44 protein-coding genes and 1 tRNA gene (1 of these 45 only partly in view) are annotated in these 55,961 nt (G+C 66.7%); 25 read left to right on the forward strand and 20 right to left on the reverse strand.

Annotated features, from left to right (window positions below; translation table 11 throughout):
• A protein-coding gene (locus tag ASD28_RS28925) for a sensor histidine kinase (protein ID WP_056136789.1) crosses the window boundary here: on the reverse strand, positions 1-101 show its 5' end (the start). 1,330 nt of this gene lie to the left of the window's left edge; 101 of the gene's 1,431 nt are visible here — the first part of the coding sequence; the start codon lies at positions 99-101; its stop codon lies beyond the left edge, outside the window.
• A gap of 2 nt (positions 102-103) precedes the next feature.
• Entirely contained in the window at positions 104-802 is a 699-nt protein-coding gene (locus tag ASD28_RS28930; protein ID WP_056136790.1) for a response regulator, read from the reverse strand.
• Positions 803-966: 164 nt separating this feature from the next.
• Here ASD28_RS28930 and ASD28_RS28935 point away from each other — a divergent pair, with 164 nt between their 5' ends.
• From ASD28_RS28935 to ppc, 10 genes are all read left to right on the forward strand, one after another.
• Positions 967-2,022, forward strand: a complete 1,056-nt coding sequence (locus ASD28_RS28935; protein ID WP_056136792.1) for a porin — start codon at positions 967-969, stop codon at positions 2,020-2,022.
• Between the two features lie 21 nt (positions 2,023-2,043).
• A complete protein-coding gene (locus ASD28_RS28940; protein ID WP_056136794.1) occupies positions 2,044-2,997 on the forward strand; it encodes a tripartite tricarboxylate transporter substrate binding protein in 954 nt (317 codons plus the stop codon).
• 23 nt (positions 2,998-3,020) lie between these two features.
• A complete protein-coding gene (locus ASD28_RS28945; protein WP_056136795.1) occupies positions 3,021-4,121 on the forward strand; it encodes an ABC transporter substrate-binding protein in 1,101 nt (366 codons plus the stop codon).
• A 140-nt stretch (positions 4,122-4,261) separates the two neighbouring features.
• The gene (locus tag ASD28_RS28950; RefSeq protein ID WP_156650958.1) at positions 4,262-6,058 is read left to right on the forward strand and encodes an iron ABC transporter permease; all 1,797 of its coding nucleotides are present in this window, start codon (positions 4,262-4,264) and stop codon (positions 6,056-6,058) included.
• A 21-nt stretch (positions 6,059-6,079) separates the two neighbouring features.
• Positions 6,080-7,153, forward strand: coding sequence for an ABC transporter ATP-binding protein (locus tag ASD28_RS28955; protein ID WP_056136797.1), 1,074 nt, complete (start codon positions 6,080-6,082; stop codon positions 7,151-7,153).
• A gap of 26 nt (positions 7,154-7,179) precedes the next feature.
• Positions 7,180-8,184, forward strand: coding sequence for an AbrB family transcriptional regulator (locus ASD28_RS28960; RefSeq protein ID WP_307169599.1), 1,005 nt, complete (start codon positions 7,180-7,182; stop codon positions 8,182-8,184).
• A 152-nt stretch (positions 8,185-8,336) separates the two neighbouring features.
• A complete protein-coding gene (locus ASD28_RS28965) occupies positions 8,337-10,232 on the forward strand; it encodes an MFS transporter (RefSeq protein WP_056136801.1) in 1,896 nt (631 codons plus the stop codon).
• Between the two features lie 71 nt (positions 10,233-10,303).
• Positions 10,304-10,380 (forward strand) — tRNA-Pro (locus ASD28_RS28970).
• A 230-nt stretch (positions 10,381-10,610) separates the two neighbouring features.
• Positions 10,611-11,816: a GGDEF domain-containing protein gene (locus tag ASD28_RS28975; protein WP_056136804.1), complete on the forward strand. Its 1,206-nt coding sequence runs from the start codon at positions 10,611-10,613 to the stop codon at positions 11,814-11,816.
• 193 nt (positions 11,817-12,009) lie between these two features.
• Positions 12,010-14,757: a phosphoenolpyruvate carboxylase gene (gene ppc, locus ASD28_RS28980; protein ID WP_056136806.1), complete on the forward strand. Its 2,748-nt coding sequence runs from the start codon at positions 12,010-12,012 to the stop codon at positions 14,755-14,757.
• On the opposite strand, the gene ASD28_RS28985 is transcribed toward ppc, so the two are convergent.
• Positions 14,758-16,950, reverse strand: coding sequence for a glycoside hydrolase family 88 protein (locus ASD28_RS28985; protein WP_056136807.1), 2,193 nt, complete (start codon positions 16,948-16,950; stop codon positions 14,758-14,760).
• Between the two features lie 81 nt (positions 16,951-17,031).
• On the opposite strand from ASD28_RS28985, the gene ASD28_RS28990 reads away from it, so the two are divergent.
• Positions 17,032-18,006, forward strand: a complete 975-nt coding sequence (locus ASD28_RS28990) for an alginate lyase family protein (protein WP_056136810.1) — start codon at positions 17,032-17,034, stop codon at positions 18,004-18,006.
• Here the strand turns inward: ASD28_RS28990 and ASD28_RS28995 are convergent.
• Positions 17,975-19,810, reverse strand: coding sequence for a hypothetical protein (locus ASD28_RS28995; RefSeq protein ID WP_056136812.1), 1,836 nt, complete (start codon positions 19,808-19,810; stop codon positions 17,975-17,977). The genes ASD28_RS28990 and ASD28_RS28995 overlap by 32 nt on opposite strands.
• 77 nt (positions 19,811-19,887) lie before the next feature.
• Complete coding sequence (locus ASD28_RS29000; protein ID WP_056136814.1) at positions 19,888-20,883, reverse strand: LacI family DNA-binding transcriptional regulator; 996 nt, start codon at positions 20,881-20,883, stop codon at positions 19,888-19,890.
• A 199-nt stretch (positions 20,884-21,082) separates the two neighbouring features.
• Here ASD28_RS29000 and ASD28_RS29005 point away from each other — a divergent pair, with 199 nt between their 5' ends.
• Complete coding sequence (locus tag ASD28_RS29005) at positions 21,083-21,907, forward strand: NAD(P)-dependent oxidoreductase (protein WP_082577200.1); 825 nt, start codon at positions 21,083-21,085, stop codon at positions 21,905-21,907.
• 374 nt (positions 21,908-22,281) lie between these two features.
• On the opposite strand, the gene ASD28_RS29010 is transcribed toward ASD28_RS29005, so the two are convergent.
• The 4 genes from ASD28_RS29010 to ASD28_RS29025 all read right to left on the reverse strand — a co-directional run bounded on the left by ASD28_RS29010 (position 22,282) and on the right by ASD28_RS29025 (position 27,166).
• Complete coding sequence (locus ASD28_RS29010) at positions 22,282-24,774, reverse strand: TonB-dependent receptor (RefSeq protein ID WP_056136818.1); 2,493 nt, start codon at positions 24,772-24,774, stop codon at positions 22,282-22,284.
• Between the two features lie 18 nt (positions 24,775-24,792).
• Positions 24,793-26,013, reverse strand: a complete 1,221-nt coding sequence (locus tag ASD28_RS29015) for a glycoside hydrolase family 88 protein (RefSeq protein WP_056136820.1) — start codon at positions 26,011-26,013, stop codon at positions 24,793-24,795.
• Positions 26,014-26,168: 155 nt separating this feature from the next.
• Positions 26,169-26,459 (reverse strand): hypothetical protein, encoded by a 291-nt coding sequence (locus ASD28_RS29020; protein WP_056136822.1) that lies wholly within the window; start codon positions 26,457-26,459, stop codon positions 26,169-26,171.
• Positions 26,456-27,166, reverse strand: coding sequence for a S24 family peptidase (locus ASD28_RS29025; RefSeq protein WP_056136824.1), 711 nt, complete (start codon positions 27,164-27,166; stop codon positions 26,456-26,458). The genes ASD28_RS29020 and ASD28_RS29025 overlap by 4 nt, the downstream gene beginning before the upstream one ends.
• A 128-nt stretch (positions 27,167-27,294) precedes the next feature.
• Between ASD28_RS29025 and ASD28_RS29030 the strand changes: the two genes are divergently transcribed.
• Together ASD28_RS29030 and ftsH are read left to right on the forward strand one after the other, a co-directional pair.
• Positions 27,295-27,507 (forward strand): holin, encoded by a 213-nt coding sequence (locus tag ASD28_RS29030; protein WP_156403740.1) that lies wholly within the window; start codon positions 27,295-27,297, stop codon positions 27,505-27,507.
• 189 nt (positions 27,508-27,696) lie between these two features.
• Positions 27,697-29,598, forward strand: a complete 1,902-nt coding sequence (gene ftsH / locus ASD28_RS29035; RefSeq protein WP_056136943.1) for an ATP-dependent zinc metalloprotease FtsH — start codon at positions 27,697-27,699, stop codon at positions 29,596-29,598.
• A 37-nt stretch (positions 29,599-29,635) separates the two neighbouring features.
• On the opposite strand, the gene ASD28_RS29040 is transcribed toward ftsH, so the two are convergent.
• From ASD28_RS29040 to ASD28_RS29065, 6 genes are all read right to left on the reverse strand, one after another.
• The gene (locus tag ASD28_RS29040) at positions 29,636-30,733 is read right to left on the reverse strand and encodes a glycosyltransferase family 9 protein (RefSeq protein ID WP_056136827.1); all 1,098 of its coding nucleotides are present in this window, start codon (positions 30,731-30,733) and stop codon (positions 29,636-29,638) included.
• Positions 30,730-31,293, reverse strand: coding sequence for an HAD-IIIA family hydrolase (locus ASD28_RS29045; RefSeq protein WP_056136829.1), 564 nt, complete (start codon positions 31,291-31,293; stop codon positions 30,730-30,732). The genes ASD28_RS29040 and ASD28_RS29045 overlap by 4 nt, the downstream gene beginning before the upstream one ends.
• A gap of 26 nt (positions 31,294-31,319) precedes the next feature.
• A complete protein-coding gene (locus tag ASD28_RS29050; protein ID WP_082577202.1) occupies positions 31,320-32,132 on the reverse strand; it encodes an SDR family oxidoreductase in 813 nt (270 codons plus the stop codon).
• Between the two features lie 2 nt (positions 32,133-32,134).
• A complete protein-coding gene (locus tag ASD28_RS29055; RefSeq protein WP_056136831.1) occupies positions 32,135-33,079 on the reverse strand; it encodes a glycosyltransferase in 945 nt (314 codons plus the stop codon).
• An 8-nt stretch (positions 33,080-33,087) separates the two neighbouring features.
• On the reverse strand, positions 33,088-34,071 hold the full coding sequence (locus ASD28_RS29060) for a glycosyltransferase family 4 protein (protein ID WP_056136833.1): 984 nt from the start codon (positions 34,069-34,071) through the stop codon (positions 33,088-33,090).
• Positions 34,072-34,241: 170 nt separating this feature from the next.
• Positions 34,242-35,195 (reverse strand): hypothetical protein, encoded by a 954-nt coding sequence (locus ASD28_RS29065; protein ID WP_056136834.1) that lies wholly within the window; start codon positions 35,193-35,195, stop codon positions 34,242-34,244.
• A 293-nt stretch (positions 35,196-35,488) separates the two neighbouring features.
• On the opposite strand from ASD28_RS29065, the gene ASD28_RS29070 reads away from it, so the two are divergent.
• The 8 genes from ASD28_RS29070 to ASD28_RS29105 all read left to right on the forward strand — a co-directional run bounded on the left by ASD28_RS29070 (position 35,489) and on the right by ASD28_RS29105 (position 44,365).
• The gene (locus ASD28_RS29070) at positions 35,489-35,731 is read left to right on the forward strand and encodes a KGG domain-containing protein (RefSeq protein ID WP_052170513.1); all 243 of its coding nucleotides are present in this window, start codon (positions 35,489-35,491) and stop codon (positions 35,729-35,731) included.
• A 155-nt stretch (positions 35,732-35,886) separates the two neighbouring features.
• Positions 35,887-36,288: a hypothetical protein gene (locus ASD28_RS29075; RefSeq protein WP_229412077.1), complete on the forward strand. Its 402-nt coding sequence runs from the start codon at positions 35,887-35,889 to the stop codon at positions 36,286-36,288.
• An 86-nt stretch (positions 36,289-36,374) separates the two neighbouring features.
• Entirely contained in the window at positions 36,375-37,499 is a 1,125-nt protein-coding gene (locus tag ASD28_RS29080) for a M14-type cytosolic carboxypeptidase (protein WP_056136837.1), read from the forward strand.
• 1 nt (position 37,500) lies between these two features.
• Positions 37,501-37,977, forward strand: a complete 477-nt coding sequence (locus ASD28_RS29085) for a CYTH domain-containing protein (RefSeq protein ID WP_056136839.1) — start codon at positions 37,501-37,503, stop codon at positions 37,975-37,977.
• A complete protein-coding gene (locus ASD28_RS29090; protein WP_082577203.1) occupies positions 37,974-39,140 on the forward strand; it encodes a serine hydrolase in 1,167 nt (388 codons plus the stop codon). The genes ASD28_RS29085 and ASD28_RS29090 overlap by 4 nt, the downstream gene beginning before the upstream one ends.
• Before the next feature lie 108 nt (positions 39,141-39,248).
• Complete coding sequence (locus tag ASD28_RS29095) at positions 39,249-40,406, forward strand: acyltransferase (protein ID WP_056136841.1); 1,158 nt, start codon at positions 39,249-39,251, stop codon at positions 40,404-40,406.
• 78 nt (positions 40,407-40,484) lie between these two features.
• A complete protein-coding gene (locus ASD28_RS29100) occupies positions 40,485-42,191 on the forward strand; it encodes an FAD-dependent oxidoreductase (protein ID WP_082577204.1) in 1,707 nt (568 codons plus the stop codon).
• Between the two features lie 116 nt (positions 42,192-42,307).
• The gene (locus ASD28_RS29105) at positions 42,308-44,365 is read left to right on the forward strand and encodes a tetratricopeptide repeat-containing diguanylate cyclase (RefSeq protein WP_082577205.1); all 2,058 of its coding nucleotides are present in this window, start codon (positions 42,308-42,310) and stop codon (positions 44,363-44,365) included.
• 311 nt (positions 44,366-44,676) lie between these two features.
• On the opposite strand, the gene ASD28_RS29110 is transcribed toward ASD28_RS29105, so the two are convergent.
• The gene (locus ASD28_RS29110; protein ID WP_056136844.1) at positions 44,677-45,930 is read right to left on the reverse strand and encodes a DUF2863 family protein; all 1,254 of its coding nucleotides are present in this window, start codon (positions 45,928-45,930) and stop codon (positions 44,677-44,679) included.
• 275 nt (positions 45,931-46,205) lie between these two features.
• Here ASD28_RS29110 and ASD28_RS29115 point away from each other — a divergent pair, with 275 nt between their 5' ends.
• Complete coding sequence (locus ASD28_RS29115) at positions 46,206-48,506, forward strand: TonB-dependent siderophore receptor (RefSeq protein ID WP_056136846.1); 2,301 nt, start codon at positions 46,206-46,208, stop codon at positions 48,504-48,506.
• 2 nt (positions 48,507-48,508) lie between these two features.
• Positions 48,509-49,186, forward strand: coding sequence for a Fe2+-dependent dioxygenase (locus ASD28_RS29120; RefSeq protein WP_056136848.1), 678 nt, complete (start codon positions 48,509-48,511; stop codon positions 49,184-49,186).
• Positions 49,187-49,309: 123 nt separating this feature from the next.
• Here ASD28_RS29120 and acnA read toward each other — a convergent pair whose 3' ends face one another.
• From acnA to ASD28_RS29140, 4 genes are all read right to left on the reverse strand, one after another.
• Positions 49,310-52,018, reverse strand: a complete 2,709-nt coding sequence (gene acnA, locus ASD28_RS29125) for an aconitate hydratase AcnA (RefSeq protein WP_056136850.1) — start codon at positions 52,016-52,018, stop codon at positions 49,310-49,312.
• A 42-nt stretch (positions 52,019-52,060) separates the two neighbouring features.
• A complete protein-coding gene (locus ASD28_RS33240; RefSeq protein WP_307169589.1) occupies positions 52,061-52,357 on the reverse strand; it encodes a hypothetical protein in 297 nt (98 codons plus the stop codon).
• Positions 52,358-52,572: 215 nt separating this feature from the next.
• On the reverse strand, positions 52,573-53,562 hold the full coding sequence (locus tag ASD28_RS29135; RefSeq protein WP_056136854.1) for a CoA ester lyase: 990 nt from the start codon (positions 53,560-53,562) through the stop codon (positions 52,573-52,575).
• Positions 53,563-53,613: 51 nt separating this feature from the next.
• On the reverse strand, positions 53,614-54,606 hold the full coding sequence (locus ASD28_RS29140) for a malate dehydrogenase (protein ID WP_056136855.1): 993 nt from the start codon (positions 54,604-54,606) through the stop codon (positions 53,614-53,616).
• A gap of 263 nt (positions 54,607-54,869) precedes the next feature.
• Between ASD28_RS29140 and ASD28_RS29145 the strand changes: the two genes are divergently transcribed.
• Entirely contained in the window at positions 54,870-55,667 is a 798-nt protein-coding gene (locus tag ASD28_RS29145; RefSeq protein ID WP_056136857.1) for a GntR family transcriptional regulator, read from the forward strand.
• The last annotated feature ends 294 nt before the right edge of the window (positions 55,668-55,961 follow it).

Consider the following 55,961-nt stretch of genomic DNA (forward strand, 5'->3'; position numbering starts at 1 on the left):
GCGTTGGCCGCCACGAGGATCACGAGCGGCACGATCAGCCAGCGCAGCAGCTGGCCGCGCAGGCTGCCCAGCTTCGTCGTCGCCGCCGGCAGGAACCGCATGCTCAGGACGCGGCCGGCGGCCGTTCCTGCAGCAGGTAGCCGATGCCGCGCAGGGTGGCGATGGCGGCGCCGCCGTCCGGGCGCTTGTCCAGTTTCTTGCGCACGCGGTGGATGTACAGTTCGATGGCGTCGAGGTTGGCGTCGTCGTCCAGCGCGAACACTTCGTCGAACAGCTTTTCCTTCGAGACGGCGCGGCCCGGGCGCGAGATCAGCGCTTCCAGCACGGCGTGCTCGCGCGGCGTCAGCGCCAGCGGCTCGCCGCAGTAGGTGAACATGCGCGATACCGTGTCGAAGCTGAGCTGCCCGCACGTGTGCACCAGCGCCTCGTTGCCGACGCTCCGGCGCAGCAGCGCCTTCACGCGCGCTTCCAGTTCGGCGAGTTCGAACGGCTTGGCGAGGTAATCGTCCGCGCCCAGGTTCAGGCCCTGCACCCGTTCTTCCAGGCCGCCGCGCGCCGTCAGGATCATCACGGGCGTGCGTCCGCGCGTGCCGCCGCGCGCCCGCAGGCGGCGCAGCACTTCCAGGCCGTCCATGCGGGGCAGGGTCAGGTCCAGGATCACGAGCGCGTAGTCCTGGGTGTGCAGCAGCGCGTCGGCGTCGGCGCCGGTGGCCGCGCATTCGACGGTGAGATTGGCGTCGCGCAGGGCTTTGGATACCCAGTGCGACAGCTCGACGTGGTCTTCGACTAACAGGATTCGCATCGCGCCAGTGTAAGCGACGATCCGCTTCGTGTCTCCATCCCTAAGTGATTTCCACAACACCCGACATTGAAAGGTTCAGTGAAAGCTGATTGAAAGGTTGGCGGACCTATCCTTGGTCTCACGAAGCGGCACACGACCGCCTTGATGACAACAACGGAGACAATATGAAGAAATCGGCCCTCGCGCTCGCCGTCCTGGCAGCGCTTTCCCTGAACGCATCCGCCCAGACCAATGTCCAGGTCTACGGCATCATGGATGCCGGCGTCGAATACGTGAACCACGCAACCGCCAGCGACGGCAGCCAGGTGCGCGTCGTCTCGGGCGGCAAGAACACGTCGCGCTGGGGCTTCCGCGGCAGCGAAGACCTGGGCGGCGGCCTGAAAGCCATCTTCAACCTGGAAGGCGGCGTCATGCTCGACACCGGCGCGCAGGACGGCAACCTGTTCAAGCGCCAGGCCAACGTCGGCCTCGAAGGCGGCTTCGGCCGCGTGATCATCGGCCGCTCGTTCACGACGACCTACGACCTGGTCATCAAGTTCGACCCGATGGGCTTCGCGCCCAACTATTCCTGGGCGACGTCGAGCAACGCCACCGGCCCGTCGAAGTACGGCATGACGACGGCGTTCGACAACCTGATCAAGTACACCGGCACCACGGGCGGCTTCACCTACGGCGCCACCATCGGCATGGGCGAGCAGGCCGGCAGCGCGGCCGATGGCCGCAAGTACGCCGTCGGCGGTTCCTGGTTCGGCGGCCCCGTCGGCCTGATGGCGTCGTACGAACAAATCAACGGCAACACGCTCGCCGCCACCGGCGACCGCGACAAGACGACGGCCTTCCACCTGGGCGCCCTGTACAAGGCGGGTCCGATGACCTACCAGGCCGGCATGCGCGGCTACAAGCTCCAGTCGGGCAAGGCAGCCACGCCGGACGTGCGCGGCGACACCTACTGGGCCGGCGCCACCTGGGCGGCCTACCCGTGGACCCTGACGGGCGCCGTCTACCACGTCAACACGAAGAACCTGCCGTCCGCGAAGGACGCGGATCCGACGATGCTCGTGGGCCGTGCAATGTACTCGCTGTCCAAGCGCGTCTGGCTGTACGCATCGGTGGCGCATGCCAAGGCCGACCACGGCCAGCTCGTGGGCCTGTCGCGCGACGATCCGGGCTTCGGATCGACGCAGACCGGCGTCACCACCGGCATCCAGTACCGGTTCTGACCGACCCCTGGCCGCAACATCATGAAGCGCGCCATCTCGATCCTTACCGCCGCGGCACTGTCCGCGGCAGCGGCGGCGGCCAGCGCCAACGCCGAATGCGTGGTGCCGTCCAAACCGGGCGGCGCCATGGACCTGACCTGCAAGCTGGCCCAGAAGGCCTTGCCGGACGCGAAGCTGAAACTGGCCTACCTGCCGGGCGGGATCGGCGCCGTCGCGTGGCACACCCTCGTGTCGCAGCGGCGCGCCGAACCTGACACGCTCGTCGCGTTCTCGGGCGGTTCGCTGCTGAATCTCGCCGAAGGAAAATTCGGCAAGGCGCTTGCTGCCGACGTGCGCTGGGTCGCGGCGCTGGGCGTCGACTACGGCATGATCGCGGTGCGTTCCGACGCGCCGTGGCACAGCCTGGACGAGCTGATGGACGCGATCCGCAAGAATCCGCAGCAGGTCCTGATCGGCGTGTCCGGCACCATCGGCAGCCAGGACTGGATGAAGGTCGCGCTGCTGGCGCGTCACGCCGGCATCGAACCGCGGCGCCTGCGCTTCGTCGCGCTGGAAGGCGGCGGCGAGACATTCACGGCGATGAGCGCGAACTATGTGCAGGTGATCTCGGGCGACGCATCGGAAGCGGTGCTGTATGCCGGCCCGGGCAAGGTGCGCGTGCTGGCCGTGCTGGCCGAGAAGCGCCTGGCCGGCGTGCTGGCGTCCGTGCCGACGGCGCGCGAGCAGGGCTACGACATCGTGTGGCCCGTGATCCGCGGCGTGTGGATGGGCCCCGGCGTGCCGGATGCCGACTACCGCCGCTGGGTCGATGCCTTCGCCCGCGTGCAGGCCACCCCCGATTTCGCGGCGTTGCGCACCCAGGCCGGCCTGTACCCGTTCTCGCTCACGGGCGACGCGCTCACGCGCTGGGTCAAGCAGGCCATCAACGATTACAACCGACAGGCCAGGGAATTCAGCCTGGTCCGCGAACACTGACAACAACACCCTAGGAGACAACCATGAATTTCAAGAAGACCGCATTTGCCACTTCCTTTGCAGCTGCTGTTTTCGCCTTCGCCGCACCGGTGCAGGCGCAGGCCCCGGCAGGCTACCCGGCCGGCTACCAGCAACTGATCGACGCCGCGAAGAAGGAAGGCAAGCTGGTGATCTACGGCGCCACCGACAGCAAGGCCGCCGAACCGCTGATCTCCGATTTCAAGACGATGTACCCGGGCATCACGGTCGAGTACAACGACATGAACTCGACCGAAGTCTACAACCGCTTTTTCTCCGAGAACGCGGCCGGCGGCGACACGGCCGACGTGCTGTGGTCGTCGGCGATGGACCTGCAGATGAAGCTGGCCGCGGGCGGCTATGCGCTGCCCTATAAATCGGTCGAAGCCGCGAAGATCCCCGGCTGGGCCGTCTGGAAGGACATGGCCTACGGCACCACGTTCGAGCCGGCCGCCTTCGTCTACAACAAGCGCCTGCTGAAGCCCGAGGAAGTCCCGCAGACGCACGCCGATTTCGTGCGCATCATCCAGCAGCCGAAATTCCAGGACAAGGTCACCACCTACGACATCGAGAAATCCGGCGTCGGCTTCATGTTCATGACGCAGGACGCGCGCGCCTACCCGCAATACAAGCAGCTGGAACAGGCGTTCGGCGCGGCCAGGGTGCGCGTGCAGTCGTCGACCGGCACCATGCTGGAGCGGATCTCGTCGGGCGAAAACCTGATCGGCTACAACGTGATGGGTTCCTACGCGCTCGTGCGCGCCAAGAACGATCCGTCGCTGGGCGTCGTGCTGCCGAAGGACTACACCCTGATCATTTCGCGCGTCCAGTTCATCAACAAGATGTCCAAGCACCCGAACGCGTCGAAGCTGTGGATCGACTACATGCTGTCGCACCGCGGCCAGACCGTCATCGCCAATGCCTCCAAGCTGTACGCGATCCGCGCCGACGTCACCGGCGAAACGACGTCCACTGACCTGATCAAGATGGTCGGCGAGAAGAACATCAGGCCGCTGCCGGTCAGCCCGGCCGTCGGGGAATACCTGGATCCGGCGCTGCGCCTGGCGTTCCTGAAGGAGTGGAAAGCCACTGCCGGCAAGAAGTAAGCCAACCCTTGAACCGTCGTCCCCGCGGACGCGGGGACCCATACTGAGCCGACCAGGACACTCAGCATGGGTTCCCGCCTGCGCGGGAACGACGGGTTCAGGCTTCATCTCAATCGGACACTCCCATGCCTACTTCAACCATGCCACTGGAATCCAAGGGCGCCGACGCCGGCAGCCTGCCGGCCGTGCGCGCGCCGCGCTTCAACTGGACGCGCGGCATCGTCGTGCTGCTCACCTGCGTGGCCATCTTCCTGCCGCTGTACCTCATCTTCTACCAGAGCTTCCTGACGGCGCCGTTCTTCATGCCCGACAAGATGCTCGGCCTGGACGCGTACCGCTTCATCTTCGATGACCCCGACTTCTGGCTCGCCTTCAAGAACGGCCTCATTCTGGCCGGCGGCCTTGCCGCCATCGCCGTGCCGCTGGGCGGCATGCTCGCCTTCCTGATGGTCCGCACCGACCTGCCGGGCCGCGGCATCGTCGCGCCGCTGCTGCTCGTGCCGATCTTCGTGTCGCCGATGGTGATGGGCTTCGGCTACGTCGTCGCCATGGGCCCCGTCGGCTTCTACTCGACGTGGGCGCACGACCTGCTGGGCTTCGTGCCGTGGAACGTGTACTCGTTCGCGAGCATCGTCGTCATCGCCGGCCTCACGCACGTGCCGCACGTGTACCTGTACGCCTCGTCCGCGCTGAAGAGCCTCGGTTCCGACGTGGAGGAAGCGGCGCGCGTCTCCGGCGCGTCGCCGTGGCAGGTGATGTTCAACGTGTCGCTGCCGATGATCATGCCGGCCCTCGCGTATGCGGGCGTGCTCGTGTTCTTCCTCGGCTTCGAAGTGTTCGGCCTCGTGCTCGTGCTGGGCGACCCGGAAGGCCACCTCGTGCTGGCGACTTACCTGTACAAGCTGACGAACAAACTGGGCACGCCGTCGTACCACCTGATGGCCGCCGTCGCCGTCTGCCTCGTCGCCGTGACGATGCCGCTCGTGATGCTCCAGCGCTGGCTCCTGAAGTCGGCCAACAAATACGTGTCCATCAAGGGCAAGGGCGCGCGCCAGAAGCCGCTCGCGCTGGGCAAGTGGAAGTGGGTCGCCTTCGCCGTGCTGGGCACGTGGATCGCCGTCACCATCGTGCTGCCGTTGACCGGCATCGTGCTGCGCTCGTTCGTCCAGTACTGGGGCGAGGGCGTGAAACTGGCCGACGTGCTCACCCTGCAGCACTTCCGCGACATCTTCGAGCAGCCGTCGCTCGTGCGCGGCATCGTCAACACGATCCTGATCGGCGTGATCGGCGGCGCGCTGGCCGTGGCCTGCTACACCGCGATCGCGCTGGCCATGCACCGCAAGAACGACGGCGTCACGCGCCTGCTGGACTACAGCGTCCTCGTGCCGCGCGCGGTGCCGGGCCTGCTGGCCGGCCTGTCGTTCCTGTGGGTGTTCCTGTTCGTGCCGAGCTGGCTGGACGGCATCCTGCACGGCATGGACAACGGCGTGGCCGCCTGGCTGTCGGAGCACGTCATCCCGGCCCTGCGCCAGCTGCGCTCGACGATCTTCGCGCTGTGGCTCGCGTACTCCGTCGTGTGGCTCGCCTACGGCATGCGCCTCGTGTCGACGTCGCTGCTGCAGGTGGGCCCGGAACTGGAAGAGGCGGCACGCGCCGTGGGCGCCAGCCGCGGCCGCGTGACCCGCGACGTGACGCTCCCGCTGATCAAGTTCGGCATGCTGGGCGCCTGGCTGATGGTGTTCCTGATCTTCGAACGCGAATACTCGACGGGCGTGTACCTGCTGTCGCCCGGCACCGAGGTGATCGGCGCGATGCTCGTGTCGCTGTGGGCCGGCGGCTCGACGGACCTCGTGGCCGCGCTCTCGTTCATCAACATCACGCTCGTGGCCATCGGCCTCGGTATCGCGCTGCGTTTCGGCGTGAAGCTTCATAACTAATAGAATCGCGAGACAAACATCATGAACGTTTTGACCGTCAACGACCTGCACCTCGACTACGGCCATGGCGCCACCGCCAACCCGATCCTGAAGGGCGTGTCGATGCATTTGCAGCGCGGCGAAGTGGTGGCGCTGCTGGGCCCCTCGGGCAGCGGCAAGACCACGCTGCTGCGCGCCGTGGCCGGCCTGGAAAGCCCGAAGGCCGGCACGATCGACATCGGCGAGCGCCGCGTGTACGACGGCAGTAAAAAACTCGAACTGCCGGCGGAAGCGCGCAACCTGGGCCTCGTGTTCCAGTCGTATGCGCTGTGGCCGCACAAGACCGTGTTCGACAACGTCGCCTACGGCCTCAAGCTGCGCAAGCTCGCCGCGCGCGACATCGAACCGAAGGTGCGCGAAGTGCTCGCGCAACTGGGCCTCGGCCACCTGGGCGAGCGCTTCCCGCACCAGCTCTCCGGCGGCCAGCAGCAGCGGGTGGCGATCGCCCGCGCGCTCGTCTACAACCCGCCGGTGATCCTGCTCGACGAACCGCTGTCGAACCTGGACGCCAAGCTGCGCGAGGAAGCCCGTGCGTTCCTGCGCGAGCTGATCGTGCGCCTGGGCCTGTCGGCACTGATGGTCACGCACGACCAGGCCGAGGCAATGGCGATCTCGGACCGCATCCTCCTGCTCAACAACGGCAAGATCGAGCAGCAGGGTACGCCGCAATCGATGTACGAAGCGCCGGACACGCTGTTCACCGCGGAGTTCATGGGCAGTAACAACCGCCTGCCGGCGCGCGTCGTGGCGCGCAGCGGCGGCGCGGCCCGCCTGCAGGTGGAAGGCATGGCGCTGAACGCGACGGCGCGCGGCAGCGGTGCCTCGGATCCGGACGTGGAAGCGTCGGCGCTGATCCGCGTGGAAGAGGTGCGCATCGGCCGCACGCCCGTCGACAACGGCATCCAGCTGCCGCTGTCCACCTGCATGTACCTGGGCGACCGGTGGGAATGCCTGTTCAAGCACGGTAATTCGAGCGTGCGCGCGTACTCCAAGCACCGCGTCGATCCGGGCCAGTACTGGCTCGAGATGCCGGCCGAGAAGCTCTGGGTGTTCTGATCAGGACGTTCCTCCCCGCGCTGGCGCTGGCCTTCACGGCGGCGCAGCTGTGCATCTTGCTCGACACGCCGCTGCCGTGGATGATCGGCCCGCTGTTCTCGACGGCGATCGCGTGCATGTTGGGCGCGCGCCTCTCGGCCCCCGTGCAGGCGCGCGAGGCGGGGCAGTGGGCCATCGGTAGCGCGCTGGGCCTGTACTTCAGCGCGCCCGTGCTGGCGGTGCTGGCGCGGCACCTCGGCTGGATCCTGCTGGCGGTCTCCTTCGCGATCTGTCTCGGCATGGCCGGCGGCGCGCTGCTGCGCCGGCTGTCCGGCAGCGACGACGCGACGGCCTTCTTCGCGATGGCCGTCGGCGGCGCTTCCGAGATGGCCGTGCAGGCGGAGCGCCACGGCGCCGTCGTCGAACGCGTGGCGGCCGCGCACAGCCTGCGCATCATGATGGTCGTCGGCACCATTCCATTCGCCGTGCGCTGGTTCGCGGCCCACGGCTGGGGCAACGGCCTCGATGCGTTCGTGCCGCTCGCCGGCCGGGTCGATGCGGCCGGCCTGTGCGTGCTCATCGCCGTCACCAGCTGCGCCGCGCTGGCGCTGAAACGCCTGCGCGTGCCGAACGCCTGGGTGATCGGCCCGCTGGTCGTGGCGATGATGCTGACGGCGGCCGGCGTGCAGCTGTCGCGTCTACCCGAGTGGATGATCCGCACGGGCCAGCTGTTCATCGGCGTCTCGCTCGGCACGCGGTTCACGCCCGCGTTCGTGCACACGGCGCCGCGCTTCCTGGCCAGCGTGGCGGCGTGCACGGCGGTCACGTTGCTGCTGGCGGGCCTGTTCGCGTTCTGCGTGGCGGCCGTGACGGGCCTGCACCCGGGGACGATGGTGCTGGCCACGTCGCCCGGCGGCATCGCCGAGATGGCGCTGACGGCGCGCGTGCTGCACCTGGGCGTGCCCGTCGTGACGGCGTTCCACGTCGCGCGCATGGTGGTCGTCGTGCTGGGGATAGCGCCGCTGTACCGGGTGTGGACGCGGATCGGGTGACGCCCGGCGCGACTTGGCGTTAGCGTGGTTGCATATCCAGTCGCTCCGGGTAGCGGATTGTGCGACCATTGATTCACGCCCAGCAACATTGTGTGTTCAACGTGCCGGTTGTGTTGTAGATTGTCGCATCCCCGACATCCGCGTCATCGACCATGAGCCACCCGAACCACACCAGCCAGTTTTCCCTGCTGACCCAGCGCCGCTTCGGCCCGTTTTTCTGGACCCAGTTCCTGGGCGCCTTCAACGACAACCTGTTCAAGACGGCGCTGCTCGTCGTGCTGACCTATGACGCGCTGGCGTGGACGACGCTGCCCGCCGCGCTGCTGAACAACCTGATCCCGGGCCTGTTCATCCTCCCGTACGTCGTGTTCTCCGCCACTGCCGGCCAGATCGCGGACAAGGTCGAGAAGGGCCGGCTGGCGCGCTTCGTCAAGCTGCTCGAAATCGGCATCATGGCCATTGCCGCCATCGGCTGGCTCACGCACAACCTGTGGCTGCTCGTCGCCGCGGTCGTCGGCATGGGCGTCCATTCGACGCTGTTCGGCCCCGTGAAATACGCCTACCTGCCGCAGCACCTGAAGCCGGAAGAACTCGTGGGCGGCAACGGCGTCATCGAAATGGGCACGTTCGTCGGCATCCTGCTGGGCGAGGTGATGGGCGCGATCCTGGCCGGCCACGGCGCCGCCGGCGTGCACCTCGTCGCGTTCGGGACGCTGGCCGTCGCCGTGCTGGGCCTCGCCACGAGCTGGCGCATCCCGGCGTCGCCGGCGCCCGCGCCGGGCCTCAAGATCAGCGCGAACTTCGTCGCCGAATCCGTGCGCAACCTGGCGTTCTCGAAACAGAACCGCACCGTGTTCCTGTCGATGCTGGGCAATTCCTGGTTCTGGTTCTACGGCGCGCTCGTGCTGTCGCAATTCCCGCTGTACGCGAAGGAGTACCTGCACGGCGACCACAGCGTGTTCGTGCTGCTGCTGACCATCTTCTCGCTGGGGATCGGCGCCGGCTCGCTGCTGTGCGAAAAACTCTCCGGCCGCAAGGTCGAGATCGGCCTCGTGCCGTTCGGCGCCATCGGCCTGTCGCTGTTCGGCATCGACCTGTATTTCGCGAGCCTCGGCTATACCAACACGGCCCCCGTCGACTTCGTCGGCGTGCTGGCGCAGCACGGCACGCTGCGCATCCTGGCCGACATCCTGCTGCTGGGCGTGTTCGGCGGCTTCTTCATCGTGCCGCTGTTCGCGCTGATCCAGACGCGCTGCGACCCGGCGCACGTTTCGCGCACCATCGCAGGCATGAACATCCTGAATGCGCTGTTCATGGTGGCGTCGGCCGGCGTCGCGGTGTTCCTGATCGGCCGCGGTTTCAGCATCCCCGAGATGTTCCTGACGACCGCGCTGCTGAATGCCGTCGTCGCCATCTACATCTTCTCGCTCGTGCCGGAATTCCTGATGCGCTTCCTGGCCTGGCTGCTGATCCACACGATCCACCGCGTGTCGACGGTGGACGTCGAGCGCATCCCGGAACAGGGCCCCGCGGTCCTCGTCTGCAACCACGTCAGCTACGTCGACGCCATCGTCATCCTGGCCGCGAGCCCGCGCCCGATCCGTTTCGTGATGGACCACCGCATTTTTAAGACGCCGCTGCTGGGCTTCATTTTCCGCACCGGCAAGGCGATCCCGATCGCGCCGGCGCACGAGAACCCGTGGCTGATGGAAAAGGCCTTCGTCGACGTCGCCCAGGCGCTGCACGAAGGGGAACTCGTGTGCATCTTCCCGGAGGGGAAACTGACGCGCACGGGCGAGATGAACGCATTCCGCGGCGGCATCGCCAAGATCGTCGCGCGCAGCCAGGTGCCCGTGATCCCGATGGCGCTGCGCGGGCTGTGGGGCAGCGTGTTTTCGCGCGATCCGTCCAACGTGTTCGAGCGCTCTTTTGCGCGCGGGCTGCGCTCGAAGCTGGCGCTGGCCGTCGGGCGGCCGGTGCAGCCGCAGCAGGTGACGCCGGAGGGGTTGTACGAGGAAGTGCTGGCGTTACGGGGGGATTGGAAGTAAGTTTCTCCATGATGCCCGGTGACAAAAAGACTAGTCATCCCGCGTGCCTCTGTTATAATTCTGGACCAAGTCGGGGCGTAGCGCAGCCTGGTAGCGTACGTGCATGGGGTGCACGTGGTCGGAGGTTCGAATCCTCTCGCCCCGACCAACGAATTCAAAGAATCAGGCCAGCTTTCGAGCTGGCCTTTTTCGTTTCTAGGGGTTGCCGCACGGGAATGATCGCAGCCGCTTGATGATTTCAGTATATTGATCGCCGAATATATACATCAGCGATCCGCCATGATCCCTCGACACGCGCGCGCAATGACGATAGTCCAGTCCCTGGTTGGATTATTGCTGGTTCTGACCCCCGCATTACTGATCTGGCAGCACTTCGGGATGACCCGGGTCTTCGAACTCTCGCCCCGGCAGTCCTACGGCGCGACCGTTACCGACGACCGTCACGAGAACGGCAAGTCCGTCGCGTCGCTGGTGCGTGCGAACGATGCCCTCGTCATGCGCTGCGACCTGCGCGCCGGCTATGCCTGGCCATTCTGCAAGCTGCAGTTCCACCTGGGGCAGGACGGAAAAGGCGTGGACTTGGGCCGGTTCGATTCGGTCACGTTCGACATGCGTTATTCGGGCGAGTCGGGCAGGAAAATCAGGCTGCACCTGACGAACTTCGAGCCGGAATTTTCCACCGTCGGCGACTGGAATTCGCAGCGGTACAACTCCGTCGAATTCGACGCGCCGGCGCAGGCCACGTTCACGATTCCCGTCAACGTCGTGCGCACTGCCGACTGGTGGATCACGGCGCACAACGTGCCGCTGGAGAAAACGTATACCCGGCTCGATAACGTCACGGCGGTGGAAATCTCGACGGGATCGGTGCCGTCCGGCCAGTCGATCACGATCGAAGTGCGGTCCATCCAGTTTCGCGGCAAATGGATATCGGACACCACGCTGCTGACCTGGCTGGTGGGCGCGTGGATCGGGTGCGGCCTGCTCGGGCTATCGCTGAGTCTCTTGCACGTCCGCTCCAGCCTGTCCGCCAGCAATGCGCGCGTGGAGTTGCTGGATGCGATCAACAAGGCGCTGCAACTGGAAGCACGCGACCTGGCCAGCCAGGCCCACACCGACCCGCTGACCGGCGCATTGAACCGCCAGGGCCTCAGGGAGGTGCTGATGAAACGCTTGCACGTCGCCGGCCACGTCGACGAAGAGATGGCGGTCGTCTTCATGGATCTCGACCATTTCAAGCGGATCAACGATCAACATGGCCACGACGCCGGTGACGAGGTGTTGCGGCGCTTCGCCGCGGTCATCCGGGGCGAAGTCCGGTCGAGCGACAAGCTGGTACGCTGGGGCGGAGAGGAATTCCTGCTCCTGTGTCCGGAAACCGACGTGGCGCATGCCATGACGATGCTGGACAAGCTGCGTGCGGCGTTCGCGACGCAGGACTGGCCGCACGGGTTGCGCATCACGTCATCCTTCGGCCTGACGTCGCTGAAGCCGGAAGAGGACATCGGGGCGGCGATCAAACGGGCGGACGGGGCGTTGTATCGCGCGAAAGCGAACGGCCGCAACCGGGTGGAAATCGCCTGACTTTGTTTTCCCATCTGTAGCATTTTTTCAACCTCACCCACCGAATTGATCAATGTTCGTAGTAAAATTTCATAACATTGCATTTTTTGCCGTGCCACGCTGTGTATAAAGGCTGGTATATACAAGGTATCTGCCCGCCAACGCTGGTTATCTGGTGCGTGTTCTGTAAATTATTTACATTTTGGAGAGCTGAATGAGCGTTGAAGAGGCACGGAACTTCAAGGAAGAGTTGCTGGGGCGGGATATCCGCCAGCTCGGCCGCATGCTGGGGGAAACGATCCGGGCCCAGGAGGGTAACCGGGTGTTCGACCGCATCGAGTCGGTCCGCAAGAGCTGCATCGGTTTCCGGCGCGACGAGGACGGCAGCGCGCACGAGGAACTGGCGGCGATCCTCGCAGACATCTCGGCCGACGAGAAGACCCAGCTGATCCGCGCCTTCACGTATTTCTCGCTGCTGGCCAACATCGCCGAAGACCAGCACCACATCCGCCGCAGCCGCGCGCACCTGTCCGCCGGCTCGGCGCCGAAGAAGGGCAGCATCGCGCACGCCGTCGACGGCGTGTTCGCCGCCGGCCGCATGGACGACCTGCGCGCCTTCTTCGACGACGCGCACGTGAGCCCCGTCTTCACCGCGCACCCGACCGAGGTGCAGCGCAAGAGTGTCCTCAACTGCCAGATGGCGATCGCGCGCCTGATCGGCGAACGTGACCGCACGCAGCTGACGCCCGACGAGGAGCAGGACAACGATGAAGCGCTCGCGCGCGCGATCCTGACGTTGTGGCAGACGCGCCTGCTGCGCCCCACCAAGCTGTCGGTGCTGGACGAAGTCGAGAACGGCCTGTCCTTCTTCGACTACACGATGTTCAGGAGCGTGCCGCGCCTGTACTGCGCCCTCGAGGACACGCTGGCGCAGAAGGATGCCGGCTGGGCCGACACCGAGCTGCCGTCGTTCATGAAAGTGGGCAGCTGGATCGGCGGCGACCGCGACGGCAACCCGTTCGTCACGGCCGACATCCTGCACGCGACACTCCGGGCACAAGCGACCCGCGCGCTCGATTTCTACCTGCCGGAAGTGCACACGCTGGCATCGCAACTGTCGCAGGCGCAGTCCCTGTGCGGCAGCACGGAAGCCCTGCACCGCATCGCCGAGCGCACGCCCGACCAGTCGCCGCACCACCAGGACGAGCCGTACCGCCAGGCGCTGCACGGCATGCATGCGCGCCTCGTGGCGACGCGCGACTGGCTCGTCGCCGGCGCCAGTGAACCGGATGCGATGGGCTACGCCAGCGCGGCCGAACTGCTGGCCGACCTGGACGTCATCCACGAGTCGCTCGTGGCCAACGGCGCCCGCCAGCTGGCGCGCGGCCGCCTGCGCCTGCTGCGCCGCGCCGTGAAGGTGTTCGGTTTCCATCTCGCGCCCGTCGACCTGCGCCAGAACTCCGACGTCCACGAACGCGTACTCGCGGAACTGCTGACGCAGGCGCGCCCCGGCGTCGATTACCTGGCGCTGGACGAAGCCGCGCGCTGCACGCTGCTGCTGGAAGAACTGCAGTCGCCGCGCCTGCTCGTGTCGCCATTCGAGGCGTATTCCGAAGAGACGGCGTCCGAGCTGGCGATCCTGCGCGAGACGAAACGCGCGCACCTGACGTACGGCCGCGCCGCCGTCACGAACTACATCATCTCGAAGGCGGCTTCCGTCTCCGACCTGCTGGAAGTGGCGGTGCTGCTGAAGGAGGCGGGCCTGCTGCATCCGACGCTCGGCACGCTCGACGTCAACATCATCCCGCTGTTCGAAACCATCGACGACCTGCGCGCCGGTCCGGCGATCATGGCCGCGGCGTTCGGCCTGCCGTTCTACATGCGCCTGCTGCAGTCGCGCGACCGCCTGCAGGAAGTCATGCTGGGCTACTCGGACAGCAACAAGGACGGCGGCTACGTCACGTCCGGCTGGGAGCTGCACAAGGCGGAGCTGGAACTCATCGCCGTCTTCCGCGCCCACGGCATCAAACTGCAGCTGTTCCACGGCCGCGGCGGTTCGGTGGGCCGCGGCGGCGGGCCGAGCTACGAAGCGATCCTCGCGCAGCCGCCGGGTGCCGTGCAGGGACGCATCCGCCTGACGGAGCAGGGCGAAGTCATCACCGCGAAGTACGCCAACGCCGATGTGGGCCGCCGCAATCTCGAGGTGCTCGTCGCCGCGACGATGGAAGCGACCCTGCTGTCGCATGATCAGCCGCAGCCGGACGCGGCGCAGGTGGCCGCGATGGACCGCCTGTCCACGGAAGCGCTGCGTGCCTACCGTTCGCTCGTGTACGAAACGGAAGGCTTCGAGACGTATTTCTGGGAGTCGACGGTGATCACGGAAATCGCCGCGCTGAACATCGGCAGCCGTCCGGCGTCGCGCAAGAAGTCGCGCTCGATCGAGGACCTGCGCGCGATCCCGTGGGTGTTCAGCTGGGCCCAGTGCCGCCTGATGCTGCCGGGCTGGTACGGTTTCGGCACGGCGGTGGAACGCTTCATCGCGGACGCGCCGGCCGAGCGCCTCGCGCTGCTGCGCACGATGTACAAGACGTGGCCGTTCTTCACGACGCTGCTGTCGAACATGGACATGGTGCTGGCGAAGAGCGACATCGCGATCGCGAGCCGCTACGCCGGCCTCGTGGCCGACGCGGCGCTGCGCGACCGCATCTTCGGCGCCATCAGCGCCGAGCATGCGCGCACGGTGGAGATCCTCCGGCAGATCATGGAGCAGGACGAGCTGCTGGACGGGAACCCGCAGATGCAGCGTTCGTTGCGCAACCGCCTGCCGTACATCGATCCGCTGAACCACCTGCAGGTCGAGCTGCTGCGCCGCTACCGCGCCGGCGTCGACGACGATGCGACCCGCAACGGGCTGCACATGTCGATCAACGGCATCTCGGCAGGGCTGCGCAACAGCGGCTGATCACTCCTGATCCGTCACCCGCAGCGGCACGGCCAGCCGCTGCGCCACGTTGCGCACGTGGGCTTCCCACGCCTGCGCATCGGGAAAATCGCCGCCCTTGCTCCATCCCGCGCCCAGGTAGTGCACGAACGGCTGCCCGGGCTGCGCGGCCCCGACCAGCAGGGCGTCGCCGCCATCCACCGCGGCGCGCGTCGCCTGGCCGGGGACGATGACCGCGCACGCCGTGTGCCCGTTCGGCGCGCTCTCCGGTTCCCAGTAACTCATCCAGCTTGCGCTCGTGTCGCGCACGAGCCGGCCGTCCCCCTTGCGCTGGGCGATGCCGACGGCGACGGGCAGCGCGCCCGCCTGGTCGCTCGTGTAGCGGCTTTCGACGCGGCTGAAGTTGGCGCCGGCGTCGATCGAGATGCGTTTCGTCTCCGCGACCCGGCGTCCGCCCGCGCTCCACGCGTCGTAGCGCAGCTCGAACACGGCGCGCAGCGGCCCGTCCGCGATCACTTTCCAGCCCGCGTAGACGGATGACGGATACGCCTTGCCGTCGCGGTAGACTTCCGTGCCGCCGCAGCCGCGGCCCGTGCCGACGCTGTAGTTGTCGAGGCCTTCGCCATGGTCGCTGTGGTATTCGCCGCGCTTGTACCACGTGTCCACGACGGGACGGCGCACGCGCTTGAGCCACACGTCCACGCCGCTGCCCACGTGTTCGTTCGGCACGTGCAGGATCGCGGGGCCGTACGTGCGGTGCGCGATGCGGTCGCTCTCCCACGCGAAGTCGTCGTAGCGCTCGGGCACGTAGCGCGCATGCACCTTGACGTCGGGCGGCGCCAGCGCGGGCAGGGCGCTTGCCGGCAGCAGCAGGAAGCGGCGTTGTTCGCGGGGCGCGAAGTTCGCCTGGAACAGCAGCGTGTCGCCGGTGCGCTGCGTGGGCAGCAGGCGCGACGTGTCGGCTTCCATCACGGCCAGCGGTGCTTGCGATGCATCCGGGCCGAGCGCGAGTTCGACCGTCTCGTCGGCACGGTAAAAGTCGCCCGGATTCGTCACGCCCACCGGGCGCGGCGCCGCGCGTTCGAGCACCGCCATGCGAAACACTTCGCTCCCCGCGAGCAGGAAGGCGCCGACGCCATAGACTTCCGTCGCATCGTCCGCGAAGCCCGTGGGCGCCTGGCCGATCGGCTGTACGTGCGTGAGCTTGCCGTCCGGCTGGACGCTGGCGACGAGCGCCGACCACGCGCGCCGCACGCCCGGCTCGAACGCGGCGCGGTCCAGCAAGCCCTGGTTGATGCCCCACGCGAGCGCATACGCGAACAGCGCGGTGCCGCTCGTCTCGCGCGCCGGATAACTGCCCGGGTCGAGCAGGCTCGCGCGCCACAGGCCGTCGTTCTGCTGCAGCGCGAGCACCTTCGCGGCCATCGCGCGGAACTGCTGTTCGAAGCGGGCGCGTGCCGGATGGTCCGCCGGGATGTATTGGAGCGTGCGTGCCAGCCCGGCCATCACCCAGCCGTTGCCGCGTGCCCAGAACACCTTGCGGCCATTGGCTTCGCGCCGCGCAAAGTAATTGCTGTCGCGGTAGTACAGGTGTTCGTCCTTGTCGTACAGGTAGTCCGACGTGCGCCACCACGCGGCGATGGCGTGGTCGAGATAGCGCGCGTCGCCGGTGGCGGCCGCCAGGCGCGCCCACGCGGGCGGTCCCATGAACAGCGCGTCGCACCACGACCAGCGGTCCTGGTTGCCGGGCGCCGTGAATTCCAGTGTGCCGTCGTGCGGCTCGGCGAGGATGGCGTCGAAGCGCGCGCGCAGAGGCGCCAGCATGGCCGGGTCGCGCAGCTGCAGGTACAGCTCCGCATACGTCTGCCCGACCACGTGGTCGTCCGCGTGGTACGCGCGCGGACCGAGCTGCCAGCCATTGCGTTCGCCCATCGCCACCATCGCGTCGCGGTAGACGCGCGTGCCGGACAGGTTGGCCAGCGCCATGAACCCGGCGTCGCCGACGCCCTGCGTCCAGTGCGTCGTCGCGTGCGCGCTCGGGTGCGCGAGCTGCCAGTCGGCGACGCGTTCCATCGTCGCCAGCACGGCGGCCGGTGTCAGGGCCTGCGCATCGGCCCTGGCGGCGGGCGGCGTATGTGTCGCGCATCCGGGGAGGAGGGGGCCGAGCAGCAGCAGGGCGAGCGCGGCGTGCTTGAAGGGGATAGTCGGGATCATGGAAGGTTAACGTTTAACTAGATATGTGGATTCTGGCTTAAAGCTGAGATAAGGTAAACGCTTTCATAAAAAGGAGGAGACATGCGGATACGAGGACTCGGAGCAGGCATGTGCATCGCGGTGCTGGCCGCGCGTCCGGCCGGCGCGTGCGAGGCGCCGCCGCCGGCCGTCGTCGACATCGACGCGAACAGTTATTACAGCGACAGCCACCACTCGGTCGTGGACCCGGTGCGCAAGGCGCGCAACGAGGCGGCCGTCAAACCCGTCAACGACTACCTCGATGCGGTGGCCCATGCCGCCGTCGCCTGGCAGCGGACGCACCGCGACGCGGATGCCCGCTGCGCGCTGGCCTGGCTCGCCAGCTGGGCCGACCGCAAGGCGATGCTGGGCACGATGACGACGGAGCAGTCGTACTACACGCGCAAGTGGACGCTGGGCGGCCTCGCGCTCGGCTACGCGCGCGTGAAGCCGGCAGCCGCGCCGGACGAGCGCCGCCGCATCGAGGCGTGGCTGCTGGCGCTGGCCGATGCGACGATGCGCCACTCGGACGCGCACAAGGGCGTGCGCAACAATCACTATTACTGGGAAGGCCTCGCGGTGACCGCGACGGGCGCGGTGACGGGCGACGCGCGCTGCCTGGCCTGGGGCCGCAAGGTGTTCGACGATGCGATGGCGCAGATCCGGCCGGACGGCGTGCTGCCGTATGAACTCGAACGGGCCGGCAGGGCGCTGCACTACCACCTGTACGCGGCCGCGCCGCTCGTGCTGATGGCGTCGATTTTCGACGTGCAGTCGCCGCAGCTGGACAAGCTCATTGCGTTCTCCGTCGGCGGCGCCGCGGATCCGTCGGCCATCGCGAAGATGACGGGCGTCGAGCAGGCGTGGTCGGGCGGCGTGCCGGGATGGATCGCAATCTACCTGCGCCACGGCGGCAAGGTCGCGGTGCCCGTCAAGCTGCCGGCCGTGAACTGGGATGCCAGGATGGGCGGCGACCGCAGCCTGGCCAATCCGCTCGAACATCTCGTCACTGGTAGCGGATCGTCCAGCGGATCCTGAGCGGCTTGTCGAACGTGAACGCGCCCGTGCGGCAGGTGGCCAGCGTGGCCATCGGGCCGTACGGCGCGCGGTACGCTTCGCTGCCGGTCACGTCGGCGGCGCTGCAGCTGGCGAGGCCGTCGACGGCGAACGTGCGCACGGCGCCGTCGCGGAAGGCGATCGTGTTGCCGTCCACCGTGGCGCCGCTTGAAAACGACGCGAAGTCGAGGCTCACGCCGGCCACGTCCAGCGGCGCCGCCGGCGTATAGGTGTCGGTGCGCGTGATGACGCCATGGCGCAAGGTGTATTCCGTCTCGACCGCGATGCGCGTGTCCTTCACGGGCACGTTCTTGCCCAGCTTCGTGAGCGCATCCTGGCGGTACGTGACGCGGTGGCCGCCGTCGATGTCGCTCGTCCGGATGTTTTTCAGGAACGCGGTCGCGATCAATTCGCTGCCGTCGGCGAGACGGAATTTCGGCAGCAGCTGCGGATGCGCGGCGCCGCTGTCGGCGATGCCGGAGACGATCCCATACGAGAACGGCAGCGGATAGTACGGGCTGTTCGCATGCTGGCTCGGCCCGCCGTTGATCATCGACAGGCTGAATACGTGCGGTCCGTCGCGCCAGATGGCGAGGGCGCGGTCGTATTCGCCGCCCGCGAAGCGCGTGAGGCTGAAGGCAGGACGCGCGCGTTCCAGCCACGCCGCAAGGTCCGCGCGCGGCACGGCGTTCTTCATGCCGGCGCGGTTCCACATCTCGTCCGTGCTGATCAATTGGTGCAGCAGCGAGAAGTTCTCGCCGAGGATGCGGTGCTTGCCGCGGTATGTGTCGGTGCGGCGGCCCTTGCCCCACATGTCGACGGAATGCAGCGCGGGGTCGTACCAGAACGTCATATAGCGCTCGCCGATGCGCGCCGAGTAGGCGTATGCGTACTCCTTTTCTTCCGGCGTGAGGACGCCGAGGTAGGCGGCCGTCGACAGGATCTCCAGCATCGCCGTCTCGCCGTACGGCCCGAGGCTGCGGCCCATCGTGAAGCCGCTGCCGTCCGCATTGGCCGCGTTCAGCGCGACGTCGGCCGACTTGCGCAGCAGGGCTTTCAGTTCGGGCGTCACCGTCAAGCCGGTCTCGATGAAACGCTCGCAGATCTCGGCCGCCAGCAGGATGCTGTAGCGGTCGAAGCGGCCCTGGCCATCCGTCTCGTCGGAAAAGCCGTAGGTGCCGGAGTAATCGGCGTAATGCTTCAGCATCCGGTCGAGCAGGACGTCGCTCGCCTGCGCGTCTTCCCAGCCCATCAACAGGCGCAGGCGCGCGATGCTGAAGGCGACGCCGTAGTAATTGGTCGGCAGGTCGATCAGCTCGTAGGCCGGCACACGCACGAACGTCCGCCAGTCGAGCTTCTTGCGCAACTGATCGAGCGTGGCAGGGCGCACGGCGCGCTCCAGCAGGCCGGCCTGCTTCAACTTGTACAGCGCGCCGATGTAGTAATAGATGCCCCAGGTATCGTTTTCCATGCCGACGGTGAGGTCGGCGATGGACGCATAGTCGCGCAGCATGCCGGGCAGGCGCGGGTCGTCGGCGGGCGTGTGCAGCAGCACGTCCGCCAGGCCCGTCGCGATTTTCCCGGGCAGGAATTTGTCGTGGCTCTGGAACGGCGCGCGGCCGTCGATCGTGATGCCGTCCCGCTCCTTCACGAGCTCCTGGAAAAAGTAATCCAGTTGCGGGTAGGCCTGTTCGACCGTCTGGTGCAGGGGCTGGGTCGCGAGTGCGGGTGCGGCGTGTGACAGGGCGAGAACCGCCATCGTAATGACGGGCAGGACAGGGCGCATGCGTGTCTCCGGTGTTGTTAAACGTTTTCCTAAAAGGATAGGTCAACTCTTCCGGAAAGTAAACGGCGACGCGGGGATCAGGGCCGGCGGGCGACGGTCGACGCGCGCAGGATCAGTTGCGGCGCCACCTTGGTGAGCTTCTCGACGTGCTGGCCGCGGATCACGGCCAGCAGCTTTTCCATCGCGGTCGCGCCCATGCGCTCGCTCTGCAGGTCGACCGTGGTGAGGGCCGGCGTCGTGTATTTGCCGTAGGGGATATTGTCGAAACCGACGACGGAGATGTCCTGCGGGATCGAGATGCCGAGGTTCGACGCTTCCTTCATGAAGCCGAGCGCCATCAGGTCGTTGTAGCAGATCAGCGCATCGGGACGCTGGCTGCCCAGCACGATGGCGGAGCACAGGCGTTCGCCCTCGGCCAGCGACGGCGCCTCGGCGTCGAAGATCGCGAGCTCAAGGCCGGCCGCGTTCAGCGATTCGCGGATGCCGCCCAGGCGTTCCTCGTCGCGCCGCGACTTGGAAAAACCCAGGTAGGCGATGCGGCGGTGGCCCAGCATGCGCAGGTGCTGCGCGAGCATGTAGGCCCCGCCGTGGTCGTCGCTGGCCACCGTCGGCAGCGGCAGTTGCGCCAGGCTGCCGAAGAAGACCAGCGGCTTGTCGATCTCGGTCATCCACGTCATCTCGTGCTCGCGCATGCGCGAGAACACGATCATGCCGTCCACGCGCCGGCTCAGTTCTTCCAGGGTGCGCCGTTCGCGGCTGGGCGTTTCCTCCGTGTCGACGAGCAGGACGGAAAAGCCCTGGTCGTGCGCCACGCGGTTCGCGCCCTTCAGGATGCTGGAGAAGTGCGGGTTGGTGATGTCCAGCACGGAGAGGCCGATGGTGTTCGTGCGCCCCGTGATCATCGACTTGGCCAGCGGGTTCGATTTATAGCCCAGGCCCGCGATCGCGGACTCGATCGCCGCCTCGACCTTGGGCGAAAAGCGCTGTGCGCCGTTGATGAATTTCGACACCGTGGCAGTGGACACGTGGGCGGCTGCGGCGACGTCGCGGATGGTCGGGGCGGTCTTTTTCATGGGAGGTTAATCGTTACTCAGCGGCACATCTTAGCATGCGTCCTTACGGGCGGAACCGAGCTTGGGCAAGAAATCGGCGTGTGGAATCGTTGCCACCTGTGCTGGCAAGGTCTCCGGGCGAAAAAGCGGTCCAAAAAATTGACATTGAAAGCGTTTTGGATATACTCGGTTAAACGTTTAACAGAATGCGAGCCTGTCCATGACCCAAGCGACCGAGTCCAAGCCTTTCCACCGTCTTCTCCTGACCGGCGCCGGTGGCGGCCTGGGCACCATGCTGCGCGAGCGGATCAAGCCGTGGGCCGACGTGGTCCGCCTCAGCGACATCAAGGACATCGCGCCCGCGGGGCCGGGCGAGGAAGTCGTGCGCTGCGACCTGGGCGACCGCGCCGCCGTGATGGCGTTGACGGAAGGCGTGGACGCCGTGCTGCACTTCGGCGGCGTCTCCGTCGAGGCCACGTTCGAGACGATCATGCACGCCAACATCCTCGGCCTGCACCACCTGTACGAGGCCGTGCACAAGCGCGGCATCAAGCGCGTGATCTACGCGAGCTCCAGCCACGTGGTCGGCTACTACCCGACCACGCAAGTCGTCGACGCCAACGTGCCGCTGCGGCCGGACGGCATCTACGGCGTGTCGAAGTGCTTCGGCGAGGCCTTGTCGCGCTACTATTTCGACCGCTTCGGCATCGAGACCGTGTGCCTGCGCATCGGCTCGTCGTTCGGCGAGCCGCGCAACGCGCGCATGCTGGTCACGTTCCTCGCGTACGACGACCTCGTGGAACTGGTGCGCTGCGCCCTGTTCACGCCGCGCGTGGGCCACACGATCACGTACGGCGTGTCGGACAACCCGGTGCGCTGGTGGGACAACCGCGCGGCAGCCCACCTGGGCTTCGAGCCGCGCCACAGCGCGCGCGCGTTCGCCGACCGCTTCCCGGCCGGTGGCGCGTGGTCGGATGCGGGCGACATCACGGCCGTGTACCAGGGCGGGCCGTTCCTGACGGCGGGGCCGATCTACGAAGACTGAAGCGCGCGCGAACGCGACATGCCGGGCCGGTGCAGCGATGCCCGGCCCTTTTTTTTTCCAGCAACCGGATCAAACCGCGATTTTTGGAAATAGCTTCAATTCGGGGTCAGAGCCCTTTTCGGTGCAAGTTCCTTGAAGCGAGTACGAACGGGTGGCAGAGGAAGGGCCGCCCGCCACATCGTGATGCGGCGGGCGCAAGCCAGTGTTTGTTAGCGCAGTGGACATTGATCCGAAATGTGCTCTGACCCCGAATTTAGAAAAAAATGTGCTCTGACCCCGATTTTGGGAAATGGCTTAGGATAAAAAAATGCCGCCAGGTTGCCCCGGCGGCATCGAGGGAAACGCGGGCTGGGGCCCGCGGAGGAAACCCGGTATCAGAACTTCAGGTCGAGGCGCACGCTGTAGAAGCGGAACACGTCGCGCGGCGGAACCCAGCTGTTGACCGTGATGGCCGGCGAGGTCGACGTCGGGCCCGTGCGGTACGACGGACCGCTCGCGTTGGCGTTGCCGATGTAGAAGCGGTCGAACAGGTTGTTGATGCGGAAGGACAGGCGCCACATGTCGTTGTTCTGGCGCAGGCCGAATCCGAGGTCGGAGATCGAGTACGCGTTGTTCACCGAGCGCGGGTCGTTGTTGATGTTGGTCTGGTACTCGCTCTGGTAACGCACGTTCGCGTTCACGAACGCCCAGTACGGACGGTCCGCGAAGTGGTAGTCGTAGTTGGTGCCGATGTTGACCTTGTTCTTCGGCGTGCCCGGGAAGATCCCGCCCGTCAGGTTCTGCACGCCCGTCGTCGAACCGGCGCGGATCGGGAAACAGGCGCGGTTCCAGCCGCCCAGCGAACCGCCTTCGCCCAGGCCCGTCGTGCCGATGGCGGGGTTCGTGTTGTCCTGGTAGCAGGGGCCGTTCTTCCAGTCGACGATCTCCGGCCGGGTGTACGCGTACGACAGGTTCATCGACCAGTTCGACGTCAGCAGGAAGTGCGAATCGATTTCGAAGCCGCGCGTGCGGATCTTCGGGATCGAGTTCAGCTGCGTATAGATCGTCGGGTCGTTCGGCAGCACGAACGACGTGTTCTGCTGGTAGTTCTTGAAGTCCGTCTTGTAGATCGTGGCCGCGAGCGACATGCGGTTGTGGAACAGGTTCGCCTTGGTCCCGAGCTCGATACTGCGGCTCGTCTCCGGGGCCACCGGGAACGCGGCCGCCGCCTTCAGGCCGCTCGTCACGTCGTACGCGAGCCCCTTGTAGCCGGTCGCCGTCATCGCATAGACCATCCAGTCGCTGTTGATCTGCTTCTGGATCGACAGCTTGCCCGTCGTCGCCCAGTCGCGGTTGCCGCTGCTGGAGAACTGGTCCTGGCCGACGGGGCCCGGCACGAACGTCGAGCGGTCCAGCTGGTCCGTGTAGAAGTTGCGGATGTAGTTGAAGCCCGACGTTTCCACGTTGCGGCGGATGCCCGCGACCAGCGTGTACGTCGGATAGAAGTCCCACGTGGCCTGGCCGAACACGGCGCGGTTCACGTTGTAGATGTCGGTGTAGTAGTTCGTGGGGCTCGACGGCGAGCTGGCCGTGCAGACGCTCGGCCGCACGCAGAAGCCGCGGATGAAGTGGCGGTCGATCTCGTTCTGCGCCCACCACAGGCCGGCCACGTAGCGCAGCTTGCCGACGTCCGGCGACACATAGCGGAATTCCTGCGTCTTCGAGCGGATGTCGTAGGTGCCGAACTGCGCGTTGCCGACGCTGAACTTCGTCTCGCCCGGTCGCGCGATGGTCGGCACGTCGACGAAGTCCTGGTCGCGGTAATCGTTTGCCTTGTAATGCTCGTACGACGAGATCGACATCAGCGTGCCGTCGTTCGGCAGGTTGTACGAGAACTTCAGGCCCGTGCCGAACGTGGACGAGTTGATCCCGGTCGGGAAGTCGCGCCGCACGTTGCGGTTGTTCGGATCGTACGGGTTGATGCCGGCCAGCGTGAGCGACGCGGGCAGTTGCGGGTTACCGTTCATGTACGCGGTCGCGAGGTCGGCCGGGCTGCCCGCGCGATAAAAGCCGTTCACGGCCGTCACGCCGCGGCTGTTTTCCTGCGTGTTGTAATGCGGCGTGAAGTCGATCTCCAGGTCCTTGATCGGGCTCCACTGGAACTTCGTCATGATCGTCCTGCCGCCCGAGCCGTTGACCTTCTGGCCGTTCGTCAGGTTCGTGAAGTTACCCGGCATGTCGCTCTTGTTGACGGCGATGCGCATGCCGAAGTCGTCGCGCAGCTTGCCGCCGACCGACGCGCCCGCGCGCCATTCGTGGTCGTTCGTGTAGTACGCGTTGGCGCGGTAGACGATCGGCCCGCTGATCGGCTTCGTCACGATGTTGATGGCGCCGGCCACGGCGGACTTGCCGAACAGCGTGGACTGCGGTCCTTTCAGCACCTCGACGCGGGCCACGTCGGCCAGGTCGCGGAAGGCCTGGAACTGGCTCGCGATCGGGATGTCGTCGATGATGACGGAGACGTCGGACTCCACGCCGATGCCGACGGAGACGGTACCGATACCACGCATGAAGATGGCGTTGTTGGCGGCCGTCGTCCCCGACGACAGCGTCAGCGACGGCGTCAGGTTGATGACATCCTCGATCTCGCGCACGTTGTTGCGCTGGATCTCCGCCTCGGACAGCACGGAGATCGACTCCGGCACGTTTTCCAGCCGCTCCACGCGCTTGTTCGCCGTGACCAGGACGGTCTGCAGCTGGTTGGGGTTCGTCGGTGCTTCTTGCGCCTGCGCCTGCGCGGGCACGGTCCAGTGGGCGACGGCCATCGCGACGACGGCCGCCACGGGCTTGGCCGCGATCCGCGCGCCCGGTGTTCTCTGCTTGCTCACAACGTCTCCTTGGTTTTTCTAATGAAAACTGCCAGTCCCGCTGCGCGCCGCCTTCAGGCGCAGCAGCGCCTCCAGAAAGTAGTAGTCCGCGTAGTTCAGCGGCACGTCGATTTCCGATTTGGCCGGCTTGTGGCCGGTCGCATGCTTGAGGAGGAAGCCGCCGTTGTCGCCGGGTTTTGCGAGGTACGCATCGGACGACAGGCTGCGCAGCGTCTGTTCGGCGAAGTCGCGGTAGCGCGCGGCCGTCTCGCGGTCGGAGAACGTCGCCAGTTCCAGCAGGGCGGAGGCGGCGATGGCGGCGGCGGACGCGTCGCGTGGGGCGTCGGGAATGGCCGGGTCGTCGAAGTCCCAGAAGGGCACCTTGTCGGCCGGCAGGCGTGGATGGGTCGTGTAGAAGCGGGCGATCTTGTGCGCCTGCCGGAGGTATTCGTCGCGATGCGTCTCGCGGTACATCATCGTGTAGCCGTACAGGCCCCACGCCTGCCCGCGCGCCCATGCGGAGCCGTCCGCGTAACCTTGCACGGTCACGCGCGCACGCACGGCGCCCGTCTTCGGGTCGTAGTCGACGAGATGGAAGCTGGAGCCGTCGGGGCGGAAGTGATTCTTCAGTGCGGTGTCGGCATGGGCGATGGCGATCTCGCGGTAGCGCGGTTCGTTCGCGGCCTTCGCGGCCCACATCAGCAGCTCCAGGTTCATCATGTTGTCGATGATGACGGGGAAGGCCCACGTCGTATTGGGCCACAGGTCCCACGACTGGATGCTGCCGACTTTCGGGTTGAAGCGCGTGATGAGCGTCGTCGCGCCGGCCAGGAGGGCGTCGCGGTAGGCGCTGCGCGTGGCCGCGTCGTCCACGAGGCGCAGGCCGTTGCCGTAGCCGGCGCCCAGCATGAAGCCGAGATCGTGCTGGGACTTGTCGAACTTCGCGGGCGCCGTCAGCGCCGTGTAGCGCATCGCGGCCGTTTTCCATGTCGCGTCGCCGGTGGCCTCGAACAGGTACCACAGCGAGCCGGGAAAGAAGCCGGCCGTCCAGTCGCCCGGCCCGACCATTTTTACGTCGCCGCGCTCCACGGTGCGGGGGAAGCCCGGCTTGCCCGCGGCCTTGTCCAGCAGGATGCGGTACTGCGCGGAGGCGACCTTGAAGTCCTTGTCGATGACGGCGCCGATCGGTTCCGCGGCGGCTGCGGCCGACGCGACGCAGGCCGCCAGCAGGATCCCGCAGATAATCGTTTTCGCCGTCATGGGCCCCGTCTCCTTGTTGGTCTGATTATTGAGCAAATCGTAATCAGAACGGGAAGCGGTGTCAACAAAAATAGGTAAACGCTTAACTGGATGTTTTCAGGGCGTGACGACGTGCTGGTGGTGCCAAGAGCGAAAACGTTTTGCCGGCCGGGCGACTAGAACGGCGGCGGCGCGTCCGGCGGGAGCGGCGGCACGTCGAGGTCGATCGTCGTACGCGGCAGGTGCGCGAGATCCGCGCCGTCGACGAGCGCCTGCGCCTGGAACGCGGCATGCGCGCGCACGCCATGCTTTTGCACGGCCACGAGCATCACGGGCAGGGTGGGGAAGTATGGACGCAGGCGTTCCAGCAGCACGTCGCCGACGCCGGGCGCGACCCACGCGGGCGGCGGGAAGGCCAGTGCCACGCGCACGCCTTTCAGTTCGGCGAGGGCGACCTCGAGTTTCATATCCGGTCGCTTTCCTTGCGCACGACGCGGCCGATGATGAGGCAGGCGTTGCCCTGGCAGAGTTTGCGGTGGTATTTGCGCTGGTCCGGATTGTCCGACGTCAGCCACCATTTGCCGGCGTCGCGCGTCAGCCGCTTCACGACGGCCTCGCCTTCGTAGTTGAAGGCATACACGGCACCGTCCATGAGCTTCGTGTCGAGCGTGTTGATGATGACGATGTCCCCCGCATACAGCGACGGTTCCATGCTCTCGCCCTTGACGAGGATGGCCATCAGGTGGTCGGGATGGTAGTTGTGCCGTTCGATCCACGTGCGGCGCATGCCGAGCGTGCCGCCGTCGCGGCGTTCGGGCTCAGTCTGAAAGCCCGTGATCCCGGCCGAGAGCCGCAGCTTGACCATGCGGATCTGGACGAATTCCGCATCGTCGTTGTCGGCCGGGCGCACCGGCATGCCGTCCTTCAGGCCGTGGAAGGGCGCCTGGCGCGGGTCGCCTTCGCCGGTCATCAACCAGATGTGCGAGAACCCGAGTTCGCGCTCGATGTTCAGCGCGTAGCGGATGTCCATCGATTTGATTTTCCCGGTCAGCCACTGGTTCACCACGCTCTTCGAGGCGCCCGAGGCTTTGACGAGGCCGGTCTGGCCACGCTCGCCTTCGAGCTGCGGCGTGGTGCGGTAGATGTGGTCGAGGCGGTCGGATAAGAGGTTCATGTTCAGGCCCTGCACTCGTTTGGGTTTAGTGTTCTTGACGTTGATCAGTTTAGAGTTCTATACTGGACTCTACTCGACTTGCCGGGTTTTGTGAAGGGGAGGCGAGCTTTCGATGGGGGAGAACAGCTATGAACAGACCAAGTATCTTCGGCGTGGCCAGCTATGTCGCGGGCGTGGCGTCGATCGGCGCATCGTTGACGATGGCGGACGTCGGGGCGGCGGTCGGTATCGCGACCGCCGTCCTGACCTGCCTGACCAATACCGTGTACACGTACCGCCGCGATCGCCGCGAGCAACGGGAGTGCGAGGCGCGGCTCGCGCAGCTGGAGCGGCAGACGTGAGAGTCACTTTGATTTAGATCAAAGTGACTTCGGTGTGATCTGTCAGACAGTGGGGCGAGAGGCTTAGGCGCTGAAAGAGCTCAGGCAGACAGAGCTCAGGCGCAGGGAGGCGGCGTGAACGATATGTCCGATACGAAGGAGACGCCAACCGGGCCGGGCGCGGACGGCGGCGGCCCGACGCTGCGTCCCATGCTGTGGTACTGGCTGTTCGCCATTGTCCTGTTCATGCTGTTCCAGTCGGTGACGGACGTGATCACGTCGTCGCCGCTGGCGTACAGCGAGTTCAAGGAGCTTTTGCATGGCGGCAAGGTCAACGAGGTCACGCTGGCGGAGACGACCGTGTCCGGCACGCTCAAGTCCGGCGGCCTCGACGCCATCCTGCCGAAGAACCGCGCCGAGTCCGTCAAGTGCAATGCGGACGGACTGTGTCCATTCAACGCCGTCCGCGTGGCCGATCCGGATCTCGTCAAGGACCTCGACGCGGCGCACGTGCGCTACTTCGGCCAGCAGCACAGTGAATGGCTGAGTACGTTGTTGTCGTGGGCGCTGCCGCTGCTCCTGCTGTTCTGGATGTGGGGCGCCATGGCGAAGCGGGGTGGCGTTGCGGCCGGGTTGTTTGATGTGGGCAAGAGCCGGGCCCGTGTCTATATGCAGAGCAAGACCGGCGTGAGTTTCAACGACGTGGCCGGCATCGACGAAGCGCGCGACGAGTTGATGGAGATCGTCGACTTCCTCAAGAGCCCGCAGCGTTATCGGCGGCTCGGCGGGCGCATTCCGAAAGGCGTGCTGATCGTCGGGCCGCCCGGCACCGGCAAGACCCTGCTGGCCCGGGCCGTGGCCGGCGAGGCCGGGGTGCCGTTCTTTTCGATCAGCGGTTCGGAATTCGTCGAGATGTTCGTCGGCGTCGGCGCGGCCCGCGTGCGCGATATGTTCGTGCAGGCGCAGAAGGTGGCGCCCTGCATCATCTTCATCGACGAGCTCGATGCGCTGGGCCGCGCGCGCGGCGTGGCGGGCGTCGTCGGCGGCTACAACGAGCAGGAACAGACGCTCAACCAGTTGCTCGTCGAGATGGACGGTTTCGACACCAACAAGGGTGTGATCATCCTCGGCGCCACCAACCGTCCCGAGATCCTCGATCCGGCCCTGCTGCGCCCCGGCCGTTTCGACCGCCACGTCGCGCTCGACCGCCCGGACCTGAAGGGCCGCCAGAAAATCCTGCAGGTGCATGCCCGCGACGTCAGGCTGGCGCCGGACGTGGACCTGGCCGCCGTGGCCGCGAAGACGCCCGGCCTGGCCGGTGCCGACCTCGCCAACCTGGTCAACGAGGCGGCGCTGCTGGCCGCGCGGCGCGGCAAGGAGCGGGTCGAGCGCGGCGACCTGGAGGAAGCCGTGGACCGCGTCATCGCGGGCATGGAAAAGCGCTCGCGCCTGATCAACCCGATGGAAAAGGAAACGGTGGCCTTTCACGAGGCGGGGCACGCGCTGACGGCGGAATTCCGCGCGCATGCCGACCGTGTGGCGAAGGTGTCGATCATCCCCCGCGGCATCGCCGCGCTCGGCTATACGCAGCAGCTGCCGGCCGAGGACCGCTACCTGCTGAAGAAGAGCGAGCTGCTGGACCGGATGGACGTGCTGCTCGGCGGACGCGTGGCGGAGGAGCTCGTGTTCGGCGACCTCTCGACGGGGGCGCAGAACGACCTGCAGATGGCGACCGATCTCGCGCGTCACATGGTCGCGCAATACGGCATGAGCGAACGTGTCGGCCTCGCGACGTTCGAGCAGCCTGCCGCCGCCCCGTATGCGCCGGCCCGGCCGTCGAATACGGCATACAGCGAACGTACGGCGCGCCTGATCGATGGGGAGATCGCCCGGCTGCTCGACGAAGCGCATGCGCGCGTGCGCGTCACGCTGCGCGAGCAGCGGGCACTGCTGGATGCGCTGGCCCGCCAGCTGCTCGACCACGAGACCGTCGAGCGCGACGCACTGCAGGCGCTCGTGCGCGAGCATGCGGCGCGGCCTGTCGCGGTACCATCCGCGGCGCCCGCAGTGGAGCAGGTGGCGCAGGTGGGGGACAGGCAGTCCGGACGGTGATTGGCACGACGTCATGAGCAACATGGTGCCGCTTCCGTCAGGTCGCCACCGCCGCCGGCGCTGCGCGCGCCGCATCCAGCAGCGCGCGCACGGCATCGACGACGCGCCGCGGCTCGATGCCGGCCAGGCAGGCCTGGTGGCCTTCCGGACACGTGCTCTTGTAGCAGAAGCGGCACGGCACATCGTGGAACAGGACGCGGCTGCGCACATTCCACGGCGTGTGCTGCGGGTTGGTCAGGGCGTACAAGTCCACGACGGGCGTGCCCACGGCGGCGGCCATGTGGGCCGGCCCGGTGTTGTTGGTCACGGCGACGGCCGCCAGGCGCAGCGCCGCGCCCAGCTCGCCCAGCGCCAGCCGTCCCGCGAGCGAGATGGCCGGCACCGCGCTGGCGAACTGGATGCCGTCGACGAGTTCGCATTCGTCTGCGCTGCCCGTGAGCACGAGGGGCAGTTGCAGTTCCTGCGCGAGCAGGCGCAGCACGTGGGCCCAGTGCGCGGCCGGATAGCGGCGCGAGGCGGCGCTGGCGCCCGGATGCAGCAGGATCCACGGCCGGTCCGGGTCGACGCCGGCGGCGGCCAGGCGTGCCCGTGCCGCCGTAACGTCCGCCGGACGGGGAACGAACGACAGGCCAAGGCCGGCGCTGCGGCAGCCGACCCGCTGCACGAGGGCCAGCTGGCGCTGGACTTCATGCCGCACGAGCGTGGCCGGCTCGGGGTCGGGCACCCAGTCGCTCAGCAGGTCGTACGGGTTCTCGCGGCAGTGGGCCAGCCGCAGCGGGATGCGCGCCAGCTGGCACAGCAGGGCCGCCGGCAGCGCGCTCTGCGTGTAGGTCGTGAAGATCACGGCCGCGTCGAAGGCGCGCGCGGCGAGCGTGGCGATCGGCGCCGGCGCGGCGGCCCCAGTGGCGGCAGGTTTGGCGGACTTCGTCCACGGCGCCGACCAGGCGATGGCGTCGTCCAGTTCGGGAACGAAGGGCAGGGCGGCGGCGCCGGACGGGGAGCCCAGCAGGGTCAGCGTGCGGCCCGGCACGGCCTGGCGCAGCGCACGCATGGCCGGGGTGCACATCAGCACGTCTCCGAGCGAATCAAGGCGCACGCACAGGATGCGCCGGGCGCGATGCCACGGGGCCGTCATGGCGCGTCTCCATGGCTGGCGATCAGCACGGCGGCCGTGTACAGGTCGGGGGCCATGCGCGTCGGCACGCGGCGGGGGCCGAGCCGCCATTCCGTCTCGTTGCCGTTGTCGATGAGGATGGTGCGGCAGCCGGCCCGGTTGCCGGCCTCGACGTCGTGCAGGATGTCGCCCACCATCCACGACGACCGCAGGTCGATGCCGTGCTCGTGCGCCGCCTTGAGCAGCAGGCCCGGCAGCGGTTTGCGGCAATGGCATTCGACCGACCAGGGCGCGACCGTGCCTTCCGGATGGTGCGGGCAGACATAAAAGCCGTCGAGCGCCAGGTGTTCGCGCAGCAGCAGGTCGCGTATGCGGGCGCTGACGGTGTCCATCGCGGCCGCGGCGAAGCGCCCGAAGGCGATGCCAGGCTGGTTGGTGACGACGAACAGCCGGTAGCCGAGGCGCACCAGCAGGCGCAGCGCCGGGCCGGCGCCGCGGCACAGCGTGATGCACGCGGGCTCCACGTTGTGGGGCAGGTCGGGTATGAGCGTCCCGTCCTTGTCGAGGAATATGGCTTTCAAAGCGCGGCTTTCATAAGAACACGAGGTCAGGGCCAGGAGGTTTCCTGCATGGGCAGAACGGTCATTTCCGCGATCACGCTTTCGCGCGGCAGCAGCAGCGCGTGCCGGATCGCCTGGGCCACGCTGGCAGGATCCTGCAGGCGGGTCGGATCGAGCTCGGGAAAGCGGTCGAGCAGGAACGGCGTGCGCATGCCGCCCGCGACGACGGCCGTGACGCGGATGCCGTGCGGCCGCAGTTCGGCATGCAGCGCATGCGACAGCCCGAGCAGTCCCCATTTGCTGGCGTGGTAGGCGCTCGCGTTCGGCCAGGCCCGCTTGGCCGCCGTGGAGGCCACGTTGACGATGTCGCCGCTGCCCTGGCTGCGCATGTGCGCGGCCGCGTGCTTGGCCAGCAGGAACGGCCCGTTCAGGTTCGTGTTGATGACGCGCAGCCAGTCCTGCTCGGACAGGTCGGACAGGGGCAAGGTCACGTCCGTGCCGGCATTGTTGACGAGGATGTCGATGCGCCCCATCGTCGCGACGCAGCGTTCGATGGCGGCGCGCGCGGCGCCCGGGTCGCCGACGTCGAGGGCCAGCGCGCTGGCGCGCACGCCGTGGCCGAGCAGGGCCGGCATGGCCATCTGCAGCGCGTCGGCGCGGATGTCGGCGGCCACGAGGTCGCATCCTTCCGCCGCCAGCACGGCGGCCAGCGCGGCGCCGAGCCCGCTGGCGGCGCCCGTGACGAGTGCGACCCTGCCGTGCAGGGGACGTTGCCAGCGGACCGGATCCGGGGCCGGGTCGGGTAGTGCATCCACGGACGGTTGCGCCGTGGTGGACGGGGAGGCGTTGAGGTCGGCCATGCTTACTCCTGGGGTTGGGTCACGGCGATGGGGGCGCGCGCTTCGGCGAGGACGGCGGCATAGATGGCCGCGACCTGCCCGGCGACGGTGCGCCACGTGTAATGGCGGTAGGCGCGGCGCAGTCCGGCGTCGATGCCGTACGCCGCGCGCAGCAGCGCGACGGCTTCGATCACCGTGTCCACGCCCTTGCGCGGCACCATGCGGCCCAGCTGGAGTACGGTGAAGCGGTCGGGGGCCAGCGCCAGCGCGGCACGGGCCTCGTCGCGCGGCATGGGCCACAGCTCGGCGGGATCGAAGCCGCACGGCGCGATCGCGATGCGCTCGCCGCTCGCGCCGTACAGGCGCTCCATGTCCTGCCGGTCCTGCTGGCATTCCGCGATGATGCGGTCGGCGTGCCGCATCAGGCCGCTTTCGATACGGGTGCGCGCCGCCGGAAACGCGTCCGCCGTGCCCTGCGCGAGGCGGCGTACGCGGCCGAGCGCGTGGAAGGTGATCACGAACGGCAGGCCCAGCGCCTGCTTGAGGTGGCGCGCGACCATGCCGGACATGAAGAAGTTCGCGTGCACGATGTCGTACGGGACCGGCTGGTGGCGGACGAAGCGGGCGGTGAAGCGGGAAAACGACGGGATGTGCGGCAGCATCTGCTCCTTGGGGACGTAATGAGCCGGTCCCGCCGGCACGTTGATGACGCGCAGGTTCTCGCGCCAGCGCACGAGCTGCTTCTGTTTCGCGTCGTCGCGGCGGGTGAAGACGTCGACGAGGTGGCCGGCCAGCGCCAGCTCGCGCGCGAGGTGCGCGACGTAGACGTTCTGGCCGCCGCAATCGATACTGCCCGGTGCCGCGAGCGGCGACGCGTGGTCGCTGATGAGGGCGATGCGGCGCCGGCCGGCAGGGTGGGCCGGACGGGGCATGGCGGCTGCGGCGCGCGGCCGGTCGTCGAGTTTCATGGCGGCGGTCAGCTGGTCACGGCGCGCAGCGCGGCATCCCAGTCGGCGCTGAAGCGGGCGATGGCGAAGCGTTCGCGCGCCCGCACCTGCGCCGCCTCGCCGAGGCTGCGGGCCAGGCCGGCGTCGCCGAGCAGCGCGCGCATGGCGATGGCGAGCTGGCGCGTGTCGGTCACGGCGAAGCCGGAGACGCCGTGCTCGATCACGGTCGCCATTTCGGCCGTCGCGAGAGCGACGACGGGCATGCCGATCATCATGGCTTCGATCACGGACAGGCTGAGGCTGGAATAGCGGACGGGCGACAACAGGAACCGGTACGCGGCGGCGAACGCGGGCAGTTGCGGGTGATCCACCTCGCCCAGGCCGCCCAGGTCCGTCGCGCCCATGCCGACGAGGTCGAGGGGCAGGGTCGTGCGCAGGCGGGCGAACAGGTCCGCGCCCATGCGCCGGCCGCGCCGCGCCAGGTGGTTCGTGATCACGAGGCCCCGTTCGACGTCGCCGCGCCAGCGCACGCCGTCGGGCACGGCGACGCCATGCTCGATGACGCGCGTCGGCGTGCGGCCGCTGTTCCACATCAGGTCGTTGAACGGCGTGACGTGCACGAGCAGCACGGCGGGATCGTCGACCGGGTGGCGCACGTCGGTCGGCCACTGCGGCCGGCGGGTGTCAGCGGCGATGTCGTCCGGGGGCAGCGAGGGCGGATCGTGCTCCAGGTAGATGCGGGGCAGCGCCCGCTGGGCCGGCGTGAGGAGTTCGTACTGGTCGCGTTCCCAGTGATGGTCTTCCTGGAACAGGATGCAGTCGAAGGCCTGCGTGCGCGCCTGGTCGGCGGGCAGGTCGCGGACGTTCGGGCCGAACGGGAAGGGGCCGCAGCGGCCGCCGTAGCCGGGCGGACGGCCCGGTTTCACCAGCACGTGGAAGTCGTGCGGCGCATGGGACAGGTAGTACAGGTAGCTGCCATGCGTGTGCCAGGTCAGGACGTTCAGGCGGCGCATGACGCCCCCATGGCCCGAATGGCTGCGGCACTAAGCTCGTGTGCAATCCTGTTCTGGTTTGGCATGCTTCGCTCGCGGTCTGAATGTGACAGGTTCGACCGCGAGCGAAATGGCTGGGTTCCGGGACTAGCCCGGCGCTTGAATCTGGATCAAGAACAGGGGAGGACGCTTCAGGGCTTACGCTTGAAGCCGGTATCGTCGTCCATGTTGTCGTCGCCGTGCAGCTTGTTGGCGAAGCCGGGGCTGCGCGGGTAGCCGCCGGCGGCATCGTTCGACTTGTGCACCGCCGGCCCGCCTGCCGAGGCCGTGGAACCGGTCTGCGAGCCCTGGCGGTCCGTGCTGTCCGCGCCCGTGTTGCCCGGCGAGCGCGGCAGGCCGCCGGCCACGTCGTTCGACTGGTGCACGCCGCCCACGTCCGAGTTCTGGTTCGACATCGAGCGCGAGCCGGCCACGTCCAGCTGCGTGTTGCCGCGCTGGGCTTCATGGCCGCCGGCGGCGCCCGGTCCCGGCATGCCGCCGCCCTGCGTGGCGCCCGATGCCGACTGGCGGTTGCCCATCGAGCCGCGCGGCGGCTGTGACGGCAGTTCGCTGCGCGGGCCGTGCATGCCGCCGCCCTGCGTGTGCGTGGATGCCTGCAGGTTGCCGCGCGAGTCGGACAGGGAGCCACCCTGAAGGTCGGGCTGCCGGGCGCTTTGCGAGGGCAGGTTGCCCCGCACGACGTCGCGGTGCATGTCGCGCTGCTGGTTCAGATCGACCCCCGAGTCTTTCGGACGGTGTCCGACAGCCTGTTCCAGCAAGCCGTAGGCACCGGACTTCTGTTCCATTTGGCGCTGGTGGCTGTCCGTGATGCCCTGCACGGCACCGGAGCCGCCGTTGATCTGGTTGTCCATCGAGCCGCCGGGAATGCCGGCATCCTCGCCGTACTCGCGGCCGCCCACGCCGCCCTGGCCGCCCATGATGTCGCGCTGCTGGTTGCCCTGCTGCTGTACGCCGGTGCCTTGCGGATACGTGTGGTCGAGCGGCTGGCCGCGGTCGGCGCTGGCGCCCTCGGACCCGGGCGTCCATTTTTCGTTGGCGCCGTTGTTCGTCTGGTTGTTCGCTTCGCTGCGTTGGTTCGCGTCCATGGTCGTCTCCTTTCGATCTCGAATTGAGATGATGCGCGTCCCGGAGCGACTTCAGTATAGGAAGACGTTGCGGTTATATGTAGGACGATTACCGACGAGTTATTTACGACTGGAAGTAGTGTTTCGAGAGTGAATCTTCTGTGTCACATTGTCCTACAAAGTCATCTGAAATGCTCCTATAGTCTCATCTGGACGGCATGCCTAAGATGTTTTCCGACCGAGCGCTCATCCGATGGCATCGGCAGGCCTGCCGCGGGACGCGGCGGTTTCAACTGCAACGAGGAGAGAACATCATGGCATCCAGCAATCAAGGCAACAAACAAAGCGGCGGCACCAAGAACCGCGGTTTCGCATCGATGGATCCGGAGCGTCAGCGCCAGATCGCCAGCGAGGGTGGCAAGGCCGCCCACCAGAAGGGCACCGCCCACGAGTTCACCTCGGAAGAGGCACGTCGCGCAGGCAGCATGAGCCATGGCAACCGCCAGTCGGCTTCGGGCTCGTCGTCGCGCAGCTCGTCCAAGGGCAACAAGCAGTAGTGTTGCGCAGGCGGGACGGTGGCGGCGCCGTCCCGTTGCCACGGATTCCACACGGGGAGCGCAGGCTCCCCGTTTTGCATTTCTTTAACACAATTCTCAAATGGGATGCGGTAGAATCCTCGGGCTTTCAACCACTTAGCCCATAGGAATTCGTCGTGAAATCAGCGGTCATCCGTCAAGTCAAGAGCATGTCCATGTCGTGCGACCGGGTCGGCAACCTGTTGTTGACCAAGTTTTCCGCACACGGCGCGAGCGACGTCGCCGTCTTCGTGCCGGCATCGGTCGTGTTCTGGCTCCTCAAGCACCTGCCGGTGAACCAGGACCCGAACCTGCAGCCGCCGCCGGCCGGCCCGCAGATCACCCAGTGGGACTGGGATCATCCGAACATTCCGCGTGCGTTCACCGTCCAGTGCAAGGTCTTGCCGGGCAAGATCAGCATGACGTACAACCTCGACCGCAAACCGGACCTCACCGTCGTCCTCGACCGCAGCAACGTCGAGCTGATGCGCCAGATCATGCTGGCCTACAGCAAGGACCTGATCGACCTCGACGCGTAAGTCGAAGCGTCCGGCCGTCAGTGATGGCCGGCGGGCGTGGGCTCGGCTATCATGCGGTCTTTGACCGTTATTCGAGGACCCCGCCCATGCCCATCAAGATCAGCCAGCTGTTCGATTCCGGTGCGATCGATGTCGTCCAGGCCACCGACCCGCGCCAGATCGACCTCAAGCTGCGCAAGGATTCTTCAGCCGACATCCACCAGTGGTTCCACTTCCGCCTGCAGGGCGCGCGCGGCCAGGCCTGCACGATCCGCTTCCTGAACGCGGGCCAGGCGACGTATCCGAAGGGCTTCGAGGGCTACCAGGTGGCGGCCAGCTACGACACCGAGAACTGGTTCCGGGTGCCGACGTCATTCGACGGCCAGGTCATGACCGTCAACCACACCCCCGAGCTGGACAGCATTTATTACGCCTATTTCGAGCCCTACACCTGGGAGCGCCACCTGCGCCTGCTCGGTGAAGTGGCGGAAAACCCGATCGCGCGCGTGCACGACATCGGCACGACCGTCGACGGCCGCGACATGAACCTCGTCGTGGTCGGCAATCCGCAGGCCGAGAAGAAGATCTGGGTGATCGCGCGCCAGCATCCGGGCGAGACGATGGCCGAGTGGTTCGTCGAGGGCATGATGGATGCGCTGCTCGACAATTCGAACCCGATCTCGCGCAAGCTGCTGCAGCGCGCCGTGTTCTACATCGTGCCGAACATGAATCCGGACGGTTCCGTCCGCGGTAACCTGCGCACGAATGCGGCCGGCGCCAACCTGAATCGCGAGTGGATGACGCCGTCGCCCGAGCGCAGCCCGGAAGTGCTGTGCGTGAAGAACAAGATCCACGAGACGGGCGTCGACATGTTCTTCGACATCCACGGCGACGAGGCGCTGCCGTACAACTTCGTGGCCGGCAGCGAGATGCTGGAAGATTTCACGCCGGAGCGCCTGGCCGCCCAGAATGCGTTCATCGAGCGCTACATGGCCGCCAGCCCCGACTTCCAGAATGTCTACGGCTATGCCGCGAGCAAGTACAACGAAGAACTGCTGACCCTGGCCTCGAAGTACATCGGCCACACGTTCAAATGCCTGTCGCTGACCCTGGAGATGCCGTTCAAGGACAACGCCAACCTCCCGGACCCGTACGTCGGCTGGAACGGCGCGCGCAGCGCCGCGTTGGGTGCCGCGATGCTGCAGCCGATCCTGCAATCGCTGGACGACTGACATGGGTGTCGAGATCGAACGCAAGTTCCTGCTGGCGAATGAAGGCTGGCGCGGGCAGGGCATCCCGACGCGCATGCGCCAGGGCTACCTCGTGGCCGACGCCGTCCGGACCGTGCGCGTGCGCATCGAGGGCGAGCGGGCGGTCATCACCATCAAGGGAAAAAGCACGGGCGCGTCGCGCGGCGAGTGGGAATACGAGATCCCCGTGGCGGACGCGACGGAGCTGCTCGACGGCCTGTGCGAGCAGCCGCAGGTGGAAAAGATCCGCCACCGCATCGAGCATGCGGGCCACACGTGGGAAGTGGACGAATTCCTCGGCCTGAATGCCGGGCTCGTCGTCGCGGAGATCGAGCTCGATGCCGAGGATGAAGCGTTCGAGAAGCCGGACTGGATCGGCCAGGAAGTCACGGGCGAGAAGCGCTATTACAACTCCAGCCTGATCCGGATGCCGTACGCGCAGTGGCAGGATAAGCCGTGAGGCGGCGCGCGCTCCTCGCGCTGGCCTTGTCCGCGACAGCGCTGGCCGGTGCTTCCACGGCGGCCGCCACGCTGCCGAAGCCCAAAGCGGAGCCGTCGTACTTTCCGCCGGCCGGCGCGTGGGCCCACAAGACGCCGGGCCAGCTGGGCATCGACGCCGCCAGGCTGCGCGACGCCGTCGCGTACGCGCAGGCGCACGAGACCGAGCGGGCCCGCGACTTTTCCGACCAGCGACAGACGTTCGGCGAGCCGCTCGGTTCGCTGCCGTCGAAACGCGCACCGACGAATGGCGTCGTCATCTACAAAGGCTATGTCGTGGCGGAATTCGGCGACACGCACTTCGTCGACCCGACGTATTCCGTCGCGAAGAGCATGCTGTCGACGGCCGCCGGCGTCGCCCTGCGCGACGGCCGGATCGCGGACCTCGACCAGCCCGTCGCCGCGACCGTGAAGGATGGCGGCTACGACTCGCCGCACAATGCCCGCGTCACATGGAAGCACCACCTGCAGCAGGAATCCGAGTGGGAAGGCAGCATGTGGGGCAAGAACGCGGACTTTGTCGGCCACGACGCGTTCGGTGCGGGCGAGCGCAAGCCGCGCACATTCCAGGATCCGGGTAAGTTCTACGAATACAACGACGTGCGCATCAACCGCTTCGCGCTGTCGCTGCTGCGCGTGTTCGGCAGGCCCGTCCCGGACGTGTTCCAGGACGAGGTCATGGACCCCATCGGCGCGTCGCACCAATGGAAGTGGGTGCCGTACACCAACAGCTACGTTGACATGAACGGCAAGCTCGTGGCCTCCGTCAGCGGCGGCACGCGCTGGGGCGGCGGCATGTGGATCGATTCGTGGGACATGGCGCGCTTCGGCTATTTGTGGCTGCGCCAGGGCAATTGGAACGGTCGCCAGATCGTGCCCAAGGACTATGTGAAGGCGGCACTGACGCCCAGCGCGCACGGGCCCGACTACGGCTATCTGTGGTGGCTGAACACGACGGGCAAGAACCTGCCTGGGCTGCCGCCGACGGCGTTCGCGGCGCTGGGCGCCGGCAGCAACGACATCGTGGTGTCGCCCGAGCATGATCTCGTGATCGTGTGGCGCTGGCATGCGGGCAATCCGGCCGAGTTCGCCAAACGCGTGATCGCGGCGCTGCCGGTTCGGTAATCCGCCCGATACTGCCGTTTTTTGTAGTTTTTGAGACGTTTTTTTTAGCGACTACAGGCCGGACCCGGCGAGAATCGGCCGCATCGATCACTTTGCGATGGGGACACGATGCGGGACGCCCGTACGACGATGGACTTGCCGGTGGCGCCGGACGCGCGGCAGGCAGCGGCCCGGTATTACCGCCCCGAACTGGACGTGCTGCGCTTCATCGCGTTCCTGTTCGTCTTCATGACGCACCGCACCGACCTGGCGCCCATCGACCAGGCGCGGCATCCGTGGTTCCATGCGTTCGCGCAGATCGGCGTGTATGGCGTGCCGGTGTTCTTTTTCCTGAGCGCCTTCCTGATCACCGAATTGCTGGAGCGGGAACGGAGCGCGACCGGCACCATCGACGTGCGCGCCTTTTATGTCAGACGCATATTGCGGATCTGGCCCCTGTATTTCCTGGTCTTTTTCGGGCTCGTCCTGCTCAACCTGGTCTTGCCCGGCGCCGGCGCGGACTCGCCCGCCAAATGGCTGTTCTTCACGCTGTTTGCCGGGAACTGGTACATCACGTTCAACGGCTGGATCGAGTATCCCGTCAATCCGATGTGGAGCCTGTCGGTCGAGGAGCAGTTCTACATCGTCATCCCGTTCCTCGCCTCGCTCGGACGCCGCGCGCTCGTGGCGGTCAATGTCGCCGTGCTCGCCGTGTCGTACGGCGTGATCGTCTGGTATGCGCGCGGATTCACCACGCCGCCCGGCTTCAGCGGCCAATGGACCAACAGCTTCGTGCACTTCCAGTTCTTCGCGGGCGGCATGTTGCTGGCGCTGGCCTTGCGCGGCCGCCGGCCCGACTGGCATATCGCCGCGCGGGCCGGCCTGTGGAGCGCCGCCATCGCCGCCTGGCTGGTCGCGTCGGCCGGGTGCGGGATCAAGGCCGATTATCCCCAGTCGACCGTGACGGAAAGCCTGGCGGGCTGGGGCCTCGTGCTGGCCGGCGCCGCGCTCATGCTGGTCGCGACGCTCGGCACGCCGCAGCGGTTCCTGCCCGCGCCCCTGGTCTACCTCGGACGCATTTCATACGGCCTCTACCTGACCCATATCTTTTTCTTCTGGCTCGTCTATGACAAATGCAAACCGTGGCTGGCCGGCCTCGGCGACGACGTCGGCATGCTGCTCGCCTTTGCCGCGACGGTGGCCGTGGCCTCCGTGCTGTACCGGACGTTCGAAACGCCGTTCCTGCGGCTGAAACGGCGTTTCACGCGGGTGCCTTCGCGCGACTGATACCCCTACATTTATCCAGTCCACTTCGCGCCCGAAGTGCGCTAGCATGCCGGCGTACCCCACCACAAGGCGCCGACCATGTCCGAACACGATCCCGAACTCATCTCCGCCAGCCTCGCGCCCGATTCCGAGGCGCGCGCCGCCATCGACCTGGCCACGCGCGGCCACCAGATCTATCCCGTCCTGGGCGCGGACGACATCCAGCGCCTGCGCCGCTTCGGCACGTGCCGCACGTGGCCGGACGGGGCCACCGTGTTCCGTGCCTGCGTGGATTCGCCGGGCATGGTCGTCGTGCTGGCGGGGCGGTTGTCGTGCAGCCGGACGGACGCGCTCGGCAACCGGGTCGAGGTCGTCGAATACGGACCCGGCCAGTTCAGCGGCGAAGTGGCCCAGCTCTCGGGCCGGCCGCCGCTCGCGGACGGCTTCGCGGTGGGCCAGCTGGAAGCCCTCGTGCTCGACGCGGAATGCCTGCGCGCCGTGATCGTGGCCGAGGCCGAACTGGGCGAGCGCCTGATGCGCGCGTTCATCCTGCGCCGCGTGCAGCTCATCAACAACAAGCCGGGCGGCCCCATCCTGATCGGGCCGAACGCGCACGCAGGGCTGTTCGAGCTCGAGAATTTCCTGTCGCGCAATGCCTACCCGTACACGCGGCGCGACCCGGCCACGGACCCGGAAGCGGCCCAGCTCGTCCGCGAGCACTGGCGCAACGAGTCCGACTGGCCGCTCGTCGCGTTGCCGGACGGCTTCGTGCTGAAGAACCCGACCCTGGCCGAGGTCGGCCGCTGTCTCGGCACCTTGCCCCGCATCGAGCGCGGGACGGTGTTCGATGTGCTGGTCGTGGGCGCCGGTCCGTCCGGCCTCGCGACGGCCGTGTACGCCGCTTCCGAGGGCCTGCGCGTGATGGTGCTGGACCAGCGTTCCTATGGCGGCCAGGCCGGCGCCAGCGCCCGCATCGAGAACTTCCTCGGCTTCCCGACCGGGATCTCCGGCCGCGCGCTCGCGGGCCGCTCGTACGTGCAGGCCGTGAAATTCGGCGCCGAGGTCGCGATCCCCGCGCCGGCCACGCGCCTGCTGTGCCACGAGCGGCCGCTGAAGGTGGAAATGGATGACGGCACCTGTCTGCAGGCCAAGGCCGTCGTGCTGGCGTCGGGCGCGCGCTACCGCAAGCCGGACCTGCCCAACCTGGCGCAGTTCGAAGGCCGCGGCGTGTACTACTGGGCGTCGCCCGTGGAAGCGCGGCTGTGCCGCAACGAAGCCGTCATGCTCGTGGGCGGGGGCAATTCGGCCGGGCAGGCCGCGGTCTTCCTCGCGGCGCATGCGTCCGAGGTGCACATGCTGGTACGCCGGGGGCTGGAGGCGACGATGTCGAGCTACCTGATCGAGCGCATCGCGGCCACGCCCAACATCCATGTGCACACGCGGCGCGAGATCGCCGCCCTGGAAGGCGACGACAACGGCCTGACGGGCGTGCGCTGCCGCAGCATCGACGGCGACGACGAGCGGTCGTTCGCCGTGCGCCGGCTGTTCCTGTTCATCGGCGCCGATCCGAACAGCGACTGGCTGCACGAATGCGGCGTCGAACTGGACGACAAGGGCTTCGTGCTGACGGGCGCCGACACGCGCCCGGAACACGGCGCCCGCTCGCTGGAGACGAGCGTCGACGGCGTGTTTGCCGTGGGCGACCTGCGGGCCGGCTCGACCAAGCGCGTGGCCGCGGCGGCGGGCGAGGGGGCGGCGGCCGTGTCGCAGATCCACGGGTATCTGGCGACATTGGCCGAGCGCTGACGGTTGCAACCCGCGGCGCATGGCGAAGACAAGGTTGAGTTGAACCTTCTAGATGACAGCAGGCATAATGCGCCGGCAAGCGGCCGACCGTCCTTCGGCCCAGCCCGAGGAGTGCAATGGCCTTTTCCGTACTGTCATCATCCAGCATGCGCGCAGTGTGCGTCGCCGCGGTCTTGCTGTGCCCGCTCGTGGCCCATGGCGACGAGGCACAGGCACGCCGCCTGCGCGACATCGGCGCCATGGCCCGCTTCGTGCCGGACGAAGCGTCGCGCCGGCTGCGCGCGATGGAATGGGAAATGGCCACCGCCCCCGCGGCGCTGCGGACGGACTTCCTGTACCACTACAGCACCGCCGAGCGCGGCATCGGCGACCTGACGCATGCGCTGACCCTGGCCGACCAGCTCGTCACGTATGGCCGGCGCAACCATGACAACGTCGCCCTGGCGAAAGGCCTGATCGGGCGCGCCAACACGCTCTATTTGCGGGAAGAACTGGCCGCGTCGCACGCCACGGCGTTCGAGGCGGAACGGGTCGCCCTGGCGACGGACGACGTCCCGACCAAGGTGCTGGCGACGATCGCCGCCGGGCAATCGTTCCAGGAGGAGGGCAATTATCCGGAGGCGCTGGCAAAACTGCATGCCGCCGTCGACATGGCACGCCACGTCAAGGACGACGCCGCCCCGCTGGCCAGTGCGCTGCACACGCTGGTGCAGCTGTATTTGAACACGGGCGATTTCGACAAGGGATGGAAGGCGCAACGGGAAGCGCTGGCCGTGGCCAGGCAGATGGCCTCCCCGGGCTATATCGCGACGGCGCTGGCCGACGAGTTCGCGCTGGCCGTCGAGCAGAAAGCGTTCGCGCGGGCCCGGCATGCCCTGTTCGAGGAACTCGCCCTCGAACGCAGCATCGGCGCCCGCCAGATGGTGGCGACCACGCTCGTCAACCTGTCGGATTGCTACCTGAAGGAGGGCCGGTTCCGCGAGGCCCAGACCTATGCCGCGCAGGCGCTGGAGGCCGCCCTCGACGCCAGGAGCAACAACGACGTCGCCACGGCCCGCGTCAACCTGGGCCAGGCGCTGCTCGGGCAAGGCCACCTGGCCGACGGCAAGCGGCAGGTCGAAGCCGGCCTCGCGACCTATGAAAAACAGGGCGACAAGCCCGAACTGCTGGCGGTGCTGCGCGAGTATGGCTACGCGCTGGAGCATGCCGGCGACTACAAGGGCGCCGTCGACGCGTACAACCGCGAGCGCAAGCTGTCGAGCGAGATCTTCGACGAGCAGCGCCAGAAGGCGCTGATGGAGCTGCAGCAGAAGTACGAGGCCGAGAACAAGCAGCGCCGGATCGACGCCCTGCGCCAGGAGAACCGGGCCACGAAGGCGGAGCTGGACAACCGCCGCCTGCATCAACGCATCTGGTGGATGCTCGCCATCGTCTTCGGGCTGGCGTCGGTGGTCGTCGGCCTGCTGTACCGGAAAGTGCGCCGCGCCAACGCCGAGCTGGAAGAGAAGAACCAGCAATTGAAGCGGCAGGGCGCGCTCGATCCGCTCACGCTGCTGTACAACCGCCGCCACTTCCAGGAATTCATGGGCCGGACCGGCACCGAGCGGCGCGCGGGCGGCGACGGGACCGTGGGTGCCCTGTTCCTGCTGGACGTCGACCGGTTCAAGGACATCAACGACGCGCTGGGCCATGCGGCCGGCGACGCCGTCCTGAAGACCGTTGCGCACAACCTGCGCCTGGCACTCCGCGAGACCGACATGATCGTGCGCTGGGGCGGCGAGGAATTTCTCGTGTTCGTGCCGTCGGTCGCGCGCGACGGCCTGGACGAGGTGGCGCTGCGCATCCTGCACGGCATCTCGTCGCAAGCCGCCGAGCACCGGGGGACGCGCGTTCCGGTCAGCGTATCCGTCGGGTTCGCGCCGGTTCCAGTGGCGCTCGGCGGTACGGCGCTGACCTGGGAACAGGTCGTCAACCTCGCGGACATGGCCTTGTACCAGGCCAAGGCGCGCGGCCGCAACTGCGCGTGCGGCGTGCTCGGCTTTCCCGACGGCGCCCCGGCGACGCTGGAGCCGATCGAGCGCGACCTGGAAGAGGCCGGGCGCCAGGGATGGGTCGACCTGTCGGTGGTGCCGGGCGACGTCGAATACTCGACGGCGGTGCGGTCGCGCGCGTGACTTTCAGCCGCCCGGCAGGTCGCGCTCGAGTTCGGCGACCTGCGCGAGCCAGCGCGCGACGACGTCCAGCTCGTCCGGCGTGAACCCGGCCGTCAGGCGCGCGTTCAAGTCCTGCAGCACGGCGTGGGCCTGGCGGCTCGCGTCCTGTCCCTGCGTGCCAAGAACCGGGGTCAGAGCCCGGTTTTAATCAATTTCCTCGAGGCTCAACAAGTTTGCCTTATGGATCTTGCCAAAAAAAGGGCTCTGACCCCGGTTTTCAAAAACAAAACCCGGCACGGGGCCGGGTCTTGTGGTTGAGGCGATGCCGCGCGTTAGTGGAAGTGCTCGTTCCCCGCCGGCGTGTCTTCCGGCATTTCGGCATGGACGAGTTCGCCGCTCGGGTCGGCGAACAGCGGTGCGCCGCAGTCGTCGCAATACTCCGCGACATAGCGTTCGCCGATGCGCTTGACGTGCGTGATGCCGACCTCGTTCAGGTGCTTGACGATCTCGTCCAGCGGCGCGAGCGGGCGGTCGCCGCCGCCGGCCGGGCCTTCCATCGGCGTGCCCTCCTCGTCTTCCTGGCCGTACAGGGGCCAGACGATGCCGTAGACGACGTCCGGCGACTGGCGCAAGGTGAAGCCGACGCGGTATTCGTCGACCTGGCTGTCGTTGACTTCGTCACCGAAGCCGGCCACGACCGCGCGCAGGTCGTTCGGTTCGACTCCCAGCGTGTTGGTCAGGTAGTGGACGGCGGCGCGGATCGATACCGGCCGGATCAGTTTATCGGCCTCGCGGCACGCGACGTAATACGCTTCCGGCAGCAGCAGCTCGACGCCGCAGCCCGGCAGCAGGCGCGCGATGTTCGGACCGGCCTGGGCGCGCCATTGCTCGAGGCAGTTCTCGCGCTCGGCTTCGAAGTTGATGTGGTGCTGCGGTTCCTGCCAGCGGAACAGCGGGGCGCCCACCGGGGCCACGACGGCCGCGAGCAGGTAGCGCGTGTCGGCCAGGAATTGCGACGTGTCCGGGCCGGGCGCGGCCGGCTTCACCGTCGAGCCCTTGTGGGCGGCGGCGGCGAGCTTGTGCGTCAGGGAATAGGTCTCGGCATGGGTGCGCGGCAGCTGGTCGATCGAGTACAAGGTCGGCGCGATGGCCACCTTCGTGTTGTCGGCCAGCAGGTGCGCGGAGAAGTGCGCCGTCAGCGTGGTCAGGATGTCGCCGGGGATCGTGCCGGACGCGATCGAGAAACGGGTCCAGGCCAGGATCGGCGCAGCCACGAGCAGCACCTGCCACGTGGCCTCGGTACCGTCCTTGGCCTGCTCGGTCATCGTCGAGGACTCGCTGACCGCCTCGACGCCGTCCATCAGCACGTCGTAGACCGCGAGGTCGCCCTTGAACAGGACGTTGAGGGCGGCGTCGATGCTGTCCTGGTGGTTCGTCTTGAGCAGCTTCTGCAGCTGCGTGTCGAGGTTGCGTTCCCAGGTCCGTTCTTCAACGCGGCTGGCGGCCTGCACGATGGCGTTGCTGATGCTGATGAGACGCTGGCTTTCTGCCGAAAGTTTGGGTGAGTCTTTGGAAGGGCGACGCATACGCTTGAGGAGTCTCTTCAGTAAGGTGATTCGTATTCTTGGTTGACATCTCGGGTCATGATAAACCCTTATCCCCGACATTGTAGTTGATTCGCCCACACCCCAGTAACACGACGGCAAGATTGCCGGCGTCGCATTCCTGCCTCACCCCCGTATTTATTGGTCTTCGCGCTTGCTAAAAGTACTAATCAGAATCATAATGCGAATCGTTCTCATTCATGTTCCTGCTAACTACGGCGCAGCGAGACGCCCGGCAGGGCGCAATCCCCCACACCATGACGACCAACAAAAACAACACCCGGAATTCCTTCATCACCAGCCGCAAGCATGCCCGCACGTTGCCGACCCCGGCACTGGCCATGCTCGCGTCGCTGGCGCTGCCCGCCGTTGCCCATGCCGGTCCGGACGTCACCCCGGATCCGACGATCCCGAGCGTCCAGGTGACGGGCGCCAACCAGCAGCCCACGTCGGCCAACACCAAATTCACCGCACCGCTGCTCGACACGCCGAAATCCGTCACGATCGTGCCGGCCGAGGTCATCGCGCAAACGGGCGCCACGTCGCTGACGGATGCGCTGCGCACCGTACCCGGCATCACCATCGGCGCGGCCGAAGGCGGCAACCCGGTCGGCGACAACATGTTCATCCGCGGCTACAACGCCCAGACGGACACGTACATCGACGGCATCCGCGACGCCGGTTCGCAGTCGCGCGAGATCTTCGCCGTGGACCAGGTCGAAGTCGTGAAGGGCCCGAACTCGGCGCTGGGCGGCCGTTCGTCGGCCGGCGGCGGCGTCAACCTGATCACGAAGACGGCGCAGTCGTATGACTTCAACCATGCCAGCATCGGCCTCGGCACGGACAAATACCGCCGCGTCACGGGCGACTTCAACCGCAACATCGGCAGCAACAGCGCGTTCCGCCTGAACGTGATGGCGCACGAGAACGATGTGCCGGGCCGCGACGTCGTCGGCGGCAACCGCTACGGCGTGGCGCCGACCGTGACGTTCGGCCTGACCGGTCCCACGCGCGCCATCGTCAGCGTCTACCACCTGACCTCGCACGAGATTCCGGACACGGGCATCCCGTTCAACAACCCGGTCACGACCGGCACCAACGTGTCGAAGAACGGCAACGGCACCCCGTTCAACGTCGACCGTTCGACGTTCTACGGCCTCGCCAACCGCGACTTCCGCGACACGAAGAGCGACATCGCGACGATCGACCTGCGCCACGAACTGGCCAACGGCATCACGCTGCGCAACGTCACGCGCTACGGCAAGTCGAACAACGACTACGTATGGACCCAGCCGGACGATTCGAAGGGCAACACGGTCCTGTACGGCACCGTCTGGCGCCGCGCCAACACCCGCGCGACGGAGACCCGCACGGCGTCGAACGTGTCGAGCATCTCGGGCAAGTTCGACACGGCCGCCATCAAGCATGCGTACAACGCGGGCATCGAGTTCGACCGCGAGACGACCGACCGCGCCGCCTACGTCTTCACGCCGGGCACGAACAACCCGCTGACGGGCACGTTCACCTGTCCGACGTCGGGCGCCGCCACGCTGTACAACTGCACGACGCTCGTCGACCCGAATCCGTACGATCCATGGGTCTATACCCGCGCCTTGTCGGGCGCGCTGACGCACGTGAACACGAAGACGAAGGCGGCCTACGCGTTCGACACGATCGAACTCAACCCGCAGTGGCAAGTGAATCTGGGCGCGCGCTACGACGACTTCCAGACCACGCTGAACACGCTGGCGACGTCGTCGACGGCGGCCGTGGCGGCGCACGTCGACAGCACCTTCTGGAGCTGGCAGACGGGCCTCGTCTACAAGCCGGCGTCGAACGGCAGCATCTACCTGGCGTACGCGACGTCGGCGACCCCGCCGGGCAATGACGGCGGCGACGGCCTGGACGCGCTGACGGTGGCCGTGCAGAACCTGCAGCCCCAGCGCAGCAAGAACTTCGAGCTGGGCACCAAGTGGGACGTGATGCCGGGCGGGCGCCTGTCGCTGACGGCGGCCGTCTTCAAGAGCACGATGAACAATGCCCGCGTGACGGCGCCGGACGGCACGACGCAGAACGTCGGCCGCAAGGAGATCAGGGGCGTCGAGCTGGGCTTCTCGGGCAAGCTGTCGTCGCAGTGGAGCGTGTTCGGCGGCTACACGTACCTGGACGCGGAAATCGCGGACAACGGCTACCTGAACGTCGGCACGACCGCGCAACCCGTGTACGTGGCCTCGCCGTACAGCGGCAACCGCTTCCCGACGACGCCGAAGCACTCGGCCTCGCTGTGGACGACGTATGCGGTCACGAAGGCGCTGACGTTCGGCATGGGCCTGAACTCGATGTCCATGGTGTACGCGAACGTCAACAACAACAAGTGGGCGCCGGGCTATACCCGCTTCGACGCGATGGCCAGCTATGCGCTGAACAAGGACGTCAGCCTGCAGCTGAACGTGCAGAACCTGACCGACAAGCTGTACTTCGACAAGGTCTCGTCGCCGCACTACGCGGGCGTGGGTCCGGGCCGCTCGGCCACCCTGTCGGCCAACGTCAAGTTCTAGTCATGATGCTCCATATTCCAGGCGTGCTGACCGAGGACCAGGTGAAGGCCATGCGCGCGCGCCTGGATGCGACGGACTGGATCGACGGCCGCGCGAGCGTCGGGAGCCAGGGCGCGCAGGTCAAGCGCAACCGCCAGCTGGCGGAGGGTTCGCCGCTCGCGCTGGAGCTGGGCCAGATCGTGAGCGCCGCGCTGATGGCGAACCCGCTGTTTTTCTCGGCGGTGCTGCCGTTGCGCATCCTGCCGCCGTTCTTCAACAGCTATGCGGGCGGCGAGCACTACGGCCTGCACATCGACGGCGCCATCCGCGCGCAGCGGGGCGGGTCGCCCGTCCGCTCGGACGTGTCGTGCACCGTGTTCCTGAGCGATCCGGACGACTACGAGGGCGGCGAGCTGACGGTCGTCGACACGTACGGCACGCACGAGGTGAAGCTGCCGGCGGGCGATGCGATCGTCTATCCATCGTCCAGCGTGCACGAGGTGAAGCCGGTGACGCGCGGCGAGCGCGTGGCGTCGTTCCTGTGGGTGCAGAGCATGGTGCGCGACGACTGGAAACGGGCGATGCTGCTGGAGCTGGACACCAACATCCAGGCCTTGCGCGCGAAGCATGGCGATGGCGCGGAGATGGTGGCGCTGACGGGGCATTATCACAACCTGTTGAGGATGTGGGCGGAGACATAGGGGTCAGACCCCGGTGTTGATGGTTGGGGTCTGACCCCGGTGTTCTGACGCGGTGCCACTTAGCACCGGGGTCAGAGCCCTAAAAGAAACACCGGGCTCTGACCCCTGCGATGACCCCTAGGCTTAGGCAGCGAGAAGCTGACGCAGCACGAACGGCAGGATGCCGCCATGCTTGTAGTAATCCACTTCGATCGGCGTATCGATGCGCAGCAGGACCGAGGTCTCTTTCGTCGAGCCGTCGGCGCGGTGGATCACGAGGGTCGCCTGCATCTGCGGACGGATCTCGCCTTCCAGGCCCTTCAGGTCATAGGTCTCGTTGCCGGTGATGCCCAGGGTGTCGACGCTGTCGTCGCCCAGGAATTGCAGCGGCAGCACGCCCATGCCGACCAGGTTCGAACGGTGGATGCGCTCGAACGAACGGGCGATCACGGCCTTCACGCCCAGCAGCTGGGTGCCTTTGGCTGCCCAGTCGCGCGACGAGCCGGTGCCGTATTCCTCGCCCGCGAAGATCATCGTCGGGGTGCCTTCCGCGATGTACTTCATGGCCGCGTCGTAGATCGACAGCTGTTCGCCGCTCGGTTGGTGGATCGTGATGCCGCCTTCGACCGCGGAACCGTCGGCCTTCGGCGGGATCATCCTGTTCTTGATGCGCACGTTCGCGAACGTACCGCGCATCATGATCTCGTGGTTGCCGCGGCGCGAGCCGTACGAGTTGAAGTCGGCCTTGATGACGCCGTGGTCCTTCAGCCATTTACCGGCCGGACCGTCTTCCTTGATCGAACCGGCCGGGGAGATGTGGTCGGTGGTGATCGAGTCGCCGAACACGCCCAGCGCGCGCGCATTGGCGATGCCGGCGGCGGCCGCTTTCGGGGTCATCTCGAAGTCGCCGAAGAACGGCGGCTCGGCGATGTAGGTCGACTCCGGCCAGTCGTAGACCTGGCCCGACACCGACGACACGGCTTCCCACAGCGCGCCCGGGTTGCCCTTGACGTCCGCGTAGTTGGCCTTGAAGACCTCCGAGTTCATCGCGAGCTTCATCAGGTCGTGGATTTCCTGCGAGGTCGGCCAGATGTCGCCCAGGTAGACGTCGACGCCGTCCGCACCCTTGCCGACCGGTTCCGTCATCAGGTCGCGCATGACGTTGCCGGCGATCGCATAGGCGACGACCAGCGGCGGCGAGGCCAGGAAGTTGGAGCGGATGTTCGGGTGGATGCGCGCTTCGAAGTTGCGGTTGCCCGACAGGACGGCGGCGGCGATGATGTCGTTCGACGTGATCGCGGCGTTCAGTTCCGGGGTCAGGTCGCCGGCGTTGCCGATGCAGGTGGTGCAGCCGTAGGCGGTCAGGCCGAAGCCCAGTTGCGTCAGGTACGGCAGCAGGCCGGCCGCTTTCAGGTAGTTGGTGACGACGCGCGAGCCCGGGGCCAGCGACGACTTGATGTGCGGCGCGACGGTCAGGCCCTTCTCGACGGCCTTCTTGGCCAGCAGGCCCGCGGCCAGCATCACGCTCGGGTTCGACGTGTTGGTGCACGACGTGATCGCGGCGATCAGCACGTCGCCGTTCTTCACGCGCACGCCGTTGGTCGTCTCGTAGACCTTCGACAGGTCTTCCGGCGACTTGTTGAAGCCGTTTTCGCTCGTCGGCTTGGAGAACAGCTCGGTGAAGTTGTGCTTCACGTTGCCCAGTTCGATGCGGTCCTGCGGACGCTTCGGACCGGCGAGCGACGGGGTGACGGTCGACAGGTCCAGGTGCAGCACGCGGGTGTAGTCGATCTCGCCGTCCTTCGGGATGCCGAACAGTTGCTGGGCCTTGAAGTAGTTTTCGAAGGCGGCCAGCTCTTCTTCCGTGCGGCCGGTGCCGCGGAAGTAGTCGACGGTCTTGTCGTCGACCGGGAAGAAGCCCATCGTCGCGCCGTATTCCGGTGCCATGTTGCCGATGGTGGCGCGGTCAGTGGTCGACAGCGAGGCCGTGCCTTCGCCGAAGAATTCCACGAACTTGCCGACGACCTTCTCTTTACGCAGCATCTCGGTGATGGTCAGCACCAGGTCGGTCGCGGTGCAGCCTTCGCGCAGCGTGCCCGTCAGGTTGACGCCGATGACGTCCGGGGTCAGGAAGTAGACCGGCTGGCCCAGCATGCCGGCTTCCGCCTCGATGCCGCCCACACCCCAGCCCACGACGCCGACGCCGTTGATCATGGTGGTGTGCGAGTCCGTGCCGACCAGGGTGTCCGGGTAGTACATCGAACCGTTCTTCATCACGCCGCGGGCGAGGTATTCCAGGTTGACCTGGTGGACGATGCCGAAGCCCGGCGGCACGACGCCGAACGTGTCGAACGCCTGCATGCCCCACTTCATGAACTGGTAGCGCTCGTTATTGCGCTGGAACTCGATCTTCATGTTCAGGTCGAGCGCGTCCGGGGTACGGAAGTGGTCGATGGTGACCGAGTGGTCGACGACCAGGTCCACCGGGACGAGCGGCTCGATCTTCTTCGGATCGGCGCCGGTCTTGGCGGCCACGTTGCGCATCGCGGCCAGGTCGGCCAGCAGCGGCACGCCGGTGAAGTCCTGCAGGACGACGCGGGCGACGACGAACGGGATCTCTTCGGTGCGGGCGGCGGTCGGGCTCCAGTTCGCCAGCTGGCGGACGTGCTCTTCGGTCACCTTCTTGCCGTCGCAGTTGCGCAGCACGGATTCGAGGACGATACGGATCGACACCGGCAGGCGTGACAGGTTCACGCCCAGCGATTCGGCCAGGGCCGGCAGCGAGTGGAACTGGCCGGTCTGTCCGCCCGCGAGCGGGAATTCCTTCAGCGTATTCAACGTGTTCTGAGACATTAACTTCTCCTTTGTGGGGATGTTGTTGTTACCTGCAATCAATCAGCTTTTCGGTTCGGCCGGTGCCGAGGCCACGACCGGCGGCTTGGCCTGCTCCGCGTCCTTGCATTCGTTGGCCAGCTGGCGGCTCTGCTTCGAATCGAGCAGGATGCCCTTCGACGGGATGCCGATCCAGACCAGGCCCAGTTTCGCGTTCTCGTAGCGCTGCGCGCCCGTGGTCGTGCCCACCTTGTCCATGCGGCGCAGGTGGTTCTTCCAGCGCAGCGCGATGTGGCTGTCGTCCATCAGGTTGCGGTAGATGGTGACCTTGTTGTTCAACTCGCAAGAGTATTCGGCCATCGTCGTGTCGGTAACGTCCGGTTCGGGCTCGTTGTCGACGACTTCTTGCTTAGTGTCCTCTTTTTTCGCCTTTTTATGCTTGGAGGATTTTGCCTTTTGTTTCAGGACTTTGGTCGCTTTGGGATGGGTTTCGGCGGCAGTCGCCGTTGCGCAAAGACCGGCGGCCGCGAGCGCAAAGGCACAGGCGGCTGCGATTTGATTCAGAGTGATGGCCATCAGATGGATTCCGGTTGATTGACGAGTGCCGCCGCGGCATCCGGCAGCGCAAGGCCGGCCAGCTTCGCGCGCTGCAACACCGTCCAATAATATCGGTAGCTGGCGCGGTCGTGCAAGCGGCCACCGTGGGCAATCGGACCCCAGTCCTTCGCCATGGCCGCCGTCAGGATGCTCGTCGCGTCGTTCACCTCCGCGAGGCGCGGCGTGAATGCCTTGACGATCGGCTTGATCTGGTCGGGGTGGATGCTCCACATGCGCGTAAAGCCGAATTCGGCGGCGGCGCGCTGGGCGTCGTTGGCGACCACGGCGCTGTCCTTGATCTCGGTCGTCACATTATGCGAAGGGACTTTGTCATGCGCATGACATGCCGCAACCATCTCCAGCTTCGCGCGGACGACGAGGGGATGGGTAAATTGACCCGGCGTACGCATCGCGGCGGCCGGTACCGCGCCATAGTGGGCCGAGACGAAGTCCATGATGCCGAACGACAGGCTTTCGACCTGGGGCAGGGCGGCGATCGCGTACACGTCGTGCAGGGCGCCGTGCGTTTCGATCAGGACGTGCAGCGGCAGGAAGTCGCGGCCGGCGCGTGCAGCGGCCTGGTTGACGAGATCTTGCGCGCGCACCACGTCTTCCAGGCTGTTCGGCTTGGGCAGCACGACGTAGGCGAGGCGCTTGCCGGCGGCGCCGACGATGATCTCGACGTCCTGCGCGAAGTGGGGACTCCCGACGTCGTGCAGGCGGGCGCCGATGCGGTTGTAGCGGTTGTCGTCGCTGTTGATGAGCGCTGCGACGAGCTCGGCGTGGGCGCGCTCGCTACCGGCGCTGGCGCCGTCTTCGCAGTCGAAGGTGATGTCGAAAATGGGACCAAGCTCTTGTTGCAAGGCCATCGATTTGCGCATCAGCTTCTCGCTGCCGGCATAGTGGTCGCAGGCAGGGAGCAGCAGCGGCTGGCGTTGGCCCTGGAATAAAACCTCGGAAGGATGCATGGTGGTTCCGAAAAAAACGGCGGCGCGTCGATGCGCGCCGCCGTTGTGGAATTACTGGCCCAGCAGGTGAGCGACGCCTGCGCGCTCTTCGTTCAGTTCGTTCAGCGTCAGGTTGATGCGCTCTTGCGAGAACGCGTCGATTTCCAGGCCTTGCACGATCTTGTACTCGCCGTTTTCGGTGGTCACCGGGAAGCCGAAGACGATGCCTTCCGGAATGCCGTACGAACCGTCCGACGGCACGCCCATCGTGGTCCACTTGCCGTTGGTGCCCAGCACCCAGTCACGCACGTGGTCGATGGCGGCGTTGGCGGCCGAAGCAGCCGACGATGCGCCGCGCGCGTCGATGATGGCGGCGCCGCGCTTGCCGACGGTCGGCAGGAACGTGTTGGCGTTCCATTCCTGGTCGTTGATCAGGTCCTTGACCGACTTGCCGTTGACCGTCGCGAAACGGTAGTCGGCGTACATGGTCGGCGAGTGGTTGCCCCAGACGACCATCTTCTCGATGTCGCCGACGGCCGTGCCGGTCTTGGCGGCGACTTGCGACAGGGCGCGGTTGTGGTCCAGGCGCAGCATGGCGGTGAAGTTCTTGGCCGGCAGGTTCGGGGCCGATTTCATCGCGATGTGGGCGTTGGTGTTGGCCGGGTTGCCGACCACCAGGACTTTCACGTCGCGCGAGGCGACGGCGTCCAGCGCCTTGCCCTGCACCGTGAAGATCTGGGCGTTGGCTTCCAGCAGGTCTTTACGCTCCATGCCCGGGCCGCGCGGACGGGCGCCGACCAGCAGGGCGACGTCCGCATCCTTGAATGCGGTCATCGGGTCGCTGTGGGCGGTCATGCCGGCCAGCAGCGGGAATGCGCAGTCTTCCAGTTCCATCATGACGCCTTTCAGCGCCTTCTGTGCTTTTTCGTTGTCGATCTCGAGCAGCTGCAGAATGACCGGCTGGTCCTTGCCCAGCATGTCGCCGTTGGCGATGCGGAACAGCAGGGAATAGCCGATCTGGCCGGCCGCGCCGGTAACGGCAACGCGCTTAGGGGTTTTAGCCATGATGAATCTCCAAAGTGGGAAAGAAAAACGGGGCGACGCAGAAGGATACGCCAGTTTGGGAAAACTGCAATCATACCAAAAGGCCTACCCGCAAGCCGGGCGTGCGACGATTGCCGACAGGCGGGCGCCCACGCTCGATCGACCGCGAGTGTATGCCCGCACGATTCCATCTGTCAATTCATATCATATGTCTTATATAAGACACATAATCCGAGGGTTTCTCCACTGGACGGACAATGGGATTTATGAAAAAATCGATGTCTATGAACCCAGCCCCGTCCAATCCGAACAGCAATGGCGCCACGACTACGAGCGCCGGCAGCGCTGTCGGCGGCGTGGCGCCTTCCCCCACATTCTCTCCACTTTACCAGCAGATCAAGGCGCTGATCACGCAGAGCCTGCAGTCCGGCGAATGGAAACCGGGCGAGCTGATCCCCAGCGAAGTCGAGCTGGCCGGCCGCTACAAGGTCAGCCAGGGCACCGTGCGCAAGGCCATCGACGAGCTCGCCGCCGAGCACCTCGTCGTGCGCCGCCAGGGTAAAGGGACGTTCGTCGCCACCCACAACGAGGCGCGCGCCCACTTCCGTTTCCTCAAGCTGATGCCCGACGAGGGCATCCCCCAGCATCTCGATCACGACTACCTCGAGGTCAAGCGCATCCGTGCGCCGGCCGAGGTGGCGCGCCTGCTCGAGCTGAAATCGGGCGACGCGGTCGTCTATATCAAACGGCTGATGAGCGACGGCGGCGCGCCGACTATCCTGGAAGAACTCTGGCTGCCGGGGCAATTGTTCAAGGGACTGACGGCGGAGCGCCTGGCGGAATACAAGGGACCGATGTATGGACTGTTCGAGTCGGAATTCGGCACGCGCATGATCCGCGCGTCCGAAAAGATCCGGGCCGTGGCGGCCGACGCACCGACGGCGCAGGCGTTGAAAGTGCCGGAAGGAACGCCGCTGCTGTGCGCGGACCGGGTGTCGTTCACCTATGGAGACAAGGCGGTGGAGTTGCGGCGCGGGCTGTATCTGACCACGAAGCATCATTACCAAAACGAATTGTCGTGAATTGTTTTTGCGGCGGCTCTATGCTGCTGCATGAATCGCTTGCAGCGATTACAATGCCTTGATTTTGGGCAAGCGTCGAAGACCAAAATCGGCGTAGTCCGGGTGTCAATATAAATAAACGCTTTAAGGGAGGTGTTCCAATGTCCGAAGCCGTGAAGAACGCGCAAAAAAGAGGGCAGCCGATCCGTAATGTGAGCATTACGGACATCACGATGAACTACAAGCAGCCGCCGTCGGCCATCGTGTCGATCCTGCACCGTATCAGCGGCTTCGTGCTGTTCCTCTTCCTGCCGT

Origin of the sequence: Massilia sp. Root133 (genome assembly GCF_001426525.1) — a bacterium.
GTDB lineage: Bacteria > Pseudomonadota > Gammaproteobacteria > Burkholderiales > Burkholderiaceae_D > Telluria > Telluria orientalis.

What these genes read in the sequence shown, in the direction of transcription:
- ASD28_RS28930 (WP_056136790.1), bottom strand. Translation starts at nt 802, where the DNA reads ATGCGAATCCTGTTAGTCGAAGACCACGTCGAGCTGTCGCACTGGGTA.
- ASD28_RS28935 (WP_056136792.1), top strand. Translation starts at nt 967, where the DNA reads ATGAAGAAATCGGCCCTCGCGCTCGCCGTCCTGGCAGCGCTTTCCCTG.
- ASD28_RS28940 (WP_056136794.1), top strand. Translation starts at nt 2,044, where the DNA reads ATGAAGCGCGCCATCTCGATCCTTACCGCCGCGGCACTGTCCGCGGCA.
- ASD28_RS28945 (WP_056136795.1), top strand. Translation starts at nt 3,021, where the DNA reads ATGAATTTCAAGAAGACCGCATTTGCCACTTCCTTTGCAGCTGCTGTT.
- ASD28_RS28950 (WP_156650958.1), top strand. Translation starts at nt 4,262, where the DNA reads ATGCCACTGGAATCCAAGGGCGCCGACGCCGGCAGCCTGCCGGCCGTG.
- ASD28_RS28955 (WP_056136797.1), top strand. Translation starts at nt 6,080, where the DNA reads ATGAACGTTTTGACCGTCAACGACCTGCACCTCGACTACGGCCATGGC.
- ASD28_RS28965 (WP_056136801.1), top strand. Translation starts at nt 8,337, where the DNA reads ATGAGCCACCCGAACCACACCAGCCAGTTTTCCCTGCTGACCCAGCGC.
- ASD28_RS28975 (WP_056136804.1), top strand. Translation starts at nt 10,611, where the DNA reads ATGACCCGGGTCTTCGAACTCTCGCCCCGGCAGTCCTACGGCGCGACC.
- ppc (WP_056136806.1), top strand. Translation starts at nt 12,010, where the DNA reads ATGAGCGTTGAAGAGGCACGGAACTTCAAGGAAGAGTTGCTGGGGCGG.
- ASD28_RS28985 (WP_056136807.1), bottom strand. Translation starts at nt 16,950, where the DNA reads ATGATCCCGACTATCCCCTTCAAGCACGCCGCGCTCGCCCTGCTGCTG.
- ASD28_RS28990 (WP_056136810.1), top strand. Translation starts at nt 17,032, where the DNA reads ATGCGGATACGAGGACTCGGAGCAGGCATGTGCATCGCGGTGCTGGCC.
- ASD28_RS28995 (WP_056136812.1), bottom strand. Translation starts at nt 19,810, where the DNA reads ATGCGCCCTGTCCTGCCCGTCATTACGATGGCGGTTCTCGCCCTGTCA.
- ASD28_RS29000 (WP_056136814.1), bottom strand. Translation starts at nt 20,883, where the DNA reads ATGAAAAAGACCGCCCCGACCATCCGCGACGTCGCCGCAGCCGCCCAC.
- ASD28_RS29005 (WP_082577200.1), top strand. Translation starts at nt 21,083, where the DNA reads ATGACCCAAGCGACCGAGTCCAAGCCTTTCCACCGTCTTCTCCTGACC.
- ASD28_RS29015 (WP_056136820.1), bottom strand. Translation starts at nt 26,013, where the DNA reads ATGACGGCGAAAACGATTATCTGCGGGATCCTGCTGGCGGCCTGCGTC.
- ASD28_RS29020 (WP_056136822.1), bottom strand. Translation starts at nt 26,459, where the DNA reads ATGAAACTCGAGGTCGCCCTCGCCGAACTGAAAGGCGTGCGCGTGGCA.
- ASD28_RS29025 (WP_056136824.1), bottom strand. Translation starts at nt 27,166, where the DNA reads ATGAACCTCTTATCCGACCGCCTCGACCACATCTACCGCACCACGCCG.
- ASD28_RS29030 (WP_156403740.1), top strand. Translation starts at nt 27,295, where the DNA reads ATGAACAGACCAAGTATCTTCGGCGTGGCCAGCTATGTCGCGGGCGTG.
- ftsH (WP_056136943.1), top strand. Translation starts at nt 27,697, where the DNA reads ATGCTGTGGTACTGGCTGTTCGCCATTGTCCTGTTCATGCTGTTCCAG.
- ASD28_RS29040 (WP_056136827.1), bottom strand. Translation starts at nt 30,733, where the DNA reads ATGACGGCCCCGTGGCATCGCGCCCGGCGCATCCTGTGCGTGCGCCTT.
- ASD28_RS29050 (WP_082577202.1), bottom strand. Translation starts at nt 32,132, where the DNA reads ATGGCCGACCTCAACGCCTCCCCGTCCACCACGGCGCAACCGTCCGTG.
- ASD28_RS29055 (WP_056136831.1), bottom strand. Translation starts at nt 33,079, where the DNA reads ATGAAACTCGACGACCGGCCGCGCGCCGCAGCCGCCATGCCCCGTCCG.
- ASD28_RS29060 (WP_056136833.1), bottom strand. Translation starts at nt 34,071, where the DNA reads ATGCGCCGCCTGAACGTCCTGACCTGGCACACGCATGGCAGCTACCTG.
- ASD28_RS29065 (WP_056136834.1), bottom strand. Translation starts at nt 35,195, where the DNA reads ATGGACGCGAACCAACGCAGCGAAGCGAACAACCAGACGAACAACGGC.
- ASD28_RS29070 (WP_052170513.1), top strand. Translation starts at nt 35,489, where the DNA reads ATGGCATCCAGCAATCAAGGCAACAAACAAAGCGGCGGCACCAAGAAC.
- ASD28_RS29080 (WP_056136837.1), top strand. Translation starts at nt 36,375, where the DNA reads ATGCCCATCAAGATCAGCCAGCTGTTCGATTCCGGTGCGATCGATGTC.
- ASD28_RS29085 (WP_056136839.1), top strand. Translation starts at nt 37,501, where the DNA reads ATGGGTGTCGAGATCGAACGCAAGTTCCTGCTGGCGAATGAAGGCTGG.
- ASD28_RS29095 (WP_056136841.1), top strand. Translation starts at nt 39,249, where the DNA reads ATGCGGGACGCCCGTACGACGATGGACTTGCCGGTGGCGCCGGACGCG.
- ASD28_RS29100 (WP_082577204.1), top strand. Translation starts at nt 40,485, where the DNA reads ATGTCCGAACACGATCCCGAACTCATCTCCGCCAGCCTCGCGCCCGAT.
- ASD28_RS29105 (WP_082577205.1), top strand. Translation starts at nt 42,308, where the DNA reads ATGGCCTTTTCCGTACTGTCATCATCCAGCATGCGCGCAGTGTGCGTC.
- ASD28_RS29110 (WP_056136844.1), bottom strand. Translation starts at nt 45,930, where the DNA reads ATGCGTCGCCCTTCCAAAGACTCACCCAAACTTTCGGCAGAAAGCCAG.
- ASD28_RS29115 (WP_056136846.1), top strand. Translation starts at nt 46,206, where the DNA reads ATGACGACCAACAAAAACAACACCCGGAATTCCTTCATCACCAGCCGC.
- ASD28_RS29120 (WP_056136848.1), top strand. Translation starts at nt 48,509, where the DNA reads ATGATGCTCCATATTCCAGGCGTGCTGACCGAGGACCAGGTGAAGGCC.
- acnA (WP_056136850.1), bottom strand. Translation starts at nt 52,018, where the DNA reads ATGTCTCAGAACACGTTGAATACGCTGAAGGAATTCCCGCTCGCGGGC.
- ASD28_RS33240 (WP_307169589.1), bottom strand. Translation starts at nt 52,357, where the DNA reads ATGGCCGAATACTCTTGCGAGTTGAACAACAAGGTCACCATCTACCGC.
- ASD28_RS29135 (WP_056136854.1), bottom strand. Translation starts at nt 53,562, where the DNA reads ATGCATCCTTCCGAGGTTTTATTCCAGGGCCAACGCCAGCCGCTGCTG.
- ASD28_RS29140 (WP_056136855.1), bottom strand. Translation starts at nt 54,606, where the DNA reads ATGGCTAAAACCCCTAAGCGCGTTGCCGTTACCGGCGCGGCCGGCCAG.
- ASD28_RS29145 (WP_056136857.1), top strand. Translation starts at nt 54,870, where the DNA reads ATGAACCCAGCCCCGTCCAATCCGAACAGCAATGGCGCCACGACTACG.